The 57,671-nt window shown below is 48.0% G+C and carries 56 protein-coding genes (1 of these 56 running past the window's edge); 44 read left to right on the forward strand and 12 right to left on the reverse strand.

Annotated elements, in window-relative coordinates:
* Together Q0238_RS02475 and mraY are read right to left on the reverse strand one after the other, a co-directional pair.
* The coding region (locus tag Q0238_RS02475; protein ID WP_297942603.1) for a Mur ligase family protein at positions 1-868 on the reverse strand (868 nt) is incomplete at its 3' end.
* Positions 869-982: 114 nt separating this feature from the next.
* A complete protein-coding gene (mraY, locus tag Q0238_RS02480) occupies positions 983-2,047 on the reverse strand; it encodes a phospho-N-acetylmuramoyl-pentapeptide-transferase (protein ID WP_297942606.1) in 1,065 nt (354 codons plus the stop codon).
* Between the two features lie 198 nt (positions 2,048-2,245).
* Here mraY and gpmI point away from each other — a divergent pair, with 198 nt between their 5' ends.
* The 9 genes from gpmI (at position 2,246) to Q0238_RS02525 (ending at position 11,386) form a co-directional block, all read left to right on the forward strand.
* Positions 2,246-3,712, forward strand: coding sequence for a 2,3-bisphosphoglycerate-independent phosphoglycerate mutase (gene gpmI / locus Q0238_RS02485; RefSeq protein WP_297942608.1), 1,467 nt, complete (start codon positions 2,246-2,248; stop codon positions 3,710-3,712).
* Positions 3,713-3,813: 101 nt separating this feature from the next.
* Positions 3,814-4,557 (forward strand): 3-oxoacyl-ACP reductase FabG, encoded by a 744-nt coding sequence (gene fabG, locus Q0238_RS02490; RefSeq protein ID WP_297942610.1) that lies wholly within the window; start codon positions 3,814-3,816, stop codon positions 4,555-4,557.
* Positions 4,558-4,625: 68 nt separating this feature from the next.
* Positions 4,626-4,862: an acyl carrier protein gene (gene acpP / locus Q0238_RS02495; protein ID WP_005873350.1), complete on the forward strand. Its 237-nt coding sequence runs from the start codon at positions 4,626-4,628 to the stop codon at positions 4,860-4,862.
* 18 nt (positions 4,863-4,880) lie between these two features.
* On the forward strand, positions 4,881-6,098 hold the full coding sequence (locus Q0238_RS02500; RefSeq protein ID WP_297942612.1) for a beta-ketoacyl-ACP synthase II: 1,218 nt from the start codon (positions 4,881-4,883) through the stop codon (positions 6,096-6,098).
* On the forward strand, positions 6,098-7,036 hold the full coding sequence (gene accA, locus Q0238_RS02505) for an acetyl-CoA carboxylase carboxyl transferase subunit alpha (protein ID WP_297881080.1): 939 nt from the start codon (positions 6,098-6,100) through the stop codon (positions 7,034-7,036). Before Q0238_RS02500 ends, accA begins: the two co-directional genes overlap by 1 nt.
* A gap of 60 nt (positions 7,037-7,096) precedes the next feature.
* Complete coding sequence (rho, locus tag Q0238_RS02510) at positions 7,097-8,443, forward strand: transcription termination factor Rho (RefSeq protein WP_297942614.1); 1,347 nt, start codon at positions 7,097-7,099, stop codon at positions 8,441-8,443.
* 198 nt (positions 8,444-8,641) lie between these two features.
* Positions 8,642-9,574, forward strand: a complete 933-nt coding sequence (locus Q0238_RS02515; protein ID WP_297942617.1) for an acyltransferase — start codon at positions 8,642-8,644, stop codon at positions 9,572-9,574.
* Between the two features lie 128 nt (positions 9,575-9,702).
* Positions 9,703-10,662, forward strand: a complete 960-nt coding sequence (locus Q0238_RS02520) for an SGNH hydrolase domain-containing protein (protein WP_297942620.1) — start codon at positions 9,703-9,705, stop codon at positions 10,660-10,662.
* 355 nt (positions 10,663-11,017) lie between these two features.
* A complete protein-coding gene (locus tag Q0238_RS02525) occupies positions 11,018-11,386 on the forward strand; it encodes a hypothetical protein (RefSeq protein WP_297942622.1) in 369 nt (122 codons plus the stop codon).
* Positions 11,387-11,859: 473 nt separating this feature from the next.
* Here Q0238_RS02525 and Q0238_RS02530 read toward each other — a convergent pair whose 3' ends face one another.
* From Q0238_RS02530 to Q0238_RS02540, 3 genes are all read right to left on the reverse strand, one after another.
* Positions 11,860-13,203, reverse strand: coding sequence for a sodium-dependent transporter (locus Q0238_RS02530; protein WP_297942625.1), 1,344 nt, complete (start codon positions 13,201-13,203; stop codon positions 11,860-11,862).
* 419 nt (positions 13,204-13,622) lie between these two features.
* The gene (locus Q0238_RS02535; protein WP_297942627.1) at positions 13,623-13,775 is read right to left on the reverse strand and encodes a hypothetical protein; all 153 of its coding nucleotides are present in this window, start codon (positions 13,773-13,775) and stop codon (positions 13,623-13,625) included.
* Between the two features lie 194 nt (positions 13,776-13,969).
* Positions 13,970-15,319 carry a sodium-dependent transporter gene (locus Q0238_RS02540; RefSeq protein ID WP_297942630.1) on the reverse strand — a complete coding sequence of 450 codons (1,350 nt, stop codon included), beginning with the start codon at positions 15,317-15,319 and terminating at the stop codon, positions 13,970-13,972.
* A gap of 121 nt (positions 15,320-15,440) precedes the next feature.
* On the opposite strand from Q0238_RS02540, the gene Q0238_RS02545 reads away from it, so the two are divergent.
* The 9 genes from Q0238_RS02545 to Q0238_RS02585 all read left to right on the forward strand — a co-directional run bounded on the left by Q0238_RS02545 (position 15,441) and on the right by Q0238_RS02585 (position 22,643).
* Positions 15,441-16,067, forward strand: a complete 627-nt coding sequence (locus Q0238_RS02545; protein ID WP_297942633.1) for a nitroreductase family protein — start codon at positions 15,441-15,443, stop codon at positions 16,065-16,067.
* 126 nt (positions 16,068-16,193) lie between these two features.
* Positions 16,194-16,832: an FAD-dependent thymidylate synthase gene (thyX, locus tag Q0238_RS02550; protein ID WP_297942636.1), complete on the forward strand. Its 639-nt coding sequence runs from the start codon at positions 16,194-16,196 to the stop codon at positions 16,830-16,832.
* 35 nt (positions 16,833-16,867) lie between these two features.
* Entirely contained in the window at positions 16,868-17,614 is a 747-nt protein-coding gene (locus Q0238_RS02555; protein WP_297942716.1) for a hypothetical protein, read from the forward strand.
* Between the two features lie 224 nt (positions 17,615-17,838).
* Positions 17,839-18,435: a DJ-1/PfpI family protein gene (locus tag Q0238_RS02560; RefSeq protein ID WP_297942640.1), complete on the forward strand. Its 597-nt coding sequence runs from the start codon at positions 17,839-17,841 to the stop codon at positions 18,433-18,435.
* Between the two features lie 82 nt (positions 18,436-18,517).
* Complete coding sequence (locus tag Q0238_RS02565; RefSeq protein WP_297942643.1) at positions 18,518-18,760, forward strand: hypothetical protein; 243 nt, start codon at positions 18,518-18,520, stop codon at positions 18,758-18,760.
* Positions 18,761-18,898: 138 nt separating this feature from the next.
* On the forward strand, positions 18,899-19,594 hold the full coding sequence (gene ung / locus Q0238_RS02570) for a uracil-DNA glycosylase (protein ID WP_297942645.1): 696 nt from the start codon (positions 18,899-18,901) through the stop codon (positions 19,592-19,594).
* Positions 19,595-19,766: 172 nt separating this feature from the next.
* Complete coding sequence (locus Q0238_RS02575) at positions 19,767-20,573, forward strand: transporter substrate-binding domain-containing protein (RefSeq protein WP_297942648.1); 807 nt, start codon at positions 19,767-19,769, stop codon at positions 20,571-20,573.
* A 529-nt stretch (positions 20,574-21,102) separates the two neighbouring features.
* Positions 21,103-21,819, forward strand: coding sequence for a transporter substrate-binding domain-containing protein (locus tag Q0238_RS02580; protein ID WP_363317119.1), 717 nt, complete (start codon positions 21,103-21,105; stop codon positions 21,817-21,819).
* Between the two features lie 17 nt (positions 21,820-21,836).
* Positions 21,837-22,643 (forward strand): transporter substrate-binding domain-containing protein, encoded by an 807-nt coding sequence (locus Q0238_RS02585; protein ID WP_297942651.1) that lies wholly within the window; start codon positions 21,837-21,839, stop codon positions 22,641-22,643.
* A gap of 234 nt (positions 22,644-22,877) precedes the next feature.
* On the opposite strand, the gene Q0238_RS02590 is transcribed toward Q0238_RS02585, so the two are convergent.
* From Q0238_RS02590 to radA, 3 genes are all read right to left on the reverse strand, one after another.
* Complete coding sequence (locus tag Q0238_RS02590; protein WP_297942653.1) at positions 22,878-23,621, reverse strand: hypothetical protein; 744 nt, start codon at positions 23,619-23,621, stop codon at positions 22,878-22,880.
* 82 nt (positions 23,622-23,703) lie between these two features.
* Entirely contained in the window at positions 23,704-23,859 is a 156-nt protein-coding gene (locus tag Q0238_RS02595) for a hypothetical protein (RefSeq protein ID WP_297942655.1), read from the reverse strand.
* 490 nt (positions 23,860-24,349) lie between these two features.
* Positions 24,350-25,699 carry a DNA repair protein RadA gene (radA, locus tag Q0238_RS02600; RefSeq protein ID WP_297942657.1) on the reverse strand — a complete coding sequence of 450 codons (1,350 nt, stop codon included), beginning with the start codon at positions 25,697-25,699 and terminating at the stop codon, positions 24,350-24,352.
* Positions 25,700-25,909: 210 nt separating this feature from the next.
* On the opposite strand from radA, the gene brnQ reads away from it, so the two are divergent.
* The 3 genes from brnQ (at position 25,910) to Q0238_RS02615 (ending at position 29,619) form a co-directional block, all read left to right on the forward strand.
* The gene (gene brnQ, locus Q0238_RS02605; protein WP_297942659.1) at positions 25,910-27,241 is read left to right on the forward strand and encodes a branched-chain amino acid transport system II carrier protein; all 1,332 of its coding nucleotides are present in this window, start codon (positions 25,910-25,912) and stop codon (positions 27,239-27,241) included.
* Positions 27,242-27,429: 188 nt separating this feature from the next.
* Positions 27,430-29,142 carry a hypothetical protein gene (locus Q0238_RS02610; RefSeq protein WP_297942661.1) on the forward strand — a complete coding sequence of 571 codons (1,713 nt, stop codon included), beginning with the start codon at positions 27,430-27,432 and terminating at the stop codon, positions 29,140-29,142.
* 24 nt (positions 29,143-29,166) lie between these two features.
* On the forward strand, positions 29,167-29,619 hold the full coding sequence (locus tag Q0238_RS02615) for a hypothetical protein (RefSeq protein ID WP_297942663.1): 453 nt from the start codon (positions 29,167-29,169) through the stop codon (positions 29,617-29,619).
* Between the two features lie 242 nt (positions 29,620-29,861).
* On the opposite strand, the gene ftsY is transcribed toward Q0238_RS02615, so the two are convergent.
* Together ftsY and Q0238_RS02625 are read right to left on the reverse strand one after the other, a co-directional pair.
* Complete coding sequence (gene ftsY / locus Q0238_RS02620) at positions 29,862-30,725, reverse strand: signal recognition particle-docking protein FtsY (protein ID WP_297942664.1); 864 nt, start codon at positions 30,723-30,725, stop codon at positions 29,862-29,864.
* Complete coding sequence (locus tag Q0238_RS02625) at positions 30,725-31,306, reverse strand: TlpA disulfide reductase family protein (protein ID WP_297942666.1); 582 nt, start codon at positions 31,304-31,306, stop codon at positions 30,725-30,727. The genes ftsY and Q0238_RS02625 overlap by 1 nt, the downstream gene beginning before the upstream one ends.
* 80 nt (positions 31,307-31,386) lie before the next feature.
* On the opposite strand from Q0238_RS02625, the gene Q0238_RS02630 reads away from it, so the two are divergent.
* The 6 genes from Q0238_RS02630 to Q0238_RS02655 all read left to right on the forward strand — a co-directional run bounded on the left by Q0238_RS02630 (position 31,387) and on the right by Q0238_RS02655 (position 36,150).
* Positions 31,387-32,004, forward strand: coding sequence for a 5-formyltetrahydrofolate cyclo-ligase (locus Q0238_RS02630; RefSeq protein WP_297942668.1), 618 nt, complete (start codon positions 31,387-31,389; stop codon positions 32,002-32,004).
* Positions 31,937-33,490 (forward strand): ribonuclease Y, encoded by a 1,554-nt coding sequence (gene rny / locus Q0238_RS02635; protein WP_040304494.1) that lies wholly within the window; start codon positions 31,937-31,939, stop codon positions 33,488-33,490. The genes Q0238_RS02630 and rny overlap by 68 nt, the downstream gene beginning before the upstream one ends.
* 10 nt (positions 33,491-33,500) lie before the next feature.
* Positions 33,501-34,082: a lipid-binding SYLF domain-containing protein gene (locus Q0238_RS02640; RefSeq protein WP_177386777.1), complete on the forward strand. Its 582-nt coding sequence runs from the start codon at positions 33,501-33,503 to the stop codon at positions 34,080-34,082.
* Between the two features lie 480 nt (positions 34,083-34,562).
* Complete coding sequence (locus tag Q0238_RS02645; RefSeq protein WP_297942671.1) at positions 34,563-35,126, forward strand: DedA family protein; 564 nt, start codon at positions 34,563-34,565, stop codon at positions 35,124-35,126.
* Positions 35,045-35,872 carry a ribonuclease domain-containing protein gene (locus tag Q0238_RS02650; protein WP_297942673.1) on the forward strand — a complete coding sequence of 276 codons (828 nt, stop codon included), beginning with the start codon at positions 35,045-35,047 and terminating at the stop codon, positions 35,870-35,872. Before Q0238_RS02645 ends, Q0238_RS02650 begins: the two co-directional genes overlap by 82 nt.
* The gene (locus tag Q0238_RS02655) at positions 35,869-36,150 is read left to right on the forward strand and encodes a barstar family protein (RefSeq protein WP_297942675.1); all 282 of its coding nucleotides are present in this window, start codon (positions 35,869-35,871) and stop codon (positions 36,148-36,150) included. Before Q0238_RS02650 ends, Q0238_RS02655 begins: the two co-directional genes overlap by 4 nt.
* Positions 36,151-36,265: 115 nt before the next feature.
* On the opposite strand, the gene Q0238_RS02660 is transcribed toward Q0238_RS02655, so the two are convergent.
* Positions 36,266-36,709, reverse strand: coding sequence for a hypothetical protein (locus Q0238_RS02660; protein WP_297942677.1), 444 nt, complete (start codon positions 36,707-36,709; stop codon positions 36,266-36,268).
* Positions 36,710-37,075: 366 nt separating this feature from the next.
* On the reverse strand, positions 37,076-37,453 hold the full coding sequence (locus tag Q0238_RS02665) for a hypothetical protein (protein WP_297942679.1): 378 nt from the start codon (positions 37,451-37,453) through the stop codon (positions 37,076-37,078).
* A gap of 137 nt (positions 37,454-37,590) precedes the next feature.
* Here Q0238_RS02665 and gap point away from each other — a divergent pair, with 137 nt between their 5' ends.
* The 17 genes from gap to Q0238_RS02750 form a co-directional block, all read left to right on the forward strand.
* The gene (gene gap / locus Q0238_RS02670) at positions 37,591-38,595 is read left to right on the forward strand and encodes a type I glyceraldehyde-3-phosphate dehydrogenase (RefSeq protein ID WP_297942682.1); all 1,005 of its coding nucleotides are present in this window, start codon (positions 37,591-37,593) and stop codon (positions 38,593-38,595) included.
* A 1-nt stretch (position 38,596) separates the two neighbouring features.
* Entirely contained in the window at positions 38,597-39,808 is a 1,212-nt protein-coding gene (locus Q0238_RS02675; protein ID WP_177386771.1) for a phosphoglycerate kinase, read from the forward strand.
* Positions 39,805-40,500: a triose-phosphate isomerase gene (locus tag Q0238_RS02680; protein WP_297942684.1), complete on the forward strand. Its 696-nt coding sequence runs from the start codon at positions 39,805-39,807 to the stop codon at positions 40,498-40,500. Before Q0238_RS02675 ends, Q0238_RS02680 begins: the two co-directional genes overlap by 4 nt.
* A 432-nt stretch (positions 40,501-40,932) precedes the next feature.
* Positions 40,933-41,760 (forward strand): enoyl-ACP reductase FabI, encoded by an 828-nt coding sequence (fabI, locus tag Q0238_RS02685; protein WP_297942686.1) that lies wholly within the window; start codon positions 40,933-40,935, stop codon positions 41,758-41,760.
* A 24-nt stretch (positions 41,761-41,784) separates the two neighbouring features.
* Complete coding sequence (locus Q0238_RS02690; protein WP_297942688.1) at positions 41,785-42,027, forward strand: hypothetical protein; 243 nt, start codon at positions 41,785-41,787, stop codon at positions 42,025-42,027.
* 358 nt (positions 42,028-42,385) lie between these two features.
* Positions 42,386-43,750 (forward strand): 3'-5' exonuclease, encoded by a 1,365-nt coding sequence (locus tag Q0238_RS02695; protein ID WP_297942690.1) that lies wholly within the window; start codon positions 42,386-42,388, stop codon positions 43,748-43,750.
* Entirely contained in the window at positions 43,740-44,594 is an 855-nt protein-coding gene (locus Q0238_RS02700; protein WP_297942692.1) for a DNA ligase, read from the forward strand. Before Q0238_RS02695 ends, Q0238_RS02700 begins: the two co-directional genes overlap by 11 nt.
* A 52-nt stretch (positions 44,595-44,646) precedes the next feature.
* Positions 44,647-45,636: a UDP-glucose 4-epimerase GalE gene (gene galE, locus Q0238_RS02705; protein ID WP_297942694.1), complete on the forward strand. Its 990-nt coding sequence runs from the start codon at positions 44,647-44,649 to the stop codon at positions 45,634-45,636.
* Positions 45,637-45,717: 81 nt separating this feature from the next.
* Complete coding sequence (locus Q0238_RS02710; RefSeq protein WP_297942696.1) at positions 45,718-47,256, forward strand: oligosaccharide flippase family protein; 1,539 nt, start codon at positions 45,718-45,720, stop codon at positions 47,254-47,256.
* On the forward strand, positions 47,253-48,848 hold the full coding sequence (locus Q0238_RS02715; protein ID WP_297942698.1) for a Coenzyme F420 hydrogenase/dehydrogenase, beta subunit C-terminal domain: 1,596 nt from the start codon (positions 47,253-47,255) through the stop codon (positions 48,846-48,848). The genes Q0238_RS02710 and Q0238_RS02715 overlap by 4 nt, the downstream gene beginning before the upstream one ends.
* Positions 48,845-49,906, forward strand: coding sequence for a polysaccharide pyruvyl transferase family protein (locus Q0238_RS02720; RefSeq protein WP_297942700.1), 1,062 nt, complete (start codon positions 48,845-48,847; stop codon positions 49,904-49,906). The genes Q0238_RS02715 and Q0238_RS02720 overlap by 4 nt, the downstream gene beginning before the upstream one ends.
* A 1-nt stretch (position 49,907) precedes the next feature.
* Entirely contained in the window at positions 49,908-50,987 is a 1,080-nt protein-coding gene (locus tag Q0238_RS02725) for a glycosyltransferase family 4 protein (protein WP_297942702.1), read from the forward strand.
* Positions 50,987-52,252: a glycosyltransferase gene (locus Q0238_RS02730; protein WP_297942704.1), complete on the forward strand. Its 1,266-nt coding sequence runs from the start codon at positions 50,987-50,989 to the stop codon at positions 52,250-52,252. The genes Q0238_RS02725 and Q0238_RS02730 overlap by 1 nt, the downstream gene beginning before the upstream one ends.
* Entirely contained in the window at positions 52,249-53,292 is a 1,044-nt protein-coding gene (locus Q0238_RS02735) for a glycosyltransferase family 4 protein (protein ID WP_297942706.1), read from the forward strand. Before Q0238_RS02730 ends, Q0238_RS02735 begins: the two co-directional genes overlap by 4 nt.
* Before the next feature lie 249 nt (positions 53,293-53,541).
* A complete protein-coding gene (locus tag Q0238_RS02740) occupies positions 53,542-54,660 on the forward strand; it encodes a glycosyltransferase (RefSeq protein ID WP_297942708.1) in 1,119 nt (372 codons plus the stop codon).
* Positions 54,661-54,662: 2 nt separating this feature from the next.
* Positions 54,663-57,410, forward strand: a complete 2,748-nt coding sequence (locus Q0238_RS02745; RefSeq protein ID WP_297942710.1) for an STT3 domain-containing protein — start codon at positions 54,663-54,665, stop codon at positions 57,408-57,410.
* A 73-nt stretch (positions 57,411-57,483) separates the two neighbouring features.
* Positions 57,484-57,671, forward strand: the 5' portion of a protein-coding gene (locus tag Q0238_RS02750; protein WP_297942720.1) for a glycosyltransferase family 4 protein. 940 nt of this gene lie beyond the right edge of the window; 188 of the gene's 1,128 nt are visible here — the first part of the coding sequence; it begins with the start codon at positions 57,484-57,486; the stop codon falls past the right edge of the window.

A 57,671-nucleotide genomic window follows, 5' to 3' on the forward strand; every position in this document is an offset into this window, starting at 1 on the left:
TCGTGTCATTGACCCAGATCCTGCCGCGCGCGTCGGTAAATTCCTCCAGCTTATTGCCCTCGATCACGAAGTCGTTCAGTCGCGTGACGTCGCATCTGTCGAATAAAATTTTCTCCACACACAGCGCCAAAAGCGCGTCGATCAAAAAGGGCGTGCGGAATTTTATTTCGCCCAGGTCGATGCCGAATTTTTGCGCTAGATCCGCTTCGTCTTCGTAGCAGATCACGCGAGCTAGGCTGTTTTGCGCGGCGATAGAGCTTTCGTAGGCGCGCGGGATCAGCGCCACGGAGCCTTCGCGCATCGCTAACAGCGGCGAGAGTTTAGCACGCTCATACTCCGCAAAATCGCCGTGCCAGCTGAGATGATCGGGCGTGATCGCGAGCAGCACGTAGATGTCGGGGCGCGCATGCTTGGTGTAGTGCAGCGTAAATGAGCTCGTCTCCAGCACCCAAATTTTAGCGCTTTTGTTTAGCTTTGCAAGCGGGACGCCCACGTTGCCGCCCATTTGCGAGCCATATCGCTCGAGCAGGTGCTGCATCATCTTCGTCGTCGTCGTCTTGCCGTTCGTGCCGCTGATCCAAATTTTAAGACCTTTGTAATCGCTGAAATAATCGTATTCGCTGATTAAATTCCGTGCCTTTCGTACCAGCTCGTGATGCGGCGGAAAGCCAGGACTTGGGATTTCAAGTTCGCTTGCGGCGGGATCGAACTCGCTTGGGTTTAAAAGCGCGTTGCCGAACTCATCCAGCTTAGGTGTGCCCGAAGAAATTTCAAATTTATCGTCGTAGATCTCCCAGCCGCCTTCGTCGCGACAGCGCTCGGCGATCGCTCTGGTCGTAAGCCCGTAGCCAAATAGCGATTTTTTCATTTTTCTCCCCCTTTGCCCCATAAAATTTGCGTTATCTCATCCGCGCTAAGCTCGGCAATTTCGCCGTATTTTTCGCGCGCCGTTTCGAAGTTGGGCTTGATCTGCGCTCGCATTTTATCTCAGTTTCAGCGACGTCAGCGCTATGATATTTGCGATCAGCGCGATGATCCAAAAGCGGATGATGATTTTGTTTTCGACCCAGCCTTTAAGCTCGAAATGGTGGTGTATCGGCGCCATCAGGAAAATTCTGCGTTTGAAAATTTTAAAGCTGCCCACTTGCAAGATCACGCTGAGCGTTTCGATGACGAAGACGAAGCCGATCATTATGAGTAAGATTTCGTTTTTCGTGATGACCGCGCAGTATCCTAAAAACGCGCCCACGCTGAGGCTGCCGCTATCGCCCATAAAGACTTCTGCGGGGTAGCAGTTAAACCACAAAAACCCAAGCAGTGCGCCGATCAGCGCCGAGACGATGATGCAGACCTCGCCCGCGCCCGCGACGCGCGGTAGCAAGAGATATTGCGAGTAGATCGCATGCCCGCAAAGATAGGCAAATACGCCCAAGCTGCAGAGCGAAAACACCGACGGAATGGTCGCTAGCCCGTCCAAGCCATCGGTTAAATTTACCGCGTTTGAGCTTGCGCTTATCACGATCGTCCAAAACAGCGGCGCGAAGATCCATAAATTTAGTAGAGGGTATTTGAAAAACGGCACGAAAAATTCCCCGCCCAGGTCGCTAAAAGCATAAAGCGTCCCTCCGATCAAAAGTGCCAGGACGTTTTGTAGCGCGAATTTGGCTCGTGCGCTGAGGCCTGCGTGGTTGCGTCGGCCTAAAATTTTAGAGATATCGTCTTTGTAACCGATGAACGCAAAGCCCGTAAGGCAGAGCAAGCCGCAGAGCACGAAGACGTTGTCTAGCTTGGCGCACATCAGGCTTGCAAACACCGCGGCGGTAACGAAAACGAGCCCGCCCATCGTCGGGGTTTTGTTCTTTTTCTGATGGTTTTGCGGCGCCAAATCATAGATGGGCTGCGCGGCGTGTCTATTTTGCGCCCAGCGGATAAACCGCGGCATAGCCCAGACCGAAAAACAAAAAGCGATAAAAAACGCAAGTCCTGCGCGCGCGGTAATGTATTGGAAAAAATTTATATTCGTAAGATGATAGAGATAATAAAACAAAGTCTACCTTTTAAATTTTATGAAATTTTATATGAAAACGCGCATTTTAGTATAAAAGAGGTAAAATTTAGCTTTTAGGGCGGATGAAATTTTGCCGCATTTGCCAAAAAAAAGTATAATGCCGCTCGTAAAAACAGCGCCGCAGACCTGCCTTAAAAGGCCAGCGCGGCGAAATTTAGACGAAATTTAGGAGCCAAAATGGGGCAAAAGACGATTTTACTTATCACCGACGGTATCGGCTTTAACGCGAGCGATAAATTTAACGCGTTCGCAAACGCAAAAAAGCCCGCCTATGATTATCTTTTTAAAAACGTGCCCAATACGCTACTGCGTACTTCCGGGCTTGCCGTGGGCTTGCCGCAGGGGCAGATGGGAAACAGCGAAGTAGGGCATATGACGATCGGAAGCGGTAGAATTCTGTATCAAAACCTAGTCAAAATCGATCGCGCGATTGATGAGGGCTCGCTTGAGAAAAACGAAGCGCTGCAAAGCCTGCTTTCAAAGTGCCGCAGGCTGCACGTCATAGGGCTTTACAGCGACGGCGGCGTGCATTCGCACCTGCGCCATTTCGACGCGATCTGCGAGATAGCGCAGAATGCTGGATGCGAGACCTGGGCGCACGCTATCACCGATGGGCGCGACGTTTCGCCGAGCAGCGGAGCGGAATTTTTAAAGCATCTACAGGCTAAATTTAAAGTCGCTAGCGTGTGCGGGCGCTTTTACGCGATGGATCGCGACAAGCGCTTTGACCGCGTGAAGCGCGCTTACGACGTGCTTATGGGCGAAGCGGCGCCGCTTGAAATTTCGCCTAGCAGGTATATACTGCAAAGCTACGAGCGCGGCGTGAGCGACGAGTTTATCGAGCCTGCGAGCTTTAACGGATTTAGCGGTATCGGCGCGGATGACGGAGTGATCTTTATAAATTTTAGAAACGATCGCGCTAGAGAGCTTTGCGCGGCTTTGGGCGATGAGAGTTTCGGCGAATTTGAGCGGAAGTTCGTCGTGCAAAATTTAATCACGATGAGCGAATACGACGCGAGCTTTAAATTTCCTCTACTTTTTGAGAAGCCTGTGCTTAAAAACACGCTTTGCGAAGTGATCGCGGAAGCCGGTCTTACGCAGCTTCACACCGCCGAGACCGAAAAATACGCCCACGTGACGTTTTTCTTTAACGGCGGCGTCGAGGAGCCGCTGCCGAACGAAACTCGCGTGCTGATCCCAAGCCCGAAAGTAAAAACCTACGACGAGCAACCGCAGATGAGCGCGCCCGCGGTGTGCGACGCGGTGATCCGCGGCATCGAAGCGGGGATCGATTTCATCGTCGTAAATTTCGCAAACGGCGATATGGTCGGTCATACAGGCAATTATGACGCCGCGGTAAAGGCGGTCGAAGCAGTGGATGAGTGCATCGGTAAAATTTTAAGCGCGGCGAAGGCGCACGATTACGCCTATGTCCAGATCAGCGATCACGGCAACTGCGAGGCGATGCGAGACGCTGACGGCGAAATTTTAACCAACCACACGACCTTTGACGTATTTTGCTTCGTCGCGGGCGAGGGCGTGCGTGAACTAAAAAGCGGACTTGGGCTTAGCAACGTCGCAGCGACCGTGCTAAAGCTAATGGGGCTGCCAAAGCCTGCGGAGATGGAAGAAGCGCTATTTTGAAATTTAAACGGCGCAGCTCGCGAGCAGATTTAAACTGCTAAAATTTAGGTAAATTTGGATAAATTTACGCTAGAGATTAAAATTTTAATAAAAGGACAAGTATGAAATTTAGCGGGAAAAATGTTTTAATCACGGGCGCAAGCCGCGGTATCGGCGCGCAGATCGCAAGGACTTTAGCGGGCTATGGGCTTAAGGTGTGGATCAATTATCGTTCTGCACCTGAGCCTGCCGACGCGCTGCTAGAGGAGATCCGCGCAAACTGCGGAGAGGGTGCGGTGATAAAATTTGACGCGACGAACGAGGCGGAATTTAGCGAGGCGATTGCCCTGATCGCGCAAAGCGACGGCGAGCTAAGCTATCTCGTAAATAACGCGGGCATCACGAACGACAAGCTCGCGCTTAGGATGAAGCTGGAAGACTTCATGGGCGTGATTGAAGCAAATTTAAGCAGCGCCTTCATTGGCTGTCGTGAAGCTTTAAAGCTAATGAGTAAAAAGCGCTTCGGCGCGGTCGTAAACATCGCCTCGATTGTAGGCGAAATGGGCAACGCGGGGCAGGTCAATTACAGCGCGAGCAAGGGCGGAATGATCGCGATGAGTAAGAGTTTCGCAAAAGAGGGCGCAGCGCGCGGCATCCGCTTTAATTGCATAACTCCGGGCTTCATCGCTACGGATATGACGGATGCGCTAAGCGACGACGTAAAAGCAAGCTACGAAGCGAGCATCCCGCTTAAGCGCCTCGGAAGCACGAGCGACGTCGCCGAAGGAGTTGCGTTTTTACTCAGCGACGGCGCGGGCTACATTACGGGCGAGACGCTTAAGATCAACGGCGGGCTCTATATGTAGCGTTAAATAGCGGAATTTAAGGTTAAATATTATAGAATTACGCGGTATTTTTTTAAAGGAGTGCTAAAATGGCAGTATTTGAAGATGTAAGAGACGTAGTTGTAGAGCAACTCAGCGTTAGCCCGGATCAGGTTAAACTTGACTCTAAAATTATCGAAGATTTGGGCGCGGACTCTCTTGACGTAGTTGAGCTAGTAATGGCTTTAGAGGAGAAATTCGGTATCGAGATCCCTGATAGCGAGTCCGAAAAATTAGTAAGCATTAAAGACGTAGTAGATTATATAGAAAATTTGCCTAAGAAATAAAATTTTAAGGAAGCGGTTTTGAAACGAGTCGTAGTAACGGGCATCGGGATGATAACCTCTCTCGGGCTTGACAAACAGAGCAGTTTTGAAAATATCTGTAACGGAAAAACCGGGGTTGATAAAATTTCGCTCTTTGACGCTAGCGAATTTCCGGTTCAAATTGCAGCTGAAGTAAAAGGTTTCGATCCTTCGAGCATAATCGAGGATGGAAAAGAGATAAAAAAGATGGATAGATTTATCCAACTCGGGCTTAAAGCCGCGGGCGAAGCCATAGAGGACGCTAAATTTAGCGGTTTTGATAGCGACGAATTCGGCGTTAGCTCCGCTAGCGGTATCGGCGGTTTGCCGAATATCGAGATAAATGCCAATACCTGCTTGCAGCGCGGCCCTAGGCGAATTTCTCCGTTTTTTATCCCCTCTGCGTTAGTAAATATGCTCGGCGGCTTTGTTTCTATATATTATAAATTAAAAGGTCCGAATTTATCCAGCGTTACGGCTTGTGCGGCTTCTGCGCATGCGATTATGGACGCTGCGAGAGTTATTATGATCGGCGAAGCGAAAAAGATGCTTGCAGTGGGAGCCGAGGCTGCGGTTTGTCCCGTGGGTATCGGCGGATTTGCTGCGATGAAGGCGCTTTGCGCTAGAAACGACGATCCCGCGCATGCTTCGCGTCCGTTTGATGCGGAACGAAACGGCTTTGTGATGGGTGAAGGCGCGGCGGCTTTAGTTTTAGAAGAGCTAGAGGACGCAAAAGCGCGCGGCGCTAAAATTTACGGCGAGCTCGTAGGATTCGGCGCTAGCGGCGATGCTTATCATATCACTTCGCCTAGCCTAGACGGCCCGATCCGCGCTATGAAAAAGGCCTACGAAATGGCGGGACGCCCGAAGATTGATTATATCAACGCTCACGGAACGTCCACCGCGATAAACGATAAAAACGAAACCGCGGCTTTAAAAGAGCTTTTCGGCGAGGGGAAGGTGCCTGCGGTCAGCTCCACCAAGGGCCAGCTAGGACATTGCCTGGGCGCTGCCGGAGCGGTAGAGGCTGCGATCAGTCTTTTAGCGATGCAAAACGGCATCATACCGCCTACGATAAATCAAATTTCAAAAGATCCCGATTGCGATTTGGACTATGTGCCAAACGTAGCTAGGAAGGCCAAACTCGATTGTGTTATGAGCAATAACTTCGGCTTCGGCGGCACGAACGCATCGCTTATTTTCAAAAGAGTAGATTGATGGCGAGCTATCTGGACTTCGAAAAGTCTATAAAGCAGATCGACGAGGACATTACCGCTGCAAAAATTCGCGGCGATGAGGATGCGGTCGAAATTTTAAATAAGAACCTCGAAAAAGAAATTTCCAAAGTTTATAAAAATTTAAACGAATACCAAAGACTTCAGCTTGCGCGCCACCCGGATCGCCCTTACGCGATCGATTATATTCGTGCGCTTTTGCAAGACGCTAGGGAGCTTCATGGCGACCGCGCCTTTAGAGACGATCCTTCGATCGTGTGCTATCTGGGCATTATGGGTAACCGTAAAATTGCCGTGATTGCCGAGCAGAAGGGTCGCGGTACCAAAAACAAGCTGAAGCGAAATTTCGGCATGCCCCATCCGGAGGGCTATCGCAAGGCACTGCGCGTAGCAAAACTTGCCGAGAAATTTAACCTTCCGATTCTATTTTTGATCGATACTCCGGGCGCATATCCGGGACTTGGTGCCGAGGAGCGCGGTCAAAGCGAAGCAATCGCGCGAAATCTATATGAGCTTAGCGATATTAAAACGCCTACGATCGCCGTAGTTATAGGCGAGGGCGGTAGCGGCGGAGCTTTGGCTATCGGCGTGGCTGATCGGCTGGCGATGCTTCAAAACTCAATTTTTTCAGTTATCTCTCCTGAGGGCTGTGCCGCGATTTTGTGGAACGATCCAAGTAAGAGCGAGGCCGCTACGAAAGCGCTAAAGATCACCGCCGAGGAGCTAAAAGAGCTGGGCTTGATCGACGACGTGATCAAAGAGCCTAAAACGGGCGCCCACAGAGATAAAGACGGCGCGATAAAAGCGCTTGGAAACTACGTCTTAACCGAGCTGCACAAGCTAGACGATCTTAGCATAGACGAGCTCATCAGCAGAAGACAACAAAAAATTTTAAGGTTCGGTGCTTATAAAGAAAACTAAATTTTAAATTTCGCAACTTTTTAAAACCAAATTTAATAACTTCACACTCTAAGAGGACAAATGGAAAATACAAATCAAAATTCCGCTCAGACCGCCGTTTCAAATTCTAATCAAAACGGCAGAAAAACTTACGCTAAAACGCACGTTCCCGTCGAGGGCTACCAGATCGAGGAGCTCCGCTCGATGGATCTTGAAAATCTCATCGCCATAGCAGACGAGCTGGGCGTCGAAAACCCGCGCGAATTCCGCCGCCAAGCTCTCGTTTTTGAAATTTTACGCATGCAGACGAAGCAGGGCGGCTTTATACTTTTTACGGGGATTTTGGAGGTTACCGCCGAGGGTTACGGCTTTTTGCGCGGCATAGATTCAAATTTAAGCGACAGTGCCAACGACGCCTACGTGAGCCTAAGCCAGATCCGTAAATTCGCCCTACGCGTCGGCGACATCGTCACGGGCCAGGTGCGCGAGCCGAAGGATCAGGAGAAGTACTACGCGCTCTTAAAGATTGAGGCGATCAATTATAAATCGATTCAAGAGGCCAGAGAGCGCCCGCTATTTGATAATCTCACGCCGCTTTTCCCGACCGAAAAGCTCAAGCTCGAATACGATCCTATGCACCTTACCGGTCGCGTGCTCGATCTTTTTACCCCGATCGGCAAGGGGCAGCGCGGGCTCATCACGGCGCCTCCGCGTAGCGGTAAAACGGAGCTGATGAAAGAGCTTGCCAACGGCATTACGCGCAACCACCCCGAGGTCGAGCTTTTGGTGCTGCTAGTCGACGAGCGTCCCGAGGAGGTGACCGATATGGAGCGCAGCGTGCGCGGCGAGGTGTTTAGCTCGACCTTCGATCAGCCCGCATTCAACCACGTCCGCGTCGCCGAGCTCGTCATCGAAAAGGCAAAACGCGCCGTCGAAAACGGCAAGGACGTCGTCATCCTGCTCGATAGCATCACTCGCCTTGCGCGCGCCTACAACACCGTCACGCCTAGCAGCGGCAAAGTCCTAAGCGGCGGCGTGGACGCAAACGCCCTGCATAAACCGAAGCGCTTCTTCGGTGCGGCGCGAAATATCGAAAACGGCGGCTCGCTTACCATCGTCGCTACCGCACTCATCGAGACCGGCTCGCGAATGGACGACGTGATCTTCGAGGAGTTCAAAGGCACGGGCAACAGCGAGATCATCCTCGATCGCAACATCTCGGATCGTAGAATTTACCCCGCGATCAACATTACAAAGTCCGGCACGCGCAAAGAGGAGCTTTTGCAAGGCAGCGAAAATCTGCAAAAGATCTGGGCGCTGCGCTCGGCTATCTCGACGATGGACGACGTCGAGGCGCTGAAATTTTTATACGCCAAGATGCTAAAAACCAAAGACAACACCGAGTTGCTATCTATAATGAACGGCTAAATTTTATTAAATTGATTCGTTATGAAATTTAATGCTTTATTATTCTTGCGTTAGGTTTTATGTAAACGACTTAGATTTTGATAAGAGATAGTCAAGGATTTCGGTTGTGGAGGAATAGGTCAGCTCATTTTTTTGAGTACAACATACTCTCTATGAGCTTAAATCTATAAAAATTAAACAATATAAGTGAGTAATTCTATGAGTAATGATTTACAGCATCCAAAGTATAGACCAGATATAGACGGTTTAAGAGGAATAGCCGTTTTATCTGTTGTGGCTTTTCATGCTTTTCCAAATAAAATAAGTGGCGGTTTTATAGGTGTAGATATATTTTTTGTAATATCTGGATTTTTAATTTCTACGATTATTTTTAATAATTTAGAAAAAGGAACATTTAGTTTCTATGAATTTTATGCTAGACGTATTAAAAGAATTTATCCGGCACTTTTCGTCGTATTATTCGCATGTCTTATTTTCGGATGGTTTGCTTTATTGCCGGAGGAGTATAAGCAGCTTGGTAAGCATACGGCCGGCGGAGCAGGGTTTATTGCAAATTTCATATTATGGAGCGAAGCCGGATATTTCGATAACTCTGCTGAAACTAAACCGCTACTACACCTATGGAGCCTTGGCATAGAAGAACAATTCTATATAATTTGGCCTTTTTTATTATGGTTTTTATGGAAGAAAAAATTTAATTTGCTAACTATATCGGTTATTATTCTGTTAATTTCTTTTATTTTAAATCTAAAAGGTATAAAACAAGATTTAGTAGCTACATTTTATTCGCCGCAGACGCGTTTCTGGGAACTTTTGTCTGGTGCTGTTTTGGCATGGTTAAATATACATAAAAATAATACTATTAAAAATTTTAAATTAAGGATAGATCATTACTTTTCAAAAATTATATATAGAGAAGGCATTCCAAATGATGGCAGATCTTTGTCTAATGTATGTGCCTTTATAGGTATTTCCATACTTATATATGGATTTTTGCATATATCTAAGACTATGCCATTTCCGGGTAAATGGGCAATAATACCTATTCTAGGTTCTATTTTTATTATTATCGCAGGTTCTAATGGGGGGGGGCTTATATCAGCCAAAAGATATTATCAAATAAAATTTTAGTTTGGTTTGGGCTTATTAGCTTTCCGTTATATTTATGGCATTGGCCGTTATTATCGTTTGCTAGAATTTTAGAAAGCGAAACCCCTAATAGAACCATAAGAATATCTTGTGTTTTCTTATCCGTTGTTTTGGCTTGGATTACATATAAATTTATAGAAAGACCATTGCGCTTTAAAAATAATTTTAAATTTAAAATTCCTATATTATTTGCCATGATTGTCTTAATTGGGATTTCGGGGTATATTATTTATCTAAGAAACGGTAAAAATGTAAACTCAATTTCGATTACCCAGCCTGACCCTACTGAATTTTTACATGATAGCGCTCAGAATTGTAAAAAGTATTTTCCTGATTGGTCGAAGATAACCGATCACGAATGTATGATGCAAAAACCTTTTGGGAATAAGATTGCGATCATAGGCGATTCTCATGCCAATCATTTATATTTAGGTATTGCAGAGAAAACTAAAGACGGCGTTGCTTTATTTCCTGCAAGTTGTGCTGCACCATTTATAAATATTTCTAGTGGCACTAGTGATATTGATCCCAATATAGTTAGAGTTAGAAAAAACGCTTATCAACTTATAAATTCAGCATATAATTTTATATTTCAAGATCCAAATATCAAAACCGTAATATTAGGGCATAATCCTGATTGTTCCTATATAGATGCAAAAGATATGGAGAATTTACAAGAAAAAGATGTCGATAAAATATTGGAAGATGGCATTAGAAGAACGCTAGATTTATTATTAAAAAGTAAAAAAGAGGTTTTAATTTTATTAGATTCACCGCACTTGCCTTATGACCCTTCAAAGTGTGCCATAAGATCTATTAGAGCTATAGGTAGAAATAAGTGCGTTTTCCCAAAAGAATATTCGGGAGGCCAAAAAAAGTATAATAGTATAATAAAAAGGATTATAAAAGATTATCCATCAGTTAAAGTCTATGACCTTTTTGAACCATTTTGCGATGAAGATAGTTGCTATATCTCTAAAGATAATGTAATATTATATAATGATAGAGATCATTTAAGTTATGGAGGTTCTAGATTTGTCGCTCCATTTATATTGAATAGATTGGAATAATAAAATTATAATACTATACCCTATATTGCTATCTATTTTAGCGCTTTTGAAGCGACCGATAGTATTTATTGCTATGTTTTTAAATTGCGAGTAAAATGCGGTATTCATTTTACATGGAGTTCAATCACGGCGTCGTAGTCCTGCCTATTTTGTCCGTAGCCTCATTTGGGCGATGTGCGCACTTCAGCTGCGACAAGATTAAAATTATGAATCCCACATCTAAGCTTGCTATTTACGTTTAAATTTTACTAGCCACGTTTTAAAATTTTAAAATAGCAGTTTAATCCATATTTTAAGGAGATTTAAATTGGGACGGCGTTATAATTTATCTATATTTTAATTAAAAGGAAAAACGATGAAATATCCGGTTTCAAAAAGTCTTTTTACTTTAGCCGTGTCTTTTGCAGCCGCTTCCGTCTTAGGTGGTTGTGGTTTTATAAAAAAGCCAATGACTAGTGAGGCGACACTCTTAGATCGCGCTGAAATGGCAACTGGTATAGATAAATCAAATCTAACGGTTGTGCCTGATTCAGTAAAAAGTGAGATCGACTCAGTACATTATAAGGTCAGGAGCAAAAACGGGGATTTATATCGTTGCTATTTTTCATCCGTTATAGTAGTTGATTCTGACGTGCTTTGCACAAAAATTGTTGGCGCAGGCGGTACTGTAGGTTCCAAAAGTGGTAACTGCAACGCTCTGCTTAAAAAAGCGGGCAAGTGTTAGCGCGCTAAGGACGGCTTAAATCGTGCGGCTTTAAAACGGTTCATTCGGTCCTAATGCGCGCCGCTAGCCGCTTAGGTCGCACCCGCAAAATTTTCATCGCTCCTGCAAAGCAAGCCCGCTGCTTCTACGGCTCATTTCGGCGCTCGTTATGCTAGTGGGTAGTAAAATTTTAATGCTTTTAGGCTTTGCCGAGAGGGTTGCGAAATTTCAACGCGTAAATTTTAAATCTAGAGGCACGTTTGGACTCTTTTTGGTACGAAGCGAAGCGTAAAATTTTACCGCACAATATTTACCGCATAAAATTTAATTACGCAAAGCCCTTTGTTCGGGCGCTTCGCGGATCGCAGCACACGATTTAGCCGAGCCGTCTAAACGTTGCAAATTCGCGATCCCGCGTGCCGCTTCGCCGCGCAAATCTGTCGCACGATTTATCGCGTGAAATTTCGCTCACTCCTATCTATTCCGTTCGCTTCCTATTTTCCGCCGAAAAACAGCAGATTTGCCATTATGATCACGATCGCGACGGGCGCTACGAAGCGCAGCGAAAAGTACCAAATTTTAAATCCCAGCTCACCCATATCGGCGCCGAAAAGCCCGCGTAGACGCTGTGCATCCATCACAAAGCCCACGAAGATCGCCGAGGTTAGCGCGCCCAGAGGCAGCATAACGTTTGAGCTTACGAAATCCAAGCAGTCAAAAAAGCTCGCGCCGAAAAACTTAAGCTTGCTCGCATAATCCGCGTGCATCGATAGCAGCGAGCATGCGCCTAGCACCGCTATGGCGCACCCCGAGATGCAGACTGCGCGCAGGCGCGAAATTTTAAATCTGCCGATGAGATAGAAGACGAAAGGCTCGATCATCGAAACCGCGCTCGTGATCCCCGCGAAAAAGAGCGAGACGAAAAACGTGACTTCAAGCACCTGTCCCGCTAGCCCCATTTTTGCAAACATCGTAGTGAGCGAGACGAACACAAGCCCCGCACCCTGCGCGGGATCGGCGCGGAATTCGAAGATGAAGGTAAAGACGATGAGCCCCATCATCAGCCCGATCGCGATGTTGATAAATACGATGTTTACCGAGCTTCGCACGAGCCGCACCCCCTCGCTAAGCGACGCCGCGTATGCCGCGATACAGCCGACGCCCACGCACAGGGTAAAGAGCGCGAGCCCGAGCGCGGATAGGACGGAATTAACGGTGATTTTGCCGAAATCGGGGTAGAAAAGAAATTTCGCCGCTGCGCCGAAGCCTTGCATCGTGCACGCATACGCAAGCATCGCGAGCAGCAGCACGAAAAGAAGCGGCATCATCACGACGTTTAGCCGCTCGATACCGCTTTTGATACCGCGCGCGACGACGGATAGCGTCAGCACGAGCGCAAGTGCGTAAAAGCCCAGGCTGGTGACTAGCGAATGCGAGATGAGATCGTCAAAGACGGCGCCCGCTTCCTCGGCGGTTGCGGGCAGCGGAGAAAAGCCCAAAAAGATATATCGGATCACCCAGCCGAGGATGACGAGGTAAAAGGACAGCACCAGCATGCCGCCCGCGATGAAAACGCCTCCCGCGCGCCATTTGCGTCCGCCGCGCGGTGCCAGCGTCTCGTATGCGCTCGGCAGATCCCTCCCGCTTAGCCTGCCTAGCGCCATCTCGGCTAAGAATATGCTAAAGCCCACGCCCAGCGTGAGCGCGAGATATAAAAGCACGAAGGCGCTGCCGCCGTTTTGACCCACGAGGGTGGGGAATTTCCATGCGTTGCCAAGCCCCACCGCGCCGCCTGCGACGGCAAGTATGAAGCCGATTTTGCTAAATTTATCGTTCATTTTCTCTCCGATGATTTTTTAAATTTTAAAGCTACGGAATTTTAAAATTCCGCAGCGCAATCAGATGCGGCTACGCTACGACGCCTTTGCCGCGGTTTTGCGCAGGTTACCGCGCGGGTTAGCGCGGTCGTCGAAGGCTGATTGCGGTCGCCGCATGCTCCTATCTAGACATAAAATTCCAAGCGCGATTTTTGACAGCCGCCATGGCCGCTCACGGATCGCCGCAAACTCGCTATGAAATTTTGCCTATCGCTCCGAGCCGTCAGAGCGTAAAATTTTAAAATTTCAAGCCGCAATACGCGATCCTTGCGCTGTTCCGACGGATCGGTCGTCTATTAGACGGATCGCGGGTTCGCGCGCCGCTTTAGCGCTAAATTTTAAAATTCCAAGCGCAATTTCGCGCGGGTCACCACAAAATTTTACGCGCCGTTTCTGTGGCAGATTGCATAGACCACGTCATAAACTATCGCGGCGGCTGCGCACCAACCGTCTCGGTTTAGAATTTTAAAATTCCACAGCGCGATCAGACACGGCTGTGCTACGACGCCTTTGCCGCGCGCACCGATCGCCATACAGGTTGCCGCGGTCGCGCCGAAAGCTGATTGCCGCTACATACTTTGATCTTCCTCTATCTAAACATAAAATTTTAAACTATCGCTGCAAGGCTCACGGATCGCGGCAAGTTCGCTATGAAATTTGACTCGCTACTTTTGGACTGCTTTAGCGCCAAATTTTAAATCCATGTTATCCACCTGCTTTACAAAATTTAAAAATTTAAAATTTTTAGCTGATTGAGTGCTATCACTACGATCGCGACTGGCGCCACGAAGCGCAATAGCATGAAATACCACAGCTTAAAGCCCATTCGTCCCATATATGGACGCAGTAGAATTTCGACGGCTCGTTTTTTGATCACGAATCCTACGAAAATCGCCACGATTATGCCGCTAAGAGGCATTAAGATATTCGAGGTTAGGTAATCAAGCATGTCAAAAAAGCTCTTGCCACCTAGGCTAAAGTATTCGCTCGTACCCCCGTAATAACCTAAAATGCAGCATATCCCTAAAACATACGTCACGGCAAAAACTAAAAGTGAAGCGCGCTTTCGGCTTAGCTTGCGGGAGTTTACGAGATAATAAATCGCAGGCTCCAGCATCGAAATTGCAGAAGTAATCGCCGCGAATAACAGCGAGGTAAAAAATAAAAAGGCTAGGATGTTTCCGATCGCACCGAGCTTTGAAAAAAGTACCACCAGCGAGACAAACACTAGCCCTGGGCCTTGCGCTTTGGGATCGCCGCCGAATTCAAAGATGAAAGTAAAGACGATAAGTCCCATCATCACGCCGATTAGGACATTAATGCAGACGATATTTATGCTTGAGGTTAGGATATTGGTTCGCGCAGGCAGGCTTGCAGCATAAGTCATAATCGTAGTAACGCCCAGCGAAAGCGTAAAAAACGCAAGTCCTAGCGCCGAAAGAACGCTATCCTTATTAAGCTTGGAAAAATCTGGCACCAGTAAGAATTTCGCGCTACGTCCGAATCCATCGAAACTCGCGGCGTAAATTAGCATCAAAACCAGCAAAATAAATAGTGCGGGCATCATCCAGACATTAAGTCGCTCGATGCCGCTTTTGACACCTTTAGATACGATGAAAAAGCAAAACGCCGACGCTATGGTAAAGCATATCGCCACGCTTAAAAAGTCGCTACCTAAAAGCTCTTTAAACGCTGCGCCACTTTCATCTATACTTTTTGGCAGATAAAAAGCGCTTGAGACCACGTATTTTAGGATCCAACCCATTACGACGCTGTAAAAAGCATAGATCAAAAGCGCACTAATCATAAAAAATCCCGCGTATTTCCATGCGCCTTTGTATGAGGGCGCGAGCTTTTCAAATGCGCGCACTGGATCACTTTCGCTTAGCCTGCCGATGACGATCTCGGCTAAAAAAATCACGAAGCTAACCAAAAGCGTCAGCAAAAGATATAGCAAGATAAATGCGCTGCCGCCGTTGGTGCCTACTAAAGTGGGGAATTTCCACGCATTACCGAGCCCTACGGCGCTGCCTGCGACTGCCAAGATAAAGCCGATGCGCGTAAATTTATCATTCATATTATGCCTTGTAGCGGAATTTGAAAGGGCAATATTAGCAAAATCTAGCTTAACTCGCCAAGCTAGCCGAGTGGAATTTAGGCAAACCCGCTATAATGCCGCGAATTTTAAAGGAGATAAAATGAAATCGATAAAAGAAGTGATGCTCTCTCGCCACAGCTGCCGTAAATTTTGCAGCTATAAACTAAATAGCGAGCTCGTGCGCGAGATACTTGATCTTGCGCGCTTAAGTCCCAGCTCATGCGGATTAGAGCCTTGGAAGATGATGATAGTCTCGGATCCTTGCGAGCTAAAAGAGCTTTCCGTAGCCTGCAACAGCCAGCCGCAAGTCGCTGAGTGCTCGCACGCCGTGATTTTAATCGCGCGTAACGATCTGCGCGTGGGCGAAGCGTATTTAGAGCGCACCGTTCGCCGTCGTGCAAACGCTCCGCAAAAATATGAAGCTGCGATGAATTATTTCTGCGCGAAATTTGCGGACTTAGACGACGAAGCGCTGATGAACTACGCGACCAAGCAGCTTTATATCTTAGCGGCAAATATCGCTAATATCGCCGAGGACTTTGACGTGCGCTCGTGTATAATGACCGGCTTTGACGCCGAGGCTTTGGAAAAATTCTGCGCTTTAGAGGCGAAATTTCGTCCTGCAATCGTCGTGGCTTTGGGGCGTGGTGAGCCTAGCAAATACCCGCACACGCGCTACGAGCTGGATGAAATTTTAATCTCTCGCGGCGGCAGCAAAAAAAGATAAAATGAAGCATTTCTTCTCGCAAAGCTTAGGCGCGAGCTTTGTTTATTAAAAGCGTCGTTTTGCGAAATTTTATCGGTTTAAAAGTGCGATAGCGTTAAAATGCGCTTAAAATTTCAAAGGATAATCATGCAAGTCAAACTTCTAAATTTCACTCCGCTTTGGGTCTGTTCAAACGCGATCCGCACCTGCTGGCAGAGCTTCGAGCGCGGCGATTGCGGCGGCGCCAAAGACCTAGCGCTAATAGATCGCGTCGGCAACCAACTCAAGCACTCAAGCACGCTCGAACACCTCTACTACAACTTCTACATCAGCGGTATCTCACGCGCGCTGCTTCAGGAGCTGGCGCGCCACCGCCTAGCAAGCCTTAGCGTAAAATCCACGCGCTACACTCTCAAAGAATTGCGCGGCGAGGGCAGCTTCGCGCAAGGGGACTTCGAAAACGCCGCGCGATACGTCGTGCTTACCGGCAACGAAGCGGTCGATAATGCAAGTATCGCGGCTCTTGAAAATCTGCGCGTAATCTTACAAACCCCGATCAGCCTTGATATCGCCAAATACTGCCTGCCCGAGTGCTATAAGAGCGAGCTTAGCTGGAGCATAAACGCGCGTAGCTTGCAAAACTTCCTCGCTCTGCGCTCTAGTAAGGCGGCACTTTGGGAGATCCGCGAGCTTGCGGGTAAAATTTACGACGCGCTGCCGCAGGAGCATAAATTTATATTCCAAAGCTGCATGGCTAGCGGAGAGAAGACGCAGGGCGAGGGGTAGCGAGCGGGATAAAATTTTAATATAAGAGAGCTGTGATGATAAAACTTACGCAGATGAGAGCGGCTTTTGAAAAAGAGGAGCCGGACGCGCTTTATCTTAGCTACCTGGAGTGGGTAAAAACCCTGATCCCATTTTGGAGGCAGGCTGCTGCGAGGATCGCGGAGTTAAGCGGCACGGCGGATGAAAAAAGAGACAAGCATCTGCGTTCAATCGACAATTCTTTACAGCTTTTGCAAGCTTGGCGATTTAAAAAGATAAAATACGTGCAAGCAAGAAGAAAAGAGATCGATAGCGCCATAAGTTTTATTCGAAACGGCGCCTTAACGCAGCAGGCATGCAGATACGCCTTTGCGCCGGTCTGTAGAAATTTAGCGAGCATTTTGCGCAGCTTTTTATACGTTTCTACCTTCGGCTATTCGGACGAGCAGCTTCCGACCGTATTTGCTCAAGATATTTACGGCATTGCGCTGTGCCATACTTTATTTCCTTTTGATACAAGCGATTTTGTGTATTATCTGCCGCGAGAGAAATCTATCCACACCGACGACCCCGCCGATTTGGACAACTGGCATTTGATGATGAGCGAGGCGGGCAAGGCTTTGAATATCGCGAAGCTCACCAAAGAGGTAAATAATCAGGCTCGTAAAATTTACGAAAACCGCAAAACGCCGTTTGAATGGAAATACGACGAGGGGATTTGGAATTTGGAATTACAAAATGTTTCAAAAAGGCTGCATTATGCGGGCTTGCGGGCTTTTGCAGGTCTGAGTAAAGCGGAATAAAAGGCGCGCAAAATTTTAAATTTGCTTTTAAAATTTTATTCGCGGGCGGTAAAATTCTGCAAATTTTTAATGCGGGTAAAATTTAAAATTTATTTGAGCGGGTTTTTAGCGACCTGCGGTATCAAAATTTAGCCGCCGCGCATTTTACGACTTGCAGCGCCGAGAATTGCAGCGGCGCCGCGCCGAAAGCTCATAGGCGAGCGATAAATTTTAAAGGACGGATCATGAAAAACCTAGCGCTTGTGATGTTTAGCGGACAGACGCACCTCGATTTTGTGGGATTTTACGATTGTATGCTAAGGCTCAAAGCCGTCCGCCCGCAGCTTGAGATGAGGTTTTGCTCGCGCGAGCGGCAGGTTTCGGACAGCGGCGGCCTTACGATCGACGTGGGCGAGATCACGACGGATCTAGGCGGCTTTGATGCGGTTTTTGTGCCCGGCGGTATGGCGACGCGCCGCCTTAAAGACGATGCGGGCTTCATCTCGTGGCTCGCAACCGCGCGCGATGCGAAGTATAAGTTTAGCGTTTGCACCGGTTCGCTGCTTCTGGGCGCGGCGGGGTTTTTGCGAGGTAGGCGCGCGACCACGCATCCGTTTTGCTACGATCTGCTGGCGCCTTACTGCGCGGACGTGGTGCACGAGCGGCTCGTGCGCGAAAGCCTGCCCGCAGGAGGCGAGATCATCACTGCAGGCGGCGTGAGCAGCTCTATCGAGCTTGGTCTTTGCGTGATCGAGAAATTTGCGGGCGGCTCTGCACGCGAGGCTGCCGCTGCGGCGATGGATTATCCGTATTACGGCCTTAGAAGCAAGCCCGCGCGATGAAATTTTAAAAGCCGCAAGAAACGATGGAGTAAAATTTTAAGATCGCAGCGTTTTTAAGCGAGCAAATATCGATACGATGGACTTGAGACGAAATAGGAGATCGCAAAGACAGCATGAAACCGGCTCAAATTTTATCGCTGCTTTCGCATATAGCTTTCGGGTCGCTTATAGGTTAAAATTCAGAGATAATAACCCGTGGGAGTTCGCAATCGCGCTTTTTGCTTACGCGATTTTGTTTGCTTTTTATCCGCAGAGCTTGCTTAACGATAATAAAAAGACGATCGCCCTGCTGCTATTTATGGCGCTTTTGATCGTGATCGTATAACGGCGCCTATAAGTCGGCGGGATCGGTTGCGGCGGCGGTGCGATCCACCTTTGATTGCAGCAACGCGCAAGAGCGATACTATTTTTAAAATTTATTGTAAAATTAGAGCGTTAATTTATTAAAATTTAAAGGGTCGGTATGCAGATAAATTTAGACGACGTGAGGATTGAGAGCGGTTGGAAAGAGGCGCTTAGGGAGGAATTTTTAAGCGAGTATTTTGCGAAGATCAAAGAAAATCTACTCGCCGCAAAGGCGCGCGAGATCGTCTATCCACCCGGAAATTTGATCTTTAACGCCTTTAATCTCACCCCGTTTGAGCGGGTGCGAGCGGTGATTTTGGGGCAGGATCCCTACCACGGCGCGCATCAGGCGATGGGGCTTAGCTTTTCGGTGCCGCACGGCGTGCGAATTCCGCCCAGCCTCGTAAATATCTACAAAGAGATTAAAAGCGATCTGGGTATCAGCGAGCCTGAAAGCGGCGATCTGAGCTACTGGGCGAAGCAGGGCGTGCTACTACTTAATGCGAGCCTTAGCGTGGGCGCGAACCGCGCGAACTCTCACAGCGGCTTTGGTTGGCAAATTTTCACCGACGCCGTGATTAAAATTTTAAGCGCTAGGCGGCAAAGCCTGGTCTTTATGCTGTGGGGAAATTTTGCCAAAGCAAAATCGGCCCTGATTGATGCGCAGAGGCATCTCATTTTAACCGCCGCGCATCCCAGTCCGCTTGCAGGAGGGGCGTTTTTTGGCTGCAAGCATTTTAGCAGATGCAACGAATATCTGCGCGCGCACGGCCTAGGGGAGATCGATTGGGATCTAAATCACGGCGCAGATTAAATGTATTTTAAATGAAATTTGCGTAAAATGCGCCGCAAAATTTCAAAGGTAAAGAAATTTTAAAAAATGTCGAAAGGAGAAGTGAGCGAATAATATACGACCGGCTTAAGACGGCTTGCCGAAGCGACGCAGATGCGCGGCTAGGCTAATCATTGCAAATTAAAGGAACGATATGAAAAAGATAATTTTGGGAATTTTATTGCTATTTACAAGTAGTGTAGTGGCAAATACCCTATCTGAGATTAGGCAATCGGGCAGTGTGCGCGTAGGCGTATTTGAGGCGCAACCGCCTTTTAGTAAATTTGAAGACGGCAAATTTCAAGGATTTGAGGTGACTTTAGCCGAGGCGCTATCAAAAGATATATTTGGTGGCAAAGCGGGCAAGGTAGAATTCGTACCCGTAAAGGCTAGTGAGCGTTTAAAAGTGTTGGAAGAAAATAAAGTAGATATGGTGCTTGCGACCTTTACGATCACAAATGAGCGTAAGCAGGTGGTCGATTTTACGACGCCGTATTTCGCAGTAAATATCGGCGTGCTAACCCGCAAGGGCGATAAGATCAAAACTATGTCTGATTTACACGATAAGCCGATCATTGCAGAAAGCGGTACGACTAGCGAGGCATATTTTAAAAAAGAAGGTTTTGAAATCATAAATTGCGCTACTGCACACGAATGCTATAAAATTCTAAAAGAGGGCAAGGGTGCTGGCTTTGCACACGATAATTTATTAGTTCTTGCCTACGCGGTCGTAGATAGCGACACTGAAGTAAATATTAAGAATTTGGGCGTTTCGGATTTCTTGGGCATTGCGGTTTCTAAGGGCAATAAGGATCTGCTTGAGTTCTTAAACGGCGAGTTAATTAAGCTTAGTAAAGACGGCTTTATGAAAAAGACCTATGATGAGGCGATCGAGCCGTATTATAAGGGCACTGCGGAGAAAAAATATTTCTTGCTGGATGATCTTTATAGCTTAGTTTAGGCGGTCGTAGCGGTACAGCACGCCTGCATTTGCTTGCAGTAAGCATAGCTGTGTGCTCTCGCCAGGTAAAATTTAAAGGGCTCGCATAGCCTTGCTATTTTGTCCGACTTTGCGAGCTTGGTTTAGATTGTAAGATTTTACTAACGCGTCGTTACAGAATTTATAAAATTCCATAGAATTTCGCAGCAGCGCGCTATTTTTATGGCGCTAATAGACGCACAGAATTTTATAGCGAAGCGCTAAAATTTAATGAGAGCAGGCGGAGCTTGGCGCAAGGCAGCAAAATTTAAAAAGCCTCTATCATTATGCTTAGAAATTTTAGTTGCGAAATTTTATCGCTAAGCTCGTAATTTAGGGAATAGTTTCGGTTCTAGTAAAATGAAATTTTAAGAAAATTTACATTACAATTACGAAAAATTTAAAATTCAAGGAGGAAATTACGAAAAAGTCATTTTTTCTTATTCTATTGTCGGCGATCTTTGTTTTTGCGAATTCCTTAAGCGAAATAAAGCAAAGCAAGGTTATCAGAGTGGGCGTTTATGAAAATGAGCCGCCTTTTAGTAAGTCGAGCGAGAAAGGCTTTGAGGGATTTGAGGTCGAGCTTGCCAATGCGCTAGCCGGTAAAATTTTCGGTAACAGCGGTGGTCGTATCGAGCTCATACCGGTAACAAACGAAGTGCGTTTTCCGATGCTGCAAAACAACCAAGCCGATATGATAATCGCGGCTGCAAGTATCACTGAAGAGCGTAAGGGCAGCGTAGATTTTTCGATGCCGTATTTTACGGTAAATTTGGGAATTTTAACGAAAAAAGACTCAAATATTCACAAAATAGGCGATCTGATGGGCAAAAAGATCGGCGTCATCCGCAAGACTACCGGCGAAGCGTATATCAAAAAGGACGGCGGTTATAATGTTTCTTATTGCAACGATTCGGTCGATTGCTATAGGAGATTAAAAAGTGGCGAGATCGACGGGTATTGCAACAACAACCTTTTTGTAATGGTCTATCCGATCGTAGATCCTGCAGTCGAAGTCAATATCAAAAATCTAGGCGATAATGTATTCTTGGGCGTCGCGGTGCAAAAGGGTAACGCGGAGCTGCTAGAAGCGATCAATAAAGGCTTGATCGCGCTTAGCAAAGAGGGCTTTTTCAAAAAGGCTTACGAGGATACTTTTGAATCCTTCTATAAAGGCACCGTCGATAAAAAATATTTCTTACTCGACGATCTTTACAGCTTTTTTTAATAAAAAAGGAATTTGAAATGAAAAAATCACTGTTTTTAATTGTTTTATCTTGCATCTTTGCGCTTGCGAATTCTTTAAGCCAAATAAAGCAGAGTAAAGTCATTCGTATCGCTGTTTATGAAAATGAGCCTCCATTTAGTAGAGTTACGGATAACGGCTTTGAGGGCTTTGACGTAGAGCTTGCTAATGCAATCGGAGGCAAAATTTTAGGCGATACCGGCGGCAGGATCGAGCTCATACCGGTATCGGCGCAAGCGCGCTTTCCGTCCATTCAAAATAATCAGGCAGATATGCTTATCGCGGCTGCAAGCGTTACTGAGGAGAGAAAGAAAAATTATGAGTTTTCGATGCCCTATCTTTCGGTAAATTCCGGAGTTTTAACCAGAAAAAGCGACAATATCCAAAAAATAAGCGATCTGCGAGGTAAGAAAGTAGGCGTCATTCGCGGCTCGACGGGCGAAGCGTTTATGCAAAAGGACGGCGGCTACAATCTAGTGTATTGCAAAAATTCCTCCGATTGCTACAAGCGGTTAAAGAGCGGCGAGATCGACGGCGCGTGCGACGATAATCTATTTGTGATGGTCTATCCGGTCGCAGATCCTAGCGTCGAGGTTAATATCAAAAGCCTCGGCGAGAACGTATTTTTAGGCATCGCGATGCAAAAGGGCAACGCAGATCTCGCAGAAGCCGTTAATCAAGCGCTCATCTCACTCAGCAAAGAGGGCTTTTTCAAAAAGGCATATAACGATACTTTCGAGCCTTTCTACAAAGGCACCGTCGATAAAAAATACTTCCTTTTAGACGACATATACAGCTTCTTTTAGAATTTTAAATTTTGATTGTGGGTCGGGATTTGAAGCTTCGCGGCTTTAAATTCTAACCCGCGCATAACCGGCGTGTCATTAAAATTCCATATCAAAATTTTGTCCTAAAACCTCATTTCAAATTTTATTAGTCCCGCCGCCGCGCCGAAGCCCGGCATACACACGTCAGTCGCAGTCTTTAGTATTTGCGAGCATTTAAGGCGCGCAAAATTAGATCAAGCTAAACTTTAAATTTTACTTCGAGCCCTTGGAATTTTTTAAATCCTCCATGCGCTCCTGCTGAGCTTGCACGAACGCGTCGTATCTGATAAAAAGATAATCTTTGATCTCAAAAATCATCAACGTAAAAATCGAAGGCAGCGTGAAAAATCTAATCGTCATAAACACCAGATCAAGCGCGCTTAACTCATCCTCGCTCGCTCGATACCCTCTCGCGCTCGCGGTTAAAATCCCATGTAGCGCCTCGTAGTTGTAAAGGATGAAAATCGTCACAAAAAGCGTCGAGAGCTTCGATACGATCTTATTCATGATCTGCGCCACGTCCTCATCTGCGATCACCGACATCGCAAACCACACGAGGGTGAAAAATAGCGGAAAGACGATGTTAAAATTTAGCGAGTTATCAAGCTTCTGCGCACCCGTCACCGCGATGATCGCAAACACCGCCGCAAAGGGGATCACAAATAGCGCGAAGGTCATCGCCGATTTTATCGCCTTAAAAAAGCTATACGCAAGCAGGGGCGAGCCCAAAGCGAGTAAAAAGATTGTCAGCGCGTAGTTTGCTTTGGCAAAATCGTATAGGTTAAACAGCGCAAATACCGATGCTGCTGCAAGTAGCGGCACGCTTAGTTTAAAGAGCGCCCCGTATTTAGCGTAAGCGTGCGATACGACGGCATCGAGCCTGCTAAATTTGACGTTTAAGCTTTGCGCCCTGATGAAAAACAAAATGACGAATTTAACGATTGCGTTTGGGCTCATACGCACCTTTCCATTTAAATTTATGAAATTTTATCCGCGGAGCCTGTCTGTAGAATTAGGCTTTGCCAACGGCTTATGCGGCCTACGTTAAAATTTCATCGCGCTCTCGTTGCGTTGCTATCTTGCCGTCTCTCGGGCTCTGTCTTTTGGCTACGTGAGGTGGAACTGCGCGCTTTGGCTTGCATAGCGTCTCGCTAGCAAGCCTTTTCGGGTTGCGACGTGCTACGGCAGCGCCCATTCGGCTCGGCGCGCGATACTTTGCTTGTGGTATCCGCGTCGTGCCCGCGCATGAGAGCTTAGCGCTGCTAAAATTTTACCGGCTCTTAGCCCTATGCGATACGTCCTGCGCGCCGCGATAGAATTTTGCGCGACGCAAGGACCTATCGGGCTTGGCTTTGCGCCACATTGAGGCAAAATTTTAAAATTTGCGCCGCAAAGCGCTCGCCTTGTATTGGCCTGGGATGGGGCGCGAATGATTAAAATTTAACCGCACCATTGCCGAGCCGTTTTAAAGCTCAAACGAATTTTTGAGCCGCTACGATACGTGAAATTCCAAAAATCGCGCTTTAGCGATCAAGCTCATTTGCGCTTGCTTGCGAGCCATGCAAAAAGCGGCGCACTTGCGCCCTTCACCGCGCCCATGCAAAAGCAACGCGTCCCTTGCCGCTCAAAGTCCATTTCCGCTCGCTTGCGCCGCCCGCTAAACCGAGGCTAAGAAGCGCGCCGCCTCACATCCAATCTAAAATTTGCGTGATCTCGGTAGCGTGAAAAATTTTAAGCCCCTGCGCGTTTTGCGGCTTCATCGGGACGATCGCGTTTTTAAATTTCTGCATCGAGGCTTCCTTCAGGCGCGCATCGAGGTTGAAGATCTCTCTGATCTCGCCGTTTAGACTCACCTCGCCGATGAAGACGCTCTCTTTGCTGATCGGACGGTTTTTGAAGCTGCTTACGATCGCCGCGACGACGGCTAGATCGCACGCCGTTTCGGTGATCTTTACGCCGCCGCTTACGTTTACGAAGACGTCGTATCCGCCAAGCCCGATCTCAAGCTTGCGATCAAGTAGCGCTAGAAGCATATCGAGGCGGTTTTTATCAAAGCCCGTAGCGCTGCGCTTGGGGTAGCCGCTCTCGCACACGAGCGCTTGGATCTCCACGACGAGCGCGCGCGTACCCTCCATCGTGATCGTGATCGCCGAGCCACTTACCGCCTTGCCGCGCGTGAAAAATTTACTCGCGACATCCTTGGCGCTTACGAGCCCGTGCGGCCCCATCTCGAAAATCCCCACCTCGCTCGTAGCCCCGAAGCGGTTTTTAAAACCGCGTAAAATTCTAAGCTGCTTGCTCGCATCGCCCTCGAAATACAGCACTACGTCCACCATATGCTCTAGTATACGCGGGCCCGCGATTGAGCCCTCTTTGGTGATGTGGCCGATGATGAAGATCGAAATCCCGCGCGCTTTAGCAAGTCGCATCAGCTCGAACGTGATCTCGCGCACCTGCGTGATCGAGCCCGGCGCAGAGGAGGCTTTGTCGCTAAAAAGCGTCTGGATACTGTCGATGACGATAAATTTATAATCCCTGCGCTCCACCTCTTCAAGCACGGCGCCCAGATTTATCTCGGTGAGCAAAAACAGCTGCTCGCTTATCGCGCCTAGCCGCTGCGCACGCATTTTGATCTGGCTGGCGCTCTCCTCGCCGCTCACGTAAAGCACGGCGCGGTCGTCGCTTGCTAAATTTGCCGCGATTTTAAGCAGTAGCGTGGATTTTCCGATACCGGGGCTGCCGCCGATTAGCACGAGCGAGCCTTCCACGACGCCGCCTCCGAGGACTAAATTTAGCTCGCTATCCTTGGTGTCGATGCGCGAAATTTGCTCGATCTGTATCTCGCTGATCGCTTTGGCGCTTGCGGACGAGGCGCGGGCAAGCTCGCCCTCGATCTCTTTTAGCGCTTTGATCTGAGCGGGCTTGAGTTCGACGAAGCTATCAAACGCGCCGCAGTCGGGGCATCTGCCGAGCCATCTGCTTTGCTGATTGCCGCAGTGCTGGCACTCAAAAATCGTGGTTTTAACTTTCGCCATTTTTATCCTCGCTCATTTTCGCTTAAATTTAGCCTCAAGCTTTGCGAAATTATACTTAAAATTTTTAAAATTTTAGCCGCCCCGCGCGCTGCGTGTCCGCCAAAAAATCGTAAAAAAGCTAATTTTTAGCTAAATTTCGGCTAAATTTAAATATGTTTTAAACATTTGTAACTACAATATAAGTTTCAAATCCAGCAGGGAAGGTTTAAGATGAAGGGCAAGCTTAGTAGAAGCCAGTTTTTGACGATATCGCTTACGCTGTTTGCGATGTTTTTCGGTGCGGGAAATTTTATTTTTCCGCCGGGTCTTGGCAGGGAATCGGGGCAAAATTTTTATATTGCGATAATGTTTTTTTGCGCTACGGCGGTGCTTCTGCCAGTACTGGGCGTTGCGGGTATCGCGCGTGCCAAGGGGCTTCAGAGCCTGGTGCGCCGTATAGATCCGGTGTTTGCGATCGTTTTTACCGCGCTTTTATATCTTACGATCGGGCCGCTTTTTGCGATACCGCGCGCGGCGAATATGCCTTTTGACATCGCGATCAAGCCTTTTATTGCGGAAGAGCGTCTTCAAATTTGGCTATTTGTTTATTCTGCGGCATATTTTGCGCTGAACTATTACATCTGCATGAACCCTTCAAAGCTTGTCGATCTGCTCGGAAAATACCTCACGCCGATACTTTTGGCGCTTATTTTGTTACTTTTCGGCGCGGGATTTTTGTTTCCGATCGGAAGCTTCGTAGCTCCTAGCGGAGAGTATGTCGATCATGCCGCAGCAAAGGGCTTCGTAGAGGGCTATCAGACGATGGATGCGCTTGCATCGTTGGCATTTGGAATCATCGTAATTAACGCTATTAAAGCAACCGGCGTTAGCGACGAGAAGCACCTCGTCACCTCTACCATAAAAGCGGGAATGATGTCGGGCGTCATACTGATGACGATATATTTTATGCTGGGCTATCTGGGTGCGACCTCTGCTGAGCTTTTCAAAGATACGCCGAATATCAACGGAGCGGAGCTTCTGTCGCGAGTAAGCGATCATTACTTCGGAAGAATTGGCGTCGTGATCCTAGGCAGCGCGTTTTTCCTAGCCTGCATCACCACGACGCTGGGTCTTATAAGCTCGGCTAGCGAATACTTCGAGGAGCTTACGAAAGGCAAGATCAAATATAAAACCTGGGCGATCGCTTGGTGCGTGATCGGCTTTGGAGTTGCAAATTTCGGCCTTACGACCATCATCAAGGGCTCCATCCCCGTGCTCGTCGCCATCTATCCGATCTCGATCATGCTGATAATCCTCTCGCTGATTAATCCGTGGATCGATTCGAGCAAGCTGATTTACCGCGCCTGCGTCTATGTCTGCGTAGTCGAGGGCGTCATAAACGGACTTGATATTTTGGGGATTTCGGTGCCGCTTGTAACGTCGTTTGTGAAGATGATGCCGTTTTACGATTCGATGCTCGGCTGGATCGTGCCTAGCACCTTAACCTTCGCCGTGACATACGTGCTGCATCTGATCTTTGAAAAAAGAGACGATAGTTTTTAAATTTAAGAGCTATTTTAAAATTTAGCCGGGCTCTACGGGGCTCGGCACACTTTTAAATTTTAATTCGTCGCCGAATTTAATCTCACATATTTTTTACTGGAATTTTGACATATAAAATAAGTCGCCTTCAAAATTTTAACCTAAATTTACGCTAAAATTATCAAAATAAAATCGCAAAAGGAAATAAGATGGATAAACGAGACAAGGCGCTAAATCTGGCGCGAGATTTCGAACGCGACGGCTTTAGTATGCCTGATTTATACGAGCGGTTTTGGCGGCTGCAAGGGGATGCGGCAGCGTATTTTACGCTAGCGGACAGCCTGCTACGCGGGCGGATGGACGGCCGCACGCTGCTAAAGGACGCTCTGGGCTATGTAGGCAAGGAGGATTTTAAAGCTCTGATCGCCACGGCGGTTGAAATTTTGCGCGAAGAAGCAGCAGGGTGGCGCAAAACCCAACAGGACGAAAGCGCGGCACAGATGGGAGAGAATGCCCGCTCGGCGCGGGCTGACGAAAGCGTAAGCAAAAATGCACGGCAACGCGGCAGAGATGAAAAGAGCTCGCGCTGGAAAAACGCCGAAGAGGTCATCATCATGGCAAGTCTCGAGTTCGCGCCGTTTTTGCACCCGTATCTGGGCGAGCTTTTTAAATTGCAGCCGAACGAGAGCGCGTATTACGCGGAGTATCCGTGGCGCGGGCTTAGTTACGAGAGCTCGCAAATATGGCGCGAGAAGCTTGCGGATCCGCAGACGAGCAAAGACGATAAGCAAAAAATTTTTAGCTGTCTGCTGCAAACCCGCGATCCGCAAAATATAAAATTTGCCTGCGAGTTCGCGCTTGCGGAGGACTTCTTCGACCGTCCGTGCGACCTGCTTGAGTATATTGGCTACTGGCTGGAGGCAGTGGGATTTACTTTTGAGCGGACTAAATTTGACGCAGACGGCGCGGCTCAAATGGCAGCAAATGAAATTTTAAAAATGGATGCGCTCAAACACGGCGACGCCAAGCAAGCTCAAGCGGATGAGTGCGACGTATCGCGCAAAAATTCAGATGAAGCGTGTGATGCGGCAAGTGCCGTTAAATTTAACGCTGGCGAGTTAAAATCGGCAGCGAGCCAAAATTTTAAAGCGTGCGCGGCTGAACACGACTCTAAATTTAACTCAAACGAGCCAGCCGCCGATAAATCACAAAAAGCGCCGAACGATGAAATTTGCTTTGGCGGTGAGAAATTCAGGCTCAAAAGATACTGCAGTCAGCGCGCGTATCACATAATCTTTCCGCGCGGCTATTTCGGCGCGCCCTACGCGCCGCATCTGGCGAAGCACCATCCGACCTGGCGGCTTGAGGGCGGCAAGGCTGGATATAAGCTAGGCGGAGTCTTGGACGAAGCGGACGGCGATGCGCAAAATCCGCTATTTCATCTCATTACGCTTGATCCGCTACCCCATGACTTGCCCGTGCGATCGCTGCCGCGCCTAATCCTCGCCGCGCACGTCAGAGAGATAAACGAAGGCGAGATAGTCTTTTACGAGCACGACGCGCAGGGTATGCCGCGACGTATCGGCGAGCGGACGCAGGTGGAATACGTGCAGGACGAACCGATAAAGGAGTGCGAAGTAGTACTTGCGCCCACGCCGGCGCGCTGGGCGGCTCAGGACTGGGGGATGTCAAACAGCAGGCAAAACCTCGCGCGCATCGGCGGCGAGCCTTCGTGGATACAGGGCGCGCAGGTGCCGCGCTGTCCGATATGCGGCGAAAAGATGGAGTTTTTGATGCAGCTTGACAGCGAGCTTCCAAGCTGCGAGCAAGGCGGCGAGGTATATTTCGGCAGCGGTGGGATTTTATATGTGTTTTGGTGCGAGCGGACGCGGGTGAGCGCGTTTTTTATGCAGTGCACGTGAGTGAAATTTAGGAAAGGCACGCAAATGGACGGACGGATGATCACGGCGAAAATAAAAAGAAGGGGCAATGTTTGGCATTTTGACGATTATTTTAAGTCGCTTCGCAAGAATGAAAACGAGATAGCAGAGCCTATCAGGCAGTTTGTCTTGGATCCGAGAAGATATCTGTTTAATACGAAAGAGACTCTTCACGACGCCGTTTTGACTGAATTTAAATTTGGCATTTTAAAAAACGAAGATAGATTAACGATGAAATTTTTATCGCCATATGGGGATAGAAATTTTAAATTTGTTTTCAAAAACGTCCTAGCCGTCCGCTTTAAAACGAACGACAAGAGCTTTAAAAATAACGATCTGATAGTTCATCAATTTTCGCTAGAGCGGGGAGGCGTTTGCGAGTATGATTTCATCTTTGCGAGCGGGCAGAGGATAACCGTGAAATTTAAGCACCTCGAAATCATTGAAGAATTCTTATGAGCGCGCTGCTTTGCTGATGGCAGCGGGATTTTACGTGTTTTGGTGCGAATGGACGCGGGTGAGCGGGTTTTTCATGCAGTGCACGTGAGTAAAAATTTTGTAAAATTCTAAAACGAAAATCGTAAAATTCTAAGTAAAATTTATTCTAAGATAATCGAGCGGCAAAATTTGCCGAGCATTTCGGCGCGTAAAATTTAAGCTTGTTTGGCGAGAATATGTAAATTTACGCAGACACGCAGAGTTTAAGCGTAAATCCCATCCACCAGCGTCTCTACGAACTGATCCGAGTTAAATTCCGCTAAATCCTCCATCCGCTCGCCCACGCCGACGAAAAGTATCGGCAGCTGCAGCTCGCGCGCTATAGCGAAAAGCGCGCCGCCTTTGGGCGTGCCGTCGAGCTTCGTGATGATGATGCCGTCGAGCCTTACGATCTCGTTGAACGCCCTGGCTTGCGCGACGCTGTGATTGCCCTGAGTGGCGTCCAGCACGATGATCTTGCGGTGCGGTGCGCCGCTTTTTGCGCGGTCGCAGATGCGCACGATCTTCTCTAACTCCGCGGCTAAATTTTTCTGATTTTGCAGACGCCCGGCGGTGTCGATCAGGACGCGATCGATGTTTTTTGCACTTGCCGAGCTTACGGTGTCAAACGCCACGGCAGCGGGATCGTGCCCCTGCGCGGTCGCTACGATCGGTAGATTTAGGATCTGCGCCCATTTGCGCAGCTGCTCGACCGCGCCCGCGCGAAAGGTGTCGCATGCGCCTAAAATCACGCTCTGGTCGCTATTTTTATATAAATTTGCAAGCTTTGCGGTCGTCGTGGTCTTGCCCGCGCCGTTTACGCCGATGATGAGCTCTACGAAAGGCTTCTCATCTGCGGGTTTAGTGATTTCGTAATCGAAATAGCTCTTTAAAACGCTCTTGAGATCATCTTTTGCGACTAGCTTTTTTGCGGGCAGTTTTTCTAAAATCTCCTCCACGAGTTCGTAGCCTACGTCGGCTTCAAGCAGCATCTCTTCTAAAATTTCTTTTGAAATTTTATCTTCGCTTTTCGCGCCCCGCATCGCGTCTATGGTCTTGCTAAGCCCTTTTTTAAAAAATTCGAACATCAGAAAATTTTCTCCAATTCGGTCATTAAAATTTCTTCCGGCATCAGCCCGAAATACTGCGCGCTAAACTCGCCTTTTTCGTCGTAGATCGCTATATACGGCACTTCGTTTATGCCGCCTAGCGCCTTTGTAAAAAAGTCCGTCCCTTCGCCGTAAGCGATCGCGTAATTTACTTCGTGTGCGCTTGCGTAGGCCTTAGCGTCGTCTAGGCTCGCATCACCGATCATCACGCCGATGATATCAAGCTTGCCGGAGTAGGCTTGTTTGGCGGCATTTAGTGCGCTTACCTGCACGGCGCAGGCGTCGCACCATGGCGTAAAAAACGTAAATAGCGTCACGGTGGAGTTATTATCGATTCGAAAACCCTGCTTTGTCTTTTGCATATTTAAAATTTTGCCGTTACTTAGCTGAAGTGTAAAAGGAGCGGTATAATCGACCTGGATTACGGCTTCGGTTTCGGACTGCGGCTGCGTGGCGTTGGCCTCGGTCGGGGTATCGCTTGATTTTTTATCCTCATCATCGCCGCAACCTGCAAGAAATAAAACAGCCGTAAAAAGCGCTAGAAAAAAACGAAATTTCATAATAAACCTTAAAATTTAATCGCAAGATTATACAAAAACTAGCTAAAATAAGCGTTAAAATTTTATAAAAGGCTTAAGCTATGCAAAAGAATGAATTTAGAAAAATTTGCAAATCGCGCTTAAAATATCACGCCGCGCGATCGGCTAGATGTGAGCATTACGCACTTTTATGGCGGCTTGAGCGGCTGATAAAATTTTTAAAAGCGCGTAAAATTTTGATATTTTTGCCGATGAGCTACGAGCCGAACGTTTTGATTTTAAGAAAAAAGCTATCAAAAAGCTGCGAATTTTACGTTCCGTTTATGGTGGATATTAGTTTAAAAATGGTAAGATTGCGCCAGCCTTTTAAAATTTCACGCTTTGGGCTGCGCCAGACGCTTCCGCAAAACGGGTATTTTAAGAAGGTCGATCTAGCCGTGGTTCCAGCTATCGGAGTGGATGGCGCAATGGCTAGAATAGGACATGGGAAAGGATTTTACGATATGTTTTTTTCAGGTCTGAAGCTTAAGCCCGCAATCGCGTTCGTGAGTATAAAAGACTGCTTTTGCAGCGAAATTTTATCGCTTGATCACGACGTAAAGGGCGATTTTTACATAACTCCGAGCCAAAATTACCTAAAAAGAGGAAAGTATGATAGAGATTTTAATCGCCTTGTGCGCTCTTGCGGTGGGCGCTGGCATAGGATACTTAGTAGCTAGAAAGATCAATAACGCCAATTACGATTTCTTCGTCGAACAAGCCAAAGCTAAAGCCAAAGCTATAGAATTTGAAGCCGAGGGCATCTTGCGAAATTCTAAAATTTCGGTGCAGGAAGCGGAGTTTGAAGCTAAGAAAAAATACGAAGATAAGGCAAGCAAACTGCAGAAAGAATTTAACGTTAAATTTGACGAGCTCGGCAAAAAGGAGCACGCGCTTCTAACAGAGCAAGAAATTTTAAAAGACAGTAAAAAAGAGCTCGAAAGTGCCAAAAAAGAGGCGAAATTCCTCTATGAAGAGGGCTCAAATTTAAAGAAAAGCTATGAAGAGAAGCTAGCCGAAGCGCTTAAGGTTTTGGAGCGCGTGGCGGGCTTTACGCAGGACGAGGCGCGCGCGCAGGTGCTTAAGAAGGTCGAGGAGCAAAGCCGCACCGACATTGCTCACATAGTACGAAAGTATGAAGAGGAAGCCAAAAAAGAGGCGCGAAAAAAGGCGAATTATATTTTGGCGCAGGCTACGTCGCGCTTTGCGGGCGAGTTTGCGGCAGAGCGGCTTATCAATGTCGTAAATATCAAAAACGACGAGCTCAAAGGCCGTATCATCGGCAAGGAGGGGCGTAACATAAAGGCGCTTGAGATGACTCTTGGCGTGGACGTCATCATCGACGATACCCCGAATGCGATCATCGTAAGCTCACATAATCTCTACCGCCGCGCCATCGCCGTTCGCGTTATCGAAACTCTTATCGAGGACGGCAGAATTCAACCTGCGCGCATCGAGGATATCTACAAAAAAGTAAGCGACGAATTTGAAGCTAGTATCGCCGAAGAGGGCGAAAATATCGTAATGGATCTAGGTCTTAGTAAAATTCACCCCGAAATTTTAAAACTCATCGGCAAGCTTAAATTTCGCGCCAGCTACGGGCAGAATGCCCTTGCGCACAGCCTTGAGGTGGCACATCTTGCGGGCATCATCGCTGCAGAAACGGGCGGAGATCAAAAGCTGGCCAAGCGAGCGGGCCTACTTCACGACATCGGCAAGGCGCTAACTCACGAATATGAGGGCTCGCATGTGGATCTGGGTGCCGAAGTTTGCCGCCGTTATAAAGAGCATCCGGTAGTGATAAACGCGATCTACGCCCACCACGGGCATGAGGAGGCCACAAGCGTAGAAAGCGCCGCAGTCTGTGCCGCAGACGCGCTAAGTGCCGCGCGCCCGGGCGCCAGACGAGAGGTGCTAGAGAGCTATCTAAAGCGCGTTAGCGACATCGAAGCGATCGCGATGAGTAAAACGGGCGTCAAGCAGGCTTACGCGATCAATGCGGGTCGCGAGATCCGCGTCATCGCAAACGCCAAGCTTATGAACGACGACGAGGCGGTTTTGGTCGCCAAAGAGATCGCCTCTGAGATCCAAGATAAGGTTCAATTCCCCGGCGAAATCAAGGTTAACGTCATACGCGAGCTTCGCGCGGTCGAGATAGCCAAATAAGGAGTGTGAAATGAAAAAATTTATAATCGCTTTATTTTTGCTTTTTAACGCGGCATTTGCCGATGATGAGCTCATCATCAACAGCGCGAGTGCCTATTCGTCGGTAATGCGCACAAACTCGCAGTATAAATACCTAGCGCAGCAAGCCCGCGCGATAGTGATATTTCCGAGCGTCAAGAAGCTTGGTTTCATCATAGGCGGAATGTATGGTGAGGGGATCATCATCTATAATAACGATGGCGCGCATAGCGTAAGCGGCGCTGAGATCAGCAGCGCCAGCGTAGGACTTCAGATCGGCTATGAGGATAATTATCTAGTTATTTTCGTAATGCATGATGATGTGATCCAAAAAATGCGAAATTCCCAAATCACGCTCTCAGGCGATGCGACGGCAGTTGCAGGTAACTACAGCGCCGATTCTGGCTCTTTAGACGTGCTAAATCAAGATATGTACGTCTTTACGAATAAAGGCGGGCTGTTTGCGGGCGTGAGCCTGGGCGGCTCGGTGCTGGAGACCAAAAATGACCGTGCTTTTGATCCAAATACCGAGGGCTATGCGCTTTTGATGCGAGTAATTGGCGCAGATGAGTAAAATTTAGCTAAAGATGCTAAGGCGCATAGCTTAGCGAAAAATTTTGCTTTATGGGCGTTTTATTAGCGGCTTGGAATTTTGCTCGCGTAATTTCTGCAGAATAATAGACTTGGGTGCGTAATTTTATTGCAATTCGTGGGGTGGGAGGCATTTGAGGATATCGCGTAAATCGTTCGTAATTCGCAAGTTACTTTGAATTCTAAAGAAGTCGAAATTTTGTCATTAAATTTATAGTCGCAAAATTTTACCGCTAAATTTTGCGGTGATTTTATTTGATGTCTAGAAATTTTATTTTAGAATTTCGCTCAATATTTTGCGGCGAAATTTTGTATTTTGCGACAGCTGCGCGGAATTTTAAATTTAATGTCACAGCAAAATCAAGTGGCGTCGTGGGGCGTTAGAGTGAAGCTTTCGTGCCGAATTTTAAAGCTGCTTTAGTCAAAATTTATAGAATTTTATACGATCTAATGAAAGGATTCGATGGAATCGATGTTTGCAAACCTCCATACGTGGGGGTATTTGATACTGTTTTTGTATTCGCTGGGCGGAGGATTTTTGGCGCTTGCGGCGGCGGGCGTGCTAAGCTCGGCCGGTGAGCTCAATATCGTCTTATGCATCGTAATCGCCTGCATATCGAACTTTATAGGCGATTCTGGGCTGTTTTTAGTAAGCCGCTACAATAAAAAAGAGATCATGCCCTATCTGCGCAAACAGCGCCGCAACCTCGCTCTGGCGCAAATTTTGTTTCGCAAATACGGCGACCGCATAATTTTAATCAAAAAATTCATCTATGGCCTCAAAACCCTCGTACCGATCGCGATCGGCATCACAAAATATTCATTTTTAAAATTTAGCGTCATCAATGCCGTAAGCTCGCTCATTTGGGCGCTTGTGGTAGGGCTACTGAGCTACTACGCGGGCGATTTCGTGCGCGAGCTCTATGTGCACATTAAGGACGCGCCGTGGATCGCTCCGCTGGCTCTAGGCGCGATAGTAGTGGCGATCGTGCTCTATTTTCGCTTCGCCACGCGCAAAAGAGGCTAGCGGTGGCAAAAAAGCTGATCCCGCTCGCAATTTTTGCAGCACTTCTTTTGGCGCTAAATTTGATCTCCAATTCGCGCGACCCCGCGGCTAAAGATGAGCGGGTTTTTACCTCCAAAACCCTGGATGCTGCGTCGCGTAAAAGCGGCGTGCAAAATTCTGCAAGCGGCACCGATCGCGAAATTTCAAGCTACGAAAATCCAGAAAGCGGCGCCAGCGCAAAAGATGAGAGCGGTGCAAGAAGCGCAGACGGCGGAGCAGGGCGTGGAGCAGATCTAGGAGATTTAAAATCTCATCCGCGAGCAAACGAGCGCGGCGCGACAGATTCTAAAGACGAGGCGGACGTCCACAGGCGGCGTAGCGCAGATTATGAAGCTTCGCAATCTCAAAATCCCGCTGCAAATTCTAAAAATCAGCTCGCGGACGAGCCCTGCATAAGCAGGGAGTGTGTGAGCGCTCATATCCGCCGTACGGGCGCTTTGCCGCAAAATTTTATCACGAAAAAGCAGGCGGGCGATCTTGGCTGGCAGGGCGGCGATCTGTGGCGATATGCGCGCGGCAAGAGCATCGGCGGCGACCGCTTCGGCAATTTCGAGCGCAGATTGCCTGATAAAAAGGGGCGGATTTGGCGCGAATGCGATATCGAGTATCGCGGCGGCGCGCGCGGCGCGAAGCGGCTGATATTTTCAAACGACGGGCTGATCTTCTACACCGCCGATCATTACGAAAGCTTCGAGCGCGTGCAATGAGTTTAAATTTTAAAACGCGCCGCGGCGCAAAGATTATCATCGACGGCACGAAGATTAGGCGCAAAGATCAAATTTTCGCGCTGTTTGCCGCAGCGCTGGATTTCAAGCCCGAATACATCGCAAATTTAGACGCGCTTTACGATGCGCTTGGCGAGCGAGGCGGACAGGTCTTCGTGATCATTAAAAAGGGCGGAATTTTAAAGCTAAGACTGGGCAAATTTTATGATATTTTGCTGGATGTTTTGCGCAGCGGTAAGGCGAAAATTTTAATACTATAAGCTCTCGCGACAGCTTATTATGGCTTCAAAGCCAAATTTTACCGAGCCTAAGACGAGTTTATTTCGCCGCAGTTTCGATCGCGTCGTTAAAATTTCCTAAATTTAGATCTAAATTTTAGAGCTTATTAAAAGAGGCGATTTTAGAAATTTCGCTCACAAAGCTCACGCGGTCAAATTTAAACTCAAGTCCATACTGCCAATCTTTGCGGCGCGGGTTTTTAAACTCGTAAAGCTTAACCGTCTCCGCTTCAAATTTAGCCTTAAGCGCGAGATACCAGCAGTCCCAGATCCCGCACGGACAACTCAGCAGCACGACATCTCGCTCATCTTGCGCCAAATCGGCTTCAAGCGCGGCGCGCAAAAATAGCTCCTCAAAATCGATCAAGCTCAAATAAGCATAGCTTCCCGCGATGCTAGCCTGCCCGTCCTTTGCGGCAAAGCTTTGCTCGCGCCGTTTAATCAGCTCGAGCAGAGGCTCGCCGTTTATCGCAACGACGACTTCGGTAAAGCTTTCACCCTCAATTTCGTAATCGTTTAGGTAAAATTTAATGCTATCCATGCGGCAATCTCGCTAAATGATCTATTTTACGCCGTATTTGCACCGACCTGCTAAAATTTCAGCGCAGTTTAGCGAATTTGAAGTGAAATTCGGTTGAAGATCAAAAAATTCGCTGCTAAAGCGCAGATCAAATGGATATTTTGTAAAATTTAGGGATTTAGGGACTTATTTTTTAACGCACGCAAGCTCAAATTTACAAAAAAAGCTAAATTTGCGTAGATGAAAGAAGCAAAAATAAAAGGTTAAATTTTAGCGCAGATCAAAGAGATCGAAACGAGAGTTAAATTTCGCTATGGATAAAGAAGCAGAAACGAGGGGTTAAATTTAATTCACTTTTTAGGGCGCTTAAATTTAACCCCGCCGCGGCTACATCATTTCGCCGTTTTTGTGCTCATATTCGGTGTAGGTTACCGGAATATCCTTCTTGCCTTTGCCCGGCGTGTACACTCCCTCTCCGCGTTTGAAAAGAAGCTCGATGCCTTCGGCGTTCGTAAGCATTATACCGCTTGCGGAAGCAGCGCGTTTGAGATTATGCTTTTTGCCTTTTTCGTCGGTTAGCACGCCCGTTGCGAACATATCGTTCGAACTAAGGCTGATGCGCTTATCTCCGGTCTCTCCAAGCAGAAATACGATCGTGTGCGTTACGGGCTCTTGCGTTTGCTGTGGAGCCGTATCGGCCTTAGGTTGGTTGCATCCGCTTAAAATCGCGATTGCCGCTAATGACGAGAATACAATTCGTCTCATTTTTTCTCCTTTAAAAAAAGTTCGCGAATTATATAGCCAAAAAGTAAATCCTAAATTTCGCGACTTTTTATTTAATCAAAGATTAACCCAAATTTAGTAAAATTCCAGCTGAAAACATCCCAAATAAGGAGAACCTTATGGCAGTAAAAATCGCAATCAACGGCTTTGGAAGGATCGGTAGGTGCGCGGCTAGAATTGCGCTAAGCAGGGACGATGTAGAGCTTGTGGCGATCAACGATACCGCTAAACGCGAGCTTACGAGATACCTGCTTCAATACGATACCGTTCACGGCGAGTTTCGTAAAAAAGTAGAAATTCTAAGCGACGAATGCATAGCCGTAGACGGCAAAAAAATCCGCGTCTATTCCACCAGAGAGCCTGCGGAGCTTGATTTTGCAGGCGATGGCGCAGAAGTTGTGCTTGAATGTACTGGTGCGTTTTTAACGAGCGAAAAATGCAAGCCGTTCATAGATAACGGTATCGGCGTAGTCGTAATGAGCGCGCCTGCCAAGGATGATACGCCTACTTTTGTAATCGGCGTTAATGAGGGCGCTTATGTAGGACAATGCGTCATTTCAAATGCTAGCTGCACCACTAACGGTCTGGCTCCGATTGCAAAAATTCTAGACGATGAGCTTGGTATCGAAAAGGGTCTGATGACGACGATTCATGCCTATACGCACGGACAGAGCCTAGTCGATGTAAAAGCCAAGGATTTTCGCCGTTCACGCGCCGCGGCTCTTAATATCGCTCCGACCACGACGGGCGCGGCAAAAGCGATTAGTAAGGTACTTCCGCAGCTAAGCGGTAAGATGCACGGACAATCTGTGCGCGTGCCGGTGGCTAACGTATCGATGGTTGATCTAACGGTGCTAACGCGCAAGCAGACGAGCGCCGAGGAGCTAAATGAAATTTTCCGTCGCTATGCCGCTAAAGAGATGAAAGGAATTTTGCTCGTAGACGACGATAGCCGCGTCAGCAGCGATTTTTGTACTTCAGAATACTCCAGCATCGTAGCTAGCGACTGCACGCAGGTAATTGACGGTAATCTTATAAAAGTGATGAGCTGGTATGACAACGAGTGGGGATATAGCGAGCGCCTCATCGATTTAGCCCTATATGCGGCAAAAAGAAGGAAATAAGATGGGCGAAATTCTTTCGATTAAAGATTTGAAATTTAAAGACGGCGCGCGCGTTTTTATCAGGTGTGATTTTAACGTGCCGATGGATGAGTTTTGCAATATTACGGACGATCGTCGCATCCGTTCGTCTATCCCTACGATTAAATATTGCTTAGACGAGGGCTGCGCGGTAATTTTAGCCAGCCACTTAGGACGCCCGAAAAACGGATACGAAGAAAGACTTAGCCTAAAGCCTGTGGTAAAGAGACTATCTAGGCTTTTGGAACGCGAGATAAAATTTGTCTCCGATGTCGCGGGCGAGGAGGCAGGAGCTGCGGTAAATTCGCTTAAAAAGGGCGAAGTGCTTTTGCTAGATAATCTGCGCTTTGAAAAGGGCGAGAGCAAAAACGACGAAGCACTAGCTAAGAGGCTTGCGAGCTACGCGGAATTTTATATCAACGATGCTTTTGGCGTATGCCACCGCGCGCATGCTTCGGTAGAGGCGATTACGAAATTCTACGATGAGGCGCATAAGGCGGCGGGATTTTTGCTGCTAAAAGAGATAAAATTTGCTAAAGACCTTATTAAAGATCCTGCGCGTCCTTTTGTAGCCGTAACGGGCGGCAGCAAAGTAAGCGGCAAGCTTCAGGCGCTTAAAAATTTACTTCCTAAAGTCGATAAGCTCATCATCGGAGGCGGCATGGCGTTTACGTTTTTAAAAGCCGTCGGATATGACATCGGCAAATCTTTACTCGAAGAGGATCTAATCGAGGAAGCAAAAAATATTCTCCGCAATGCTCGCGAGCTTGGGGTTAAAATTTATATCCCCGTCGATGCCGTCGCAGCTCCGCAATGCTCGCAAGATGCCGTTACAAAAAAGGTTACCGTCCAAGAAATTCCAAGCGATTGGATGGGACTAGATATCGGACCTGCGACCGTAGCGCTTTTTAAAGAAGCCTTAGACGATGCACAAACGATCTGGTGGAACGGACCGATGGGGGTTTTTGAGATCGATAAATTCGCTCGTGGCAGCCTGCATATATCGCACGCGATCGCAGATAGCGACGCCACGACCGTAGTGGGCGGTGGCGATACTGCAGATGTCGTCGAACGCGCAGGCAACGCTGATGATATGACTTTTATTTCTACCGGAGGCGGCGCGAGCTTAGAACTCATCGAGGGCAAGGAGCTGCCGGGCGTGCGAGTGCTTACTGCTAAAACGGAGCTGCGATGATACTGGCGGCGAATCTTAAATGCAACCATACTCGCGCTAGTTTTGAGCAGTACGCTAAAGCTTTAGATGAAGGCTTAGCGGGCGGAATTTCGCGCGAAGATGAAATTTTGGTTTTTCCTCCCGCTAGCGCATTTTGCGCGAGGGCAAAAAATTTCATCCAAGGCGCGCAAAATTTCTATCCTGCCGCGCACGGCAGCTTTACGGGCGAGATCGGCGGCGATATGCTGGCGGAATTTGACATCAAAACCGTTCTTATTGGGCATAGCGAGCGGCGCACTATTTTGGGCGAGAGCGCGGAGCTGATAAGAGAGAAATTCAGTTTTGCCGCGGCGCAGGGCTGGCGCATCGTTTTTTGCGTCGGAGAGGACGAGGTGGCATTTGCGCAAAACCGCAGCGAGGAGTTTGTAGCGACACAGCTTGAGGGTATCGATCTGAAATATCCGAGCTTAGTACTAGCCTACGAGCCCGTCTGGGCGATCGGCACTGGCAGAAGCGCGCAGTGCGAGCAGATCGAAAGAATGCTAAATTTCTTGCGTGCTAAAAGCCCCGCGCCGCTACTTTACGGCGGCAGCGTGAATGCTGAAAATATCGCAAAAATTTGCGCGATAAGAGGTTGCGACGGGGTGCTGGTGGGTACGGCGAGCTGGGACGCCTCTAGCTTTTTGGAACTTATTAGCGCGTCATCTCGCTGACGTCTTTAAATGATTTCGTAAATTTCGCCCTGCGACAGGCTACATGCCTAGTCTTGGGACGAAATTTACTTCTTCTATTTATAGCTACAAGCGTAGCGAAGTAGAAAACATTTAAATCCGCCTAGCGATATTTCCGCTTGTCGATTTATGTTTAGAATTTGACATTTTATTAAATTTGGATTGCAAAATTTTAGGTCGCCTAGTCTAGCTTCGCGATACTACCGCTATCGAATTGCGTTTAAAATTTGGCGTTTCGCGAGATTTTGCGAATTTTAATTTGTAGAATTTTAAGTCAAATTGCGAAGGATTTTTCGCTTAGTCAAGGCAAAATTTAAAAAATAAGCGGAGCGAACATATGGTTCGTGAGCATTATTTTTTAAATTTTAACGCAGAATAAGTAGAAAAAGCCAAGCAAAATAGAAAGGAGAAATAATGATTTTAAAAGGAAAAAAAGGCCTCATCGTCGGCGTCGCTAACGCCAAATCCATCGCTTACGGCATCGCCGAAGCTTGTCACGAGCAGGGTGCGCAGATGGCGTTTACCTACCTAAACGACGCGCTAAAAAAACGCGTAGAGCCGATCGCGAAGGAGTTTGGCAGCAAATTCGTCTATGAGCTTGACGTAAACAACCAAGCCCACCTAGACGGCCTTGCGGATCGCATTAAAGCAGACCTCGGCGAGATAGATTTCGTCGTGCATGCGGTAGCCTATGCGCCAAAAGAAGCTCTTGAGGGCGAGTTTGTAAACACGAGCAAAGAAGCCTTTGACATCGCGATGGGTACGAGCGTGTATTCGCTGCTAAGCCTTACTCGCGCGGTGCTGCCGGTGCTAAAAGAGGGCGGCTCGGTGCTCACGCTAACTTACCTCGGAGGGCCAAAATTCGTGCCTCACTACAACGTAATGGGCGTCGCAAAAGCGGCTCTTGAAAGCTCGGTGCGCTACCTCGCACACGACCTTGGCGTGCGCGGTATCCGCGTAAATGCGATCAGCGCGGGCCCGATCAAAACGCTTGCCGCAAGCGGCATAGGCGATTTTAGGATGATTTTACGCTACAACGAAGTAAATAGCCCGCTAAAACGCAACGTCACGACGCATGACGTCGGCAACAGCGCGATGTACCTACTTAGCGATCTAGCCAGCGGCGTGACCGGCGAGGTGCACTACGTCGACTGCGGCTACAACATCATGGGCATGGGCGACGTGGCGACCGACGAGCAGGGCAGGACGATTCTAGCTTGGGATGCGGCTAAGACCGAGTAAAGCGGCGTGCAAAAAGGGCAAAATTTGACGCGCGCGATTTTTTACGACGATAGTCATAGACGGATAGCAGAGGGCGGTATAGAGGGCATCGCCGCCGTTTTGCGAGGTGATGACGAGGCCGAGAAAGCCTCGCTTCTATTGTGTCTAGATTATTACCTTGATCCCTACTACGGCTGCACGCTGGCGCATGAGAGCGAAATTTTCGCCCTTTTGCAGGAGCTGCTTCTGAGCGAGCGCTCGCAAGCGATCAGAGACGATATTTTGTAGCTTCTGGGCGATTACTGCGGCGATTTTAGCGTGCTGCGAAGCGGGATTTGCGAGGTGTCCGGCGAGCTTTTGCCCGACATCGAGCGCTTGATCGAAGGATAAATTTAACGACCGGCACGCTTTTGTGCGCGGTAATTGCGTCGCGGCGAGCGGTAGCGAAATTTGCCGCGCCTCTGCATACGCCCCTTTTTGCTGCGAAAATACGGCAGCGTAAAATTTTAAGATTGAAAGCGGCGATGAGAACCTCGGATGAGCGAGGAGATCAATTAGGCGCGTACATAAAAACGGCATGGAGATAGAGGATTATTTCAGAGCCGTTTTTTGAAAAAAGCGGTAAAAGCCGCTAGAAAGGAGCTTAATGAAAAAGGATTATATCTGCGTATTCGACTGCGAGACGATCCCCGACGTAGCGGCGCTGGTGCGGGTGCTGGATGAGGACGCGATCGCGGGCTGCTTCGAGCCTTTCGATAAAAAAAGCTTCGCAAAGCTTCTTGACGCGCAGCTCTCGCAAAAGATCGGAGGCGAGAAGCAAAACGCGTCTTTAAATTTTGCTGTAAATTCGGCAGAGCAGAATTCTAAAATAGAAAATTCCGAGCAAAATTCCGCGCCGCAAAGCTTTACGCAGCAAGACGTCGCGCCTCAAAGCTTTGCGAGTGAAAATTCCGCTGAAAATCTCGCGCAGAGAAATTTTACGAGCGAAAATTCCATGTCGCAAAATACGGCGCCGAAAAATTCCGCATCGCTAAATTTAACCTACGATGATACCGCGCCTCAAAGCTCCGCAGCACAGTGCGTCGCGGTAGAAAATTCCGCGCTCCGAAGCCCTGTGCCTCAGAATTTCGCAGCGGAAAGCTCTACGCTACAAAGCTCCGCATCCCAAAGCTCAAATAGCGAAAATCTCGCTTCAAATTCCGTGCAAGATCCCGCATTAAACGCGCTAAATTTTAAAATTTACGGCGAGCAGCCGATCTTTAACGCGGATAAAAGCAAAATTTTAAACCACAAATTGCTCTCGCTTAGGGCGATGGAGATTTTCAAAGAAAAAACCGGCAGCGAATTCCTACCCGTCTGCTTCCACCGCGTCGTTAGCATTAGCGCCGTGATGGCGGACGGATTCGGCAGGTTTTTGCGCGTCTCGACGCTTGATGGCGATAACGAGCGCGATAAAATCGCAAAATTCCTAACCTTCATCGAGGATTTTAATCCGCGGCTCGTGAGCTTCAACGGGCGCGGGTTTGATCTGCCGATGATTATGGCGCGCGCGATGTGCTATGATCTAAGCGCCGCGGCGTATTTTGAGACGAACGATCGCGATAACAACAAGAGCAAATGGGAGAACTACCGCAGCCGCTACGACGGGCGGTTTCATCTGGATCTGCTTGATCACATCAGCGATTTTGGCGCCGTTCGCGGGCTCAAGCTCGATCATATCTGCGCTAGCGTGGGCCTTCCTGGCAAATACGACGTGCACGGCGATCAGGTTCTGCAGTTGTATTACGCAGGCGAGCAGGCCAAGATCGACGAGTACTGCAGATCCGACGTGCTCAACACCTACTGGCTATTTTTGAAATACGAACTTTTGCGCGGCAAGATCACCAAGGACGACTATCTAAATTACATCGCGGTGATGGGCGAATTTTTGCAAAAAGAGAGCGCGGGCATGAGCTACACGCCCGTTTTTTGCGACTTTATAGAAAGGGAGCTAGCGGCATATGCGAAGTGAAATTTTTAAAATTTTAAAAGGCGCGGTTTTTTGCGCGCTGTTTTTGCTCTGCGGCGCGGTTGCGGATGAGGCTAAATTTAAACCGATGCTGCTTAAAGAGTACGTCCCGGGTATGAATATCACGGGCTGGGTGATTAGCGAGAAGCTAGACGGCGTGCGCGCGATCTGGGACGGCAAAAATCTGCGCTCCAGACGCGGCAAGATCATAAACGCCCCCGAGGGCTGGAGCGCGGGCTTTCCGCCGTTTTTCGTGGACGGCGAGCTATACACGGCGCGCGGAGAGTTTGAACAGCTCGTCTCGATCGTCTCTTCTAGCGTGCCCGATGAGCGGTGGAGTAGGGTAAAATTTTACGCGTTTGACCTGCCGAAGGAGCAGAAAAACCTTAGCGCGAAGATGGAAATTTTAAGAAATTTTATCGCCTCAAGCGGCGCGCAAAATTTACTCATCGTGCAGCAAACTCCGGTAAGCACGCACGCAGACGTGCAGGCGTATTTTGATCGCGTCATCGCAGCAGGCGGCGAAGGCGTCGTGCTGCGCGATCCAAACGCGCTTTATGAGAGCGGGCGCAGCGATAAAATTTTAAAATACAAAAAGACGCACGATAGCGATTGCAAGGTCGTAAAAATCAACCCGGGCTACGGCAAAAACGAGGGCAAGATGGGCTCGCTTAGCTGTGTAGATCTACGTAGCGGGGCGAAATTTAAAGTAGGCACGGGCTTTAGCGACGAGATGCGTGCAAATCCGCCTAAAGTAGGCACGATCATCACCTATCAATACCAAAATTTAACCCGCGAGAAAAAGCCGCGCTTCCCCGTATTTTTGCGCGTGCGACCAGCGATTTAATCTAAGGGGCTATAATCGCATATTTTGATAAATTTGATCCGAAGGAGAATAGATGAAAATTTTAATTACAGGCGGCGCGGGATACATCGGTAGCCACGTCGCAAAGGCGCTTTTAGAAGCAAACCGCCACGACGTCGTCATACTGGATAATCTTTGTAAGGGCTCGATGCGAGCGATCGAGGCGCTTCGCAAGATAGGCGAGTTTGAGTTCGTGCAGGAAAGCCTAGAAAACACCCCTACGATCGAGAAGCTTTTTAAGCGCGAGAAGTTTGATGCGATCATTCACTTTGCGGCGTTTATCGAGGTTTTTGAAAGCACGCAAAATCCGCTAAAATACTATCTAAACAACACCGCCAACGCGATGAATTTGATCGCGCTTGCGAACAAATACGGCGTGAAAGACTTTATCTTTAGCTCCACTGCGGCGACCTACGGCGAGCCGGACATCCCGCAAGTAAGCGAGGAAACTCCGCAAAATCCGATCAATCCGTACGGCAGAAGCAAGCTGATGGTCGAGTGGGTACTAAAAGACGCAGCCGCGGCAAATCCAAATTTTAAATATGGAATTTTGCGCTACTTCAACGTCGCAGGAGCCGCAAGCGACGGCACGATCGGGCAAAACTACCCGAACGCGACGCATCTTATTAAGGTAGCGACCCAAACGATCATTGGCAAGCGCGATAAGATGAGCATTTTCGGCGATGATTACGACACCAAGGACGGCACCTGCATACGTGACTATATCCACGTAGAAGACCTCGCAAGCGCGCATCTGGCGGTGCTTGATTATCTGCAAAGTAACGACAGCGCGGTTTTTAACGTAGGATATGGCACGGGCTTTAGCGTAAAAGAGGTCGTTAATGAAGCTAAAAAAGTAAGCGGCGTGGATTTTAAAGTGCAGATCGCTCCGCGCAGAGCCGGCGATCCTGCCTGCCTCATCTCAAACGCGGATAAAATTCGCACCAAAACCTCTTGGCAGCCTGAGCACGAGAGCCTGGATGAGATCATCCTAAGCGCGCTTAATTGGGAAAAGAAGCTCTAGGTTCTAGCGTGAAAGTGCGATTTGAAATTTTAAAATTTTACTCCGCCGCGTTTAATCGCGGCGAGCAAAAGGAAGCCTTGTTTGCTTAAAATTCTAAACGCCCCCGAAGCCGCGCAGCGTAAGCTCGGCGTCGTGCTATCGTATGTAAATATCTTTGTTTCTACGATACTTACTTTGGTTTATACGCCGTTTTTTCTGCGGGCGCTGGGGCAGAGCGAGTTTGGGCTGTATTCTTTAGCTAGCAGCGTTATTGGCTATTTAGCGATTTTGGATTTGGGTTTCGGCAACGCCGTGACGGTCTATACCGCCAAATACGCCTCGAGTGGCGAAGTGGAGCGCATGCATAAGCTGCACGGCACGATTTTTAGCGTGTATTTGGTAATGAGCGCGGTGATCGTGCTTGCAGGAGCTGCGCTGCTAGCCAATCTGCACGCGATTTTTGGCGCTAAGCTAAGCGCTAGTGAGATGGGCGAAATTCGCATTATGCTAATGCTACTAACTGCAAATTTAGCGATTAGCTTTCCTTTTAGCATCTATTCGTCGATCCTTACGGCGCATGAGAATTTCGTATTTATCAAGCTAGTTGGGATCTTTCGCACGATCGCTCTGCCGCTAGCTGCGGTGCCTGCGCTACTTTTGGGATATAAGGCTATCGCGATCGTAATCATCGCTACGGCGGTAAATTTAATCTGCGTCGCGGCAGATTTCATCTACTGCAAGCGCAAAGTCTCGCCCGTGATAAGCGTACGAAATTTCGACGCCTCCACGCTTAAGCAAATTTTTGGCTACTCGTTTTTTATATTTTTAGGCATCGTAGTCGATCAAGTAAACTGGAATGTCGATAATTTTATCTTAGGCGCTGTAGTAGGCGCTACAGCGGTCTCCACGTATGCCGTAGCAAGCACGATAAATGCCACTTTCGTCACGCTTTCGCTCACCATTAGCGGCGTGATGCTTCCTAAAATCGCCAAAATGGTCTCTGCAAACTCCACTGATTCCGAGCTTAGCGCAGAATTTATCAAAATAGGCAGGCTGCAATTTTACGTGATATTTTTTATCGCGTCGCTTTTGGTGATTTTTGGGCGAGAGTTTATCGTGCTCTGGGCTGGCGCAAATTATGAAATTTCATACGCAATCGCGCTTATTTTGGTGCTTCCAGTAAGCGTGCCGTTGATTCAAAATTTAGGTCTAGCTGTGCTTCAGGCAAAAAACAAAGTCAAATTTCGCTCAATCGCCGCGTTTTGCGTCACGCTCGTAAACATCGCTATTTCTATCCCGCTAGCTAAGGCTTACGGTGGCGTGGGCGCTGCGTGCGGCACGGCTTTTGCGATCACCTTGCTAAATATCTGCGTGATGAATATCTACTATGCTCGTGTAATCGGACTTGACATCGCTAAATTTTGGCAAAATATCGGCGCGATGTTAGTAAAATTTGCTCCCGCAATAGCAGTAAGCCTAGCGATAAATTACGCATTAGGCTTACACGGAGTGAGCTTTTTGCTAATTTGCGGCGGGCTTTATTCGGCTATGTTTGTGCTAAGTGCGTATTTTTGGGCGATGAATGACTACGAACGCGCGATTTTTGGCGGCATTGCGGCTAAGATAAGGAGGCGGGCTTGAGCTTCAATGTAATTAGCGAAGTGGTTACGAAAGACCGCTGTATCGGCTGCGGCGTCTGCGCGAGCAGCTGCCCTTTTAGCGTGCTAAAAATGCAGCTTGGGGGCAATGGATTTTACGCGCCCGAGGAGGGCGAAGGGTGCCGCGACAAATGTGATATTTGTCTAAAAGTCTGCCCGTTTTACGAAAAAGATACGCTTGAAAATGAGCTAAATTCTAAATCATACTCAGAGTTGGAAAGCTTTAGCCCAGATTTTGGCAGGTTTTTAGCTACTTACAAATTCTACAAAAAAGATGAAGCGCAGCGCTTAAGCAGTGCAAGCGGCGGCGCGGGAGATTATATTTTTCGCGAGCTTTTTGCGCGCGGGCTCATTGATTACGCGATTTGCGCTGTGCCTGCGGACGAGGGGGATTTTATAGCCCAAAATTCCAAGCGTGATTTTTCTGCCTGCAATAATTTAGCGCAGCCGCAGAATTTGCAAAATTCCGCAACCAAAAATTCCGAGCAGAATTCCGTAATGGTAAATTTAACGCAGAATTTGGCGGATGATGATTCTATAAATTTTACGAGTGCGCAAAATTCCTTTTGCGAAAATTTTACGCAGAATTCCGCGCAAAATTCTAAAGCTTCTTGTGAAAATTCCGTATCAGCACAGAATTTTGCCTGCGAGAATTCCAAAAACGCGCGAAATTATGCGGGCGAAAATTCCGTGCCGCTATTTAAATTTAGCGTGATAAAAAATGCCGATGAGCTTACTCGTGCGCGCTCGTCCGCTTACTATCCGCTCACGCTTGAAGCAGTGCTAAAGGAGATGTCGCGCCGTGAGGGTAGATACGCGATTAGCGCGCTGCCGTGTTTTGCCAAGGCCTTAAGGCTTGCTGCGAGCAAAAATCCGCGCCTTAAATCCCGCATAAGCTTTATTGTCGGGCTGGTTTGCGGACAGGGCAAGGGTGCTGGTTTCACGCATAAGCTGGCAGATCTTGCGTTTAAAGAGCGTAAGCAGCTCGCGGCAGTTAATTATAGATATAAAATCGCGGGCAAAAGCGCGATGGGCTTTGGTTTTAAATTCCGCGCTACAGACGGCAGCGAGGCGATAGACGATCGCAGTAGTAGCGCCTTTGCGTACTGGAGTTCGCGCGCTTTTACCCCACTTGCGTGCAACGCCTGCACCGACGTTTTTGCTAAATGCGCCGACGTCGTACTGATGGATGCGTGGCTGCAAAGCGAAATGAACGAGTGGCGCGGCACATCGCTCGTAATTACGCGCGCAGCTCAGATCGACGCGCTGTTTTCGCAGCCTACGAAGCAGGCACGCGAGGAGATTTTTTGCGAGCGGATATCCGCAGCAGAGGTGCAGCGCTCGCAGCAAAGCCAAGTGGAGTGTAAAAACGAAATTTTCTATGGCGCGAAAAACCCGCTTAGGCGTTACATCTTGCGCCAGAAGCTTCAGATCCAGCGATATAGTGCTACGCATTTTGATTGTGATGATTTCATCGCTGCTAGGCTTAAAAAAATTGCCGCTGCGAATAAAGTGCTAGCGCTTTTGGCGCTACCAAAGATCGCGGCATATAAAATTTATAGGAAGTTTGCATGAAGATCGGGATTTTTACCCTGCCGCTAGTAAATAATTACGGCGGAATTTTACAAGCTTACGCGCTAAGCCGCGTACTAGTGGGGCTAGGGCATGAGCCACGTCTCATAAATTTGCGCCTGCAAAGAAGTAAACTATCGATTGCGTATATTAAATTTTTAGTGGCGCGCACGCTTAAAAAGGAGCTTCGCGGCGCGAAATTTAATCCCTCTTACGAGCGCGATACTAGCGAGTTTGTGGCGGAAAATATCCCTTTAACCGCGCCTGTTTGTACGCTTGCGGATTTAAAGGCGCTGTGCGAGAAAGAGCGCTTTGAAGCAGTGATTTTAGGAAGCGATCAGGTTTTTCGCCCTAGCTATTTTGCGGATTTTGCAGATTGCTTTAGCCTTGGATTTTTGCCGCCTAACTGCACGCGGATCGCCTATGCTGCGAGCTTCGGCGGAGATAGGCTCTGTGGGCTTAAAAACCCCGCGGATTTAAAAGCTCACGCTGCAAATTTGGCTAAATTTAAAGCTATTTCGGTGCGCGAGTGCGACGGCGTAAGGCTTGCGCGCGAATGCTTTGGCGTAGATGCGCGCTGGGTGCTAGATCCTACGCTTTTGGCTAACAAAGAGATTTACGATAAATTTTTAAGCCATGCGCCCAAGCGCAAGGGCTTTGCCTATATCCTAGATCCATCGCCTCGCTCAGAAGCGGCGATAGAGCTACTAAAGAAGCAAAGCGGACTAGAGATAGATGAGGTGAACGACCGCGGCAACCGCATCGGCATAAAAGCGTGGCTAAGCGCTATTGCGGGCGCGGAGTTTGTGCTAACCGACTCATTTCACGGCTGCGTATTTTCTATAATCTTTAATAAGCCGTTTTTTGTGCTCGTTAACGCTAGTCGCGGCGCGTCGCGCTTTAGCTCGCTTTTGGGCTTATTCGGGCTTGAAAATAGGGCTTTGCAAGATCCCAAAGACGCGCGCTTGGACGCGACTATCGATTGGGATGGCGTAAATGAGGCGTTGCGCCGTAAAAGAGAGGATTCGATGAAATTTTTAAAAACAAGTTTAGGCTCATAAAATGAAAATAGCTATGGTAATTTCTGCTTTAGGCAAGGGCGGTGCCGAGCGCGTGCTAAGCGTGCTGGCAAATTTTTTCTGCCGTGAGAATGAAGTCTGTGTGATAAAATTTGACGCAGATGAGCCGTTTTACGCGCTAGATCCTAAGATCGAGCTTCTTAGCTTGGATTTGGGAGTGGGCGATTTAGGAGTATTTGGCAATATAAAAAAGCGCTACGATAAAATTTTAGCCTTGCACAGGCTTCTAAAAAATCGTAAATTTGACGTAGTAATCTCGTTTTTAGATAATACCAATGTCCTTACGCTTATCGCAAATCTTGGAGTCGGGCAGAAAATCATCGTCTCCGAACACACCAATCATCGCTTTTTAAAAAGTCCGATCTGGCGAGCTCTCAAGCGGATCTTTTATCCGAGGGCTGCAGCTCTTAGCGTGCTTAGTAAATTTGATCTGGATCATTACACATATGTGCAAAATCGCGCGATTATGCCTAATCCGATGTTTGAGATCAGCCATGCTAAAGATGCTCGCCCGCCTAAAGAAAATATCATCCTAGCAGCCGGCCGGCTCAATGTCTATAAGGGCTTTGATGTCCTTCTTAAGGCGCTTGCGCTTGTAGATTTCAATCTTTTAAAAGAATGGAAGGTGGTGATCGCAGGCGACGGAGAGGAGCGAAAGAGCCTTGAGAGCCTAGCTGCGAAGCTGCGCTTAAACGTGCAGTTCATCGGCTTTGTGCGCGATATCGAAAGCTTATATGAACGCGCTAAAATCGTAGTCGTAACCTCCAAGATGGAGGGCTTTTGCAATATTTTGATGGAAAGTATATTTTTCGGCACCGCTAGAATTTCTACAGATTGCATCGCAGGTCCTAGCGAGCTTATAAGCGACGGCGTGGATGGGTTTTTGTGTCCAGTGGGAGATAGCGCAAGTATCGCTAAAAAGCTTGAAATTCTAATGAGCGACGAAAAGCTGCGCGAGCGACTCGTACAAAATGCCTCCAAGCGCGAGGAGAGCTTTAAAATTGAAACGATCGGGCAACGCTGGTTGGATTTTATAGCCGCTACGATACACAGGGAGGAATAATGAGCGAAAATCCCCTAATCTCGGTCATCATCCCCGTTTATAATGTCAAAGAATTTCTGCACGCTTGCGTGGAGTGCATTACGGCGCAGACCTATACGAACTTAGAAATTTTGCTCGTAGATGATGGCTCAAATGACGGCAGCGAGGCGATTTGCGACGAATACGCTGCGCGCGATCCCCGTGTGCGCGTGTTGCATAGACTAAACGGCGGACAGGCTAGCGCGCGAAACGCTGCTTTGGATGTCGCTCGCGGGGAGTTTATCAGTTTCGTAGACAGCGACGACTTGATAAGCCTTGATTTGATTGAGACGCTTTTTCGTCTGACGCAGAAATTTTGCACCAAAATAGCTATGTGCGGCTACACAGCATTTAGCGACGAGAGCGAAATAAATAATTTCAAGGCGGCTTTAAATTCTAAAGAAAATCAAAATTCTAAAGAGATTAGCGATCCAGGAGGAGCTGCAAATTCAAATGCCAACGCAGGCGAATACAAAATATCGCCGCAAGAGCTTTTTAGACGCAGCTGCACGCAGGATCCGTATTTTAGCACCGCGGTTTGGCGCGCGCTGTTTGCTCGCGAAATTTTCACTGCTTTGCGCTTTCCTGCGGGGCAGATCTATGAGGATGTGGCGATATTTTTTGATATTTTTAACGCTTCTATTTCGGCGTGCACGGATGAAATTTTATATTTTTATCGCGTAAGGGCGGGCTCGACCGTAAACTCATTCGCTCGCAGGCATCTGGCGGTCATCGCTGCGGTGCGCCGCTATACTGAGGCGATCGCTGCGAATTATCCAAGCTTGGCGCGTGAGGCTAATTTTACTCGCTGCGAATCCGCGCTGAATACGGCGTTTTTAATTATCAAATCAAGCTTTGATCCTGCAGGCTTGGATGGAGATGCAACTTCTCCTTCCAAGGCTAATAAGCGCAGCTTGGCAAACGAGGCAGATTTGCATGGCGCTGATAGTTTATCTTGCGCATGCGGTAAAAATTCTGCAGTTAAAAATTCCGCCAAGCAAAATTATATGCGAAATTCTAAGCAAAATTCCGCGTCGCAAAGAAAGACCGCAGATCCCCGCTCTCCTTTAAGCGCTGCAGAAGCTGCGGATCAGATCCGCTCACTGCACGCTTTGGTGCGCGAGCGGCTGGATTTTGGATTTTTCGCAGCGCATGCAAGCCGCACGCAGACGCTGATGATGGTCTTATTTTACGCTAGCCCCGCGCTTTTGCGGCTATTTTATAAAATTTATCGGAAGCTAAAATGAAAATTTTATTCGTCATCGCGGCTCTTAGAAACGGCGGCGCCGAGCGCGTGTTGCAGGTCTTGGCGAACCATTTTGCGCGCGCAAACGACGTTACGATCGCGATTTTGGAAAATGACGAGGGCAGGTATAAATTTAGCGAAAAGATAAAATTTTTGCATCTAGATGTTTATAAAAACGGCGGCAGGTTCGATAAATACAGAATTTTGCGCGAGTGTTTCAAGCGCGAGCGCCCAAACGTCATCATCAGCTTTATGGACTGGACGAACGTAGCGTGCGTGATCGCAAGCTTTGGGCTAGGCATCCCGCTCATCGCGACCGAGCACAACGCGCACGATTATCTGCCAAGCGGGCTTTTTAGCCGCGTGCGCGATCTGTGCTACAAAAAAGCGGACGCGCTTACGGTGCTTACGCGCTCGGACTTTGAGTACTATTCGCGATTTGTCAAAAACTGCTTCGTCGTGCATAATCCTTTTTTCGGCGAGATTGATGGCGCTAAAAGCGCTAAGCGAAACGTGATCTTAAGCGTCGGCAGGCTCGAGCCCGTAAAGGGGTATGAAATTTACTTTGATGCGCTAAGCAGGATCGATAAAGGCCTGCTTGCGCAGTGGGAAATTTTAATCGCAGGCGACGGCTCGCTGCGCGAAAGCTTGCGCGAGCTGGCAGCACGGCTTGGACTTGAAGTGCGTTTTTTAGGGCATAAACAGGACGTGAGCGAGCTGTATAAAGAAGCTAAAATTTTTGTACTCAGCTCGCTTAGCGAGGGGCTTCCGAACGTGCTGATCGAGTCTGCATTTTACGGCTGCGCACGGCTTAGCAGCGACACGGCGGGCGCAAAAGAGCTCATAAAGGACGGCTTTAGCGGCATTTTATTTAAATGCGGCGATGCGAATGAACTTGCGAGCAAGCTTGAAAATTTGATGCGCGATGAGGCGCTGCAAAAGCGGCTGGTGCAAAATGCAAATGAGAATTTAGACGATTTTTCGCAGGAGCGCATAGTCGAGCTCTGGCAGGGCTTGATCGATCGGTTTGCGCGTAAATAGCAGCCGCTTATTGATGCCCTAGCGGCGCGCAGGGATTAAATTTAAACTTCGGTGTGCTAAGATAGCATCTTGCGCCCGAGCAAAACGGCGCGTTTAAATTTATAAAGCCGCATCGCGCGATGAAATTTAGCCGCTTGGGGCAGCGCAAAACGCGCTAAATTTAAACGGAATGCGCGGCGTATGCTCGCATAAAAAGCGGAACTAAAGCTTAAATTTAGGGCGCGGCAGCGATATTTAAAAGGTAAAGGGATGAAGAAATTAAGCGTTTTTATATATTCGATGGGAGGCGGCGGCGCCGAGCGCGTCGTAAGCAACCTATTAGGCGAGCTTACGGCGCGCTACGAAGTGCATCTGGTGCTGATGAACGAGAGGATTTTTTATGAAATTCCAAGCGGCGTGCAGATCCATTTTATCGAAAAATCAGCCCCTTTTGAAAATGGACTGTTGAAGCTCGCAAAGCTGCCGTTTTTGGCGCTGCGATACAAAAAGCTATGCGAGAGGCTGAGTATCGACATCCACTTCGTTTGGATGAACCGCCCTTGTTACGTGGCGGCGCTGGCGCGAGTTTACGGATTGGGCGGAGCGATGATTTTTAACGAATGCTCGACGCCGTCGGTGCTATATAAAGAGCCGAGCTTTAAATCTAAAATTTCAAAGCTTCTGCTGCGCAAGCTCTACCCGAAGGCTGATTTTATCTTTCCAAACTCGCTTGGCAATCTGCGCGATCTGGCGGATAACTTTGGAATCGATGAGCGCAAGATGAGCGTACTATACAACGCGATCGATCTGGATGAGATCGGTCGCAAAGCTAGCGAGCCTATCGCGCAGCAGAGGCCGTTTTTCCTAAGCGTCGGCAGGCTCGATGCGGGCAAAAACCACGCGCTTTTGATCCGCGCGTATGCGAATTTAAAAAATAATGACAAAGACCTACTGATCCTAGGCGACGGCGTGCTGCGAGCCGAACTTGAGGCTCTGATAGAGGAGCTGGGCTTAAGCGGCCGCGTGAAGCTGTTGGGCTTTGACGCAAATCCGTATAAATATATGGCTAGATGCTATGCGTTCGTCTTTGTAAGCCTTTTTGAGGGGTTTTCAAACGCGCTCATCGAGGCGCTTGCGTGCGGCAAGCTCGTAATTTCAAGCGATCATCAAAGCGGCGCGCGCGAGCTTATGGGGCAGAGCGAATGGGGCGTGCTGGTGGGCGTAAACGATCTAGAAAGCACTCAAGCGGCGATGCAAAAAGCGCTGGATGATGAAAATTATGTAAAATTTTATGAGAAAAAGGCTAAAATTAGAGCCTCGTTTTTCGATAAAAAACGGATAGCAAGCGAGCTGATCGCAAAAATAGAACAAATCGACGAAGGAAAATAGGCGTGGGTGAAGAAAAAAAGGCTTTTAGCGTTAGAGAGATCGACGAAGGATCGGACGATCAAAAAGGCGCGCAATCAATGGGTGCTGACAAAGCTGCCTTAAGCGAAAATTTTGCTAGTGAGGGAAATTTTGACGCAGAGTATTCCGCAGGCGGCGGAGAGAATTTTAGCGGCGAAAATGCCGAGCTTGAGGGTAGCGAGGATACCGTGCCTCAGAGCGATAAAAATTCCGCGCTTGATGCAAAAAATTCCGCGAGCAAAAATTCCGCGCACGCCGGCGTTAAGAATTTAAGTGACGATCAAGTGCGCGCTGCTTCTGCAAAAATGCGAGCACAAAAAAAATCCAAAAAGGCTAAAAAATCAAGCGGACGAAATTCTACCTCGGTAAATTCTGAAAATTCCGCAGGCGCAAATTCTACAAACTCAAATTTGAAAGGTACTGCGAATTCCACGAGCAAAAATTCTATAAATAAAAATTCCGCAAAAGCCGCTAATTTGGCTAAATTTAAAAATGCGAATTCCGCAAGTGCTTTAAATTCTACAAACGGCATAAATTCTGATAATTCTAAAAACTCTACAGCAGAAAATTCCCAAAATTCTAAAAATCAGGCAGCTGGCGCGCTTCCTGCCAGGCGTAGAATTTTTGGCTTCATAAAAAATTATGAGTTCTCCAAGCATATTTTGCTGATGATTTTGCTAGCGTTTGCCTTTAGCGTGGCGTTTCGTATGTGGTGGGTGCACTGGGCGAGCGGCTTTGTGAACTACTTTTTTTGGGATGGCGAGCTGATGATAAACACCAACGACGGCTACGCCTTTGCAGAGGGCGCGCGTGACCGTCTTGCGGGCTTTCATCAGCCCAACGATCTTAGTTATTTTAGCGCGCCGCTTTCGATCGTGACGGCGTTTTTGGCTGAAATTTTGCCCTTTAAAATCGAGACGATATTCGTTTATCTGCCAGCTTTGTTTAGCTCGCTCATCGTAGTGCCGATCTTGCTTATCTCAAGTGAGTTTCGCTGCATGCGCGCGGGCTTCATCGGCGCGCTTGTCGCGAGCGTGGCGAATAGCTACTACAACCGCACTATGGCGGGGTATTACGACACCGATATGCTAAATATCGTGCTTGCGATGTGTATTTTGTGGGCGCTCATCCGTATCTGCACGCGCGGCTCGCGCAGCACGCTGTTTTGGCTGGGCGCGTTTACGATATTTTATATGTGGTGGTATCCGTCCAGCTTCTCGCTAAATTCCATGATGCTCGCCATGTTTTTCGCCTACACGCTGATTTTTAAGCGAAAAAGTGCGGTAAATTACGAAGCGATGATCATCTTTTTGATTGCGCTTTGCTCCACGCCTTTGGTGGCAAAAATTTTAATCTCGCTTACGCTATTTTGGCTCTTTGCATTTAAAGGAAAGCTATTAAATTTTAAATCCCTAGCCCTTTTGGGCGGCTTTGCCGTGGCGTTTTTCATCGCAAACGGAGGTCTTAGCCCGATCATCTTTCAGGCGAAATTTTATATCTTCCGTTCCTTTGCGGACAACGCCGATATGGCATTTCATTTTTTTAACGTCAATCAAACGATCCAAGAATCGGGCATCGTGCCAACTAATATCTTTATGGAGCGCATCAGCTCGCACGTCGCGGTTTTTGTGATCGCGACGATCGGATATTTAGTGCTTTGCTTTAGACATAAGGAATTTTTGCTCTCGATCCCGCTTTTGCTTTTGGGCTTTGCGGCGAACAAAGCAGGCCTTAGATTTACGATCTATGCCGTAGGTGTGATGGGACTGAGCTTCGGATATATTTTGTATTTTTGCGTAAAGCGCTTGGATCTGCCAAAGATCGCGGGACGCGCGATACTGCTAATTTTGACGGCACTTGCGATCTATCCTGCGTGGCAGCACATCATCTCGTACAAGGTCGATACGGTCTTTTATCAAAGCGAGGTGCGGGTGCTAGATGAGCTCAAAGATAAGGCGCAGCGCGAGGATTACGCGCTTTCGTGGTGGGACTACGGATACGGCATACGCTATTACAGCGATGTAAAGACCCTCATCGACGGCGGTAAACACCTCGGCAACGATAATTTTCCCGTTAGCTTCGCGCTTTTTAAGGATCAGATGAGCTCTGCAAATATGGCGCGCCTGGATGTCGAATACACCGAGCGCGGATATAGCGAAAAAATTCCAAACAAGCTAAAGCAAATTTTAAAAGACTATAACGCGACCGACGTCAATGATTTTATCTTAAGCTTGGGACTGGCTGATTTTAAGCCGCCGAAGCCTACGCGCGACATCTACTACATCCTGCCCGATCGTATGATGAATATCTTCCCTGTCGTTACGCAGTTTTCAAATATCGACATCACCGACGGCAAGCAGCTAAGTGAGCTGTTTTTTATAACGAGCGATAGGTTCGTTCAGGATCAAAGCGGCGTGCATATGGACAACGGCTTTTCGATCTCGCCGAATTTGCTTAGTTTGGAATTTAGCGGCAGAAAATTCGCAATCAATACTTTTTACGAAACGAGCTACGATGCGAGCGGCAAGCTTTCGGTAAAAGAGTTTAATATGGACAGCAGCGCGCAATTTTACGTGATTTTCATGCGCGATTACGGGCGGTTTTTGCTGATGGATAAGACGATGCTAAACTCAAGTTACATTCAGCTTTTTGTATTTGAAAGATATAGGCCCGAGCTATTCGAGCCTGTGATCTTAAGCCCTGCTGTGAAAGTTTATAAATTAAAGCGCTAGATAAAATTTTGCCGCAAGCTAAGGAGAAATTTATGAAATTTAATCTCGTAACGCCAAGCAAGGAATGCAGCAGATGGCTCGCATAGGGTTTTTAAGCCATGCCGATATGAGCTTACATTTCTTTCGCCGCCCGATAATGCAGGCTTTAAAAGAGCGCGGGCACGAGGTTTTTGCAATCGCTCCTCGCGGCGCTTATACGCAGGATTTAGCGCGCGATTTTAATGCCGTAACCTACGATCTTGATCGAGCGAGCTTAAATCC

The sequence above is a fragment of the uncultured Campylobacter sp. genome (assembly GCF_938045775.1).
GTDB lineage: Bacteria > Campylobacterota > Campylobacteria > Campylobacterales > Campylobacteraceae > Campylobacter_B.

Coding starts and splice junctions, on each gene's coding strand:
- gpmI (WP_297942608.1), top strand. CDS start 2,246: ATGGGGCAAAAGACGATTTTACTTATCACCGACGGTATCGGCTTTAAC.
- fabG (WP_297942610.1), top strand. CDS start 3,814: ATGAAATTTAGCGGGAAAAATGTTTTAATCACGGGCGCAAGCCGCGGT.
- acpP (WP_005873350.1), top strand. CDS start 4,626: ATGGCAGTATTTGAAGATGTAAGAGACGTAGTTGTAGAGCAACTCAGC.
- accA (WP_297881080.1), top strand. CDS start 6,098: ATGGCGAGCTATCTGGACTTCGAAAAGTCTATAAAGCAGATCGACGAG.
- rho (WP_297942614.1), top strand. CDS start 7,097: ATGGAAAATACAAATCAAAATTCCGCTCAGACCGCCGTTTCAAATTCT.
- Q0238_RS02515 (WP_297942617.1), top strand. CDS start 8,642: ATGAGTAATGATTTACAGCATCCAAAGTATAGACCAGATATAGACGGT.
- Q0238_RS02525 (WP_297942622.1), top strand. CDS start 11,018: ATGAAATATCCGGTTTCAAAAAGTCTTTTTACTTTAGCCGTGTCTTTT.
- Q0238_RS02530 (WP_297942625.1), bottom strand. CDS start 13,203: ATGAACGATAAATTTAGCAAAATCGGCTTCATACTTGCCGTCGCAGGC.
- Q0238_RS02535 (WP_297942627.1), bottom strand. CDS start 13,775: ATGGCGATCGGTGCGCGCGGCAAAGGCGTCGTAGCACAGCCGTGTCTG.
- Q0238_RS02540 (WP_297942630.1), bottom strand. CDS start 15,319: ATGAATGATAAATTTACGCGCATCGGCTTTATCTTGGCAGTCGCAGGC.
- Q0238_RS02545 (WP_297942633.1), top strand. CDS start 15,441: ATGAAATCGATAAAAGAAGTGATGCTCTCTCGCCACAGCTGCCGTAAA.
- thyX (WP_297942636.1), top strand. CDS start 16,194: ATGCAAGTCAAACTTCTAAATTTCACTCCGCTTTGGGTCTGTTCAAAC.
- Q0238_RS02555 (WP_297942716.1), top strand. CDS start 16,868: ATGATAAAACTTACGCAGATGAGAGCGGCTTTTGAAAAAGAGGAGCCG.
- Q0238_RS02560 (WP_297942640.1), top strand. CDS start 17,839: ATGAAAAACCTAGCGCTTGTGATGTTTAGCGGACAGACGCACCTCGAT.
- ung (WP_297942645.1), top strand. CDS start 18,899: ATGCAGATAAATTTAGACGACGTGAGGATTGAGAGCGGTTGGAAAGAG.
- Q0238_RS02575 (WP_297942648.1), top strand. CDS start 19,767: ATGAAAAAGATAATTTTGGGAATTTTATTGCTATTTACAAGTAGTGTA.
- Q0238_RS02585 (WP_297942651.1), top strand. CDS start 21,837: ATGAAAAAATCACTGTTTTTAATTGTTTTATCTTGCATCTTTGCGCTT.
- Q0238_RS02590 (WP_297942653.1), bottom strand. CDS start 23,621: ATGAGCCCAAACGCAATCGTTAAATTCGTCATTTTGTTTTTCATCAGG.
- Q0238_RS02595 (WP_297942655.1), bottom strand. CDS start 23,859: ATGGGCGCTGCCGTAGCACGTCGCAACCCGAAAAGGCTTGCTAGCGAG.
- radA (WP_297942657.1), bottom strand. CDS start 25,699: ATGGCGAAAGTTAAAACCACGATTTTTGAGTGCCAGCACTGCGGCAAT.
- brnQ (WP_297942659.1), top strand. CDS start 25,910: ATGAAGGGCAAGCTTAGTAGAAGCCAGTTTTTGACGATATCGCTTACG.
- Q0238_RS02610 (WP_297942661.1), top strand. CDS start 27,430: ATGGATAAACGAGACAAGGCGCTAAATCTGGCGCGAGATTTCGAACGC.
- Q0238_RS02615 (WP_297942663.1), top strand. CDS start 29,167: ATGGACGGACGGATGATCACGGCGAAAATAAAAAGAAGGGGCAATGTT.
- ftsY (WP_297942664.1), bottom strand. CDS start 30,725: ATGTTCGAATTTTTTAAAAAAGGGCTTAGCAAGACCATAGACGCGATG.
- Q0238_RS02625 (WP_297942666.1), bottom strand. CDS start 31,306: ATGAAATTTCGTTTTTTTCTAGCGCTTTTTACGGCTGTTTTATTTCTT.
- Q0238_RS02630 (WP_297942668.1), top strand. CDS start 31,387: ATGCAAAAGAATGAATTTAGAAAAATTTGCAAATCGCGCTTAAAATAT.
- rny (WP_040304494.1), top strand. CDS start 31,937: ATGATAGAGATTTTAATCGCCTTGTGCGCTCTTGCGGTGGGCGCTGGC.
- Q0238_RS02640 (WP_177386777.1), top strand. CDS start 33,501: ATGAAAAAATTTATAATCGCTTTATTTTTGCTTTTTAACGCGGCATTT.
- Q0238_RS02645 (WP_297942671.1), top strand. CDS start 34,563: ATGGAATCGATGTTTGCAAACCTCCATACGTGGGGGTATTTGATACTG.
- Q0238_RS02655 (WP_297942675.1), top strand. CDS start 35,869: ATGAGTTTAAATTTTAAAACGCGCCGCGGCGCAAAGATTATCATCGAC.
- Q0238_RS02660 (WP_297942677.1), bottom strand. CDS start 36,709: ATGGATAGCATTAAATTTTACCTAAACGATTACGAAATTGAGGGTGAA.
- Q0238_RS02665 (WP_297942679.1), bottom strand. CDS start 37,453: ATGAGACGAATTGTATTCTCGTCATTAGCGGCAATCGCGATTTTAAGC.
- gap (WP_297942682.1), top strand. CDS start 37,591: ATGGCAGTAAAAATCGCAATCAACGGCTTTGGAAGGATCGGTAGGTGC.
- Q0238_RS02675 (WP_177386771.1), top strand. CDS start 38,597: ATGGGCGAAATTCTTTCGATTAAAGATTTGAAATTTAAAGACGGCGCG.
- Q0238_RS02680 (WP_297942684.1), top strand. CDS start 39,805: ATGATACTGGCGGCGAATCTTAAATGCAACCATACTCGCGCTAGTTTT.
- fabI (WP_297942686.1), top strand. CDS start 40,933: ATGATTTTAAAAGGAAAAAAAGGCCTCATCGTCGGCGTCGCTAACGCC.
- Q0238_RS02695 (WP_297942690.1), top strand. CDS start 42,386: ATGAAAAAGGATTATATCTGCGTATTCGACTGCGAGACGATCCCCGAC.
- Q0238_RS02700 (WP_297942692.1), top strand. CDS start 43,740: ATGCGAAGTGAAATTTTTAAAATTTTAAAAGGCGCGGTTTTTTGCGCG.
- galE (WP_297942694.1), top strand. CDS start 44,647: ATGAAAATTTTAATTACAGGCGGCGCGGGATACATCGGTAGCCACGTC.
- Q0238_RS02720 (WP_297942700.1), top strand. CDS start 48,845: ATGAAGATCGGGATTTTTACCCTGCCGCTAGTAAATAATTACGGCGGA.
- Q0238_RS02725 (WP_297942702.1), top strand. CDS start 49,908: ATGAAAATAGCTATGGTAATTTCTGCTTTAGGCAAGGGCGGTGCCGAG.
- Q0238_RS02730 (WP_297942704.1), top strand. CDS start 50,987: ATGAGCGAAAATCCCCTAATCTCGGTCATCATCCCCGTTTATAATGTC.
- Q0238_RS02735 (WP_297942706.1), top strand. CDS start 52,249: ATGAAAATTTTATTCGTCATCGCGGCTCTTAGAAACGGCGGCGCCGAG.
- Q0238_RS02740 (WP_297942708.1), top strand. CDS start 53,542: ATGAAGAAATTAAGCGTTTTTATATATTCGATGGGAGGCGGCGGCGCC.